General features: G+C 72.9%; 50 protein-coding genes and 8 tRNA genes (2 of these 58 running past the window's edge). 41 read left to right on the forward strand and 17 right to left on the reverse strand.

What is annotated here, in order from left to right; all coding sequences use genetic code 11:
• Positions 1-184, reverse strand: the 5' portion of a protein-coding gene (locus tag IE096_RS20625; protein WP_189453878.1) for a hypothetical protein. 176 nt of this gene lie to the left of the window's left edge; only the first 184 of its 360 coding nucleotides appear in the window; it begins with the start codon at positions 182-184; its stop codon lies off the left edge, out of view.
• Positions 185-653: 469 nt separating this feature from the next.
• Between IE096_RS20625 and IE096_RS20630 the strand changes: the two genes are divergently transcribed.
• The 8 genes from IE096_RS20630 to IE096_RS20665 all read left to right on the forward strand — a co-directional run bounded on the left by IE096_RS20630 (position 654) and on the right by IE096_RS20665 (position 13,328).
• Entirely contained in the window at positions 654-1,703 is a 1,050-nt protein-coding gene (locus IE096_RS20630) for a methionine ABC transporter ATP-binding protein (protein ID WP_164737751.1), read from the forward strand.
• Positions 1,700-2,476, forward strand: a complete 777-nt coding sequence (locus tag IE096_RS20635) for a methionine ABC transporter permease (RefSeq protein WP_229820427.1) — start codon at positions 1,700-1,702, stop codon at positions 2,474-2,476. Before IE096_RS20630 ends, IE096_RS20635 begins: the two co-directional genes overlap by 4 nt.
• 95 nt (positions 2,477-2,571) lie before the next feature.
• The gene (locus IE096_RS20640) at positions 2,572-3,444 is read left to right on the forward strand and encodes a MetQ/NlpA family ABC transporter substrate-binding protein (RefSeq protein WP_189453880.1); all 873 of its coding nucleotides are present in this window, start codon (positions 2,572-2,574) and stop codon (positions 3,442-3,444) included.
• Between the two features lie 165 nt (positions 3,445-3,609).
• Positions 3,610-4,317: a GNAT family N-acetyltransferase gene (locus IE096_RS20645; RefSeq protein WP_189453882.1), complete on the forward strand. Its 708-nt coding sequence runs from the start codon at positions 3,610-3,612 to the stop codon at positions 4,315-4,317.
• 129 nt (positions 4,318-4,446) lie between these two features.
• Positions 4,447-5,688, forward strand: coding sequence for a precorrin-6y C5,15-methyltransferase (decarboxylating) subunit CbiE (gene cbiE / locus IE096_RS20650; protein WP_189453884.1), 1,242 nt, complete (start codon positions 4,447-4,449; stop codon positions 5,686-5,688).
• A gap of 248 nt (positions 5,689-5,936) precedes the next feature.
• Positions 5,937-11,111: a nicotinate-nucleotide--dimethylbenzimidazole phosphoribosyltransferase gene (gene cobT / locus IE096_RS20655; protein ID WP_189453886.1), complete on the forward strand. Its 5,175-nt coding sequence runs from the start codon at positions 5,937-5,939 to the stop codon at positions 11,109-11,111.
• 103 nt (positions 11,112-11,214) lie between these two features.
• A complete protein-coding gene (cobA, locus tag IE096_RS20660) occupies positions 11,215-12,450 on the forward strand; it encodes a uroporphyrinogen-III C-methyltransferase (protein WP_189453888.1) in 1,236 nt (411 codons plus the stop codon).
• 59 nt (positions 12,451-12,509) lie between these two features.
• Complete coding sequence (locus IE096_RS20665; RefSeq protein WP_189453890.1) at positions 12,510-13,328, forward strand: TrmH family RNA methyltransferase; 819 nt, start codon at positions 12,510-12,512, stop codon at positions 13,326-13,328.
• Here the strand turns inward: IE096_RS20665 and IE096_RS20670 are convergent.
• Positions 13,303-14,574, reverse strand: a complete 1,272-nt coding sequence (locus tag IE096_RS20670) for a serine/threonine-protein kinase (protein WP_189453892.1) — start codon at positions 14,572-14,574, stop codon at positions 13,303-13,305. The genes IE096_RS20665 and IE096_RS20670 overlap by 26 nt on opposite strands.
• A gap of 595 nt (positions 14,575-15,169) precedes the next feature.
• Between IE096_RS20670 and IE096_RS20675 the strand changes: the two genes are divergently transcribed.
• Positions 15,170-15,376, forward strand: a complete 207-nt coding sequence (locus tag IE096_RS20675; RefSeq protein WP_189453894.1) for a hypothetical protein — start codon at positions 15,170-15,172, stop codon at positions 15,374-15,376.
• A 225-nt stretch (positions 15,377-15,601) separates the two neighbouring features.
• Here IE096_RS20675 and IE096_RS20680 read toward each other — a convergent pair.
• From IE096_RS20680 to IE096_RS20705, 6 genes are all read right to left on the reverse strand, one after another.
• A tRNA-Val gene (locus IE096_RS20680) sits at positions 15,602-15,673 on the reverse strand.
• A gap of 19 nt (positions 15,674-15,692) precedes the next feature.
• Positions 15,693-15,767: transfer RNA gene (locus IE096_RS20685), tRNA-Val, on the reverse strand.
• Between the two features lie 21 nt (positions 15,768-15,788).
• Positions 15,789-15,860 (reverse strand) — tRNA-Val (locus tag IE096_RS20690).
• Positions 15,861-15,879: 19 nt separating this feature from the next.
• Positions 15,880-15,954 (reverse strand) — tRNA-Val (locus IE096_RS20695).
• A gap of 1 nt (position 15,955) precedes the next feature.
• Positions 15,956-16,029 (reverse strand) — tRNA-Cys (locus tag IE096_RS20700).
• A gap of 35 nt (positions 16,030-16,064) precedes the next feature.
• A tRNA-Gly gene (locus IE096_RS20705) sits at positions 16,065-16,137 on the reverse strand.
• 230 nt (positions 16,138-16,367) lie between these two features.
• On the opposite strand from IE096_RS20705, the gene IE096_RS20710 reads away from it, so the two are divergent.
• The 3 genes from IE096_RS20710 to IE096_RS20720 are packed head-to-tail and all read left to right on the forward strand — an operon-like array spanning position 16,368 to position 19,110.
• Entirely contained in the window at positions 16,368-17,411 is a 1,044-nt protein-coding gene (locus IE096_RS20710; protein WP_189454249.1) for a chorismate-binding protein, read from the forward strand.
• A complete protein-coding gene (locus tag IE096_RS20715) occupies positions 17,408-18,229 on the forward strand; it encodes an aminotransferase class IV (protein WP_189453896.1) in 822 nt (273 codons plus the stop codon). The genes IE096_RS20710 and IE096_RS20715 overlap by 4 nt, the downstream gene beginning before the upstream one ends.
• 59 nt (positions 18,230-18,288) lie before the next feature.
• A complete protein-coding gene (locus tag IE096_RS20720) occupies positions 18,289-19,110 on the forward strand; it encodes a GNAT family N-acetyltransferase (protein WP_189453898.1) in 822 nt (273 codons plus the stop codon).
• A 77-nt stretch (positions 19,111-19,187) separates the two neighbouring features.
• Here IE096_RS20720 and IE096_RS20725 read toward each other — a convergent pair whose 3' ends face one another.
• Positions 19,188-19,694, reverse strand: a complete 507-nt coding sequence (locus tag IE096_RS20725; protein WP_189453900.1) for a DsbA family protein — start codon at positions 19,692-19,694, stop codon at positions 19,188-19,190.
• A 167-nt stretch (positions 19,695-19,861) separates the two neighbouring features.
• Between IE096_RS20725 and IE096_RS20730 the strand changes: the two genes are divergently transcribed.
• Positions 19,862-20,299, forward strand: coding sequence for a hypothetical protein (locus IE096_RS20730; protein WP_189453902.1), 438 nt, complete (start codon positions 19,862-19,864; stop codon positions 20,297-20,299).
• A gap of 79 nt (positions 20,300-20,378) precedes the next feature.
• Complete coding sequence (locus IE096_RS20735; RefSeq protein ID WP_164737750.1) at positions 20,379-20,519, forward strand: hypothetical protein; 141 nt, start codon at positions 20,379-20,381, stop codon at positions 20,517-20,519.
• Between the two features lie 21 nt (positions 20,520-20,540).
• Here the strand turns inward: IE096_RS20735 and IE096_RS20740 are convergent, their stop codons facing one another.
• Together IE096_RS20740 and IE096_RS20745 are read right to left on the reverse strand one after the other, a co-directional pair.
• On the reverse strand, positions 20,541-21,074 hold the full coding sequence (locus IE096_RS20740) for a CGNR zinc finger domain-containing protein (protein WP_189453904.1): 534 nt from the start codon (positions 21,072-21,074) through the stop codon (positions 20,541-20,543).
• A 207-nt stretch (positions 21,075-21,281) separates the two neighbouring features.
• Positions 21,282-21,695: an SsgA family sporulation/cell division regulator gene (locus IE096_RS20745; protein WP_003959770.1), complete on the reverse strand. Its 414-nt coding sequence runs from the start codon at positions 21,693-21,695 to the stop codon at positions 21,282-21,284.
• A gap of 191 nt (positions 21,696-21,886) precedes the next feature.
• Between IE096_RS20745 and IE096_RS20750 the strand changes: the two genes are divergently transcribed.
• The 4 genes from IE096_RS20750 to IE096_RS20765 all read left to right on the forward strand — a co-directional run bounded on the left by IE096_RS20750 (position 21,887) and on the right by IE096_RS20765 (position 23,150).
• A complete protein-coding gene (locus IE096_RS20750) occupies positions 21,887-22,318 on the forward strand; it encodes a TIGR02611 family protein (protein ID WP_189453906.1) in 432 nt (143 codons plus the stop codon).
• Between the two features lie 75 nt (positions 22,319-22,393).
• Positions 22,394-22,465 (forward strand) — tRNA-Val (locus tag IE096_RS20755).
• 69 nt (positions 22,466-22,534) lie between these two features.
• Positions 22,535-23,017, forward strand: a complete 483-nt coding sequence (locus IE096_RS20760) for an SRPBCC family protein (protein ID WP_189453908.1) — start codon at positions 22,535-22,537, stop codon at positions 23,015-23,017.
• Positions 23,018-23,078: 61 nt separating this feature from the next.
• Positions 23,079-23,150, forward strand: a tRNA-Val gene (locus IE096_RS20765).
• A gap of 92 nt (positions 23,151-23,242) precedes the next feature.
• Here the strand turns inward: IE096_RS20765 and IE096_RS20770 are convergent.
• Positions 23,243-23,968, reverse strand: a complete 726-nt coding sequence (locus IE096_RS20770; RefSeq protein ID WP_189453910.1) for a 3'-5' exonuclease — start codon at positions 23,966-23,968, stop codon at positions 23,243-23,245.
• Between the two features lie 175 nt (positions 23,969-24,143).
• On the opposite strand from IE096_RS20770, the gene IE096_RS20775 reads away from it, so the two are divergent.
• From IE096_RS20775 to IE096_RS20810, 8 genes are all read left to right on the forward strand, one after another.
• Positions 24,144-24,743: a DUF4365 domain-containing protein gene (locus IE096_RS20775; protein ID WP_189453912.1), complete on the forward strand. Its 600-nt coding sequence runs from the start codon at positions 24,144-24,146 to the stop codon at positions 24,741-24,743.
• Complete coding sequence (locus IE096_RS20780; RefSeq protein ID WP_189453914.1) at positions 24,743-25,909, forward strand: serine/threonine-protein kinase; 1,167 nt, start codon at positions 24,743-24,745, stop codon at positions 25,907-25,909. Before IE096_RS20775 ends, IE096_RS20780 begins: the two co-directional genes overlap by 1 nt.
• Positions 25,910-26,026: 117 nt before the next feature.
• Complete coding sequence (gene thrS, locus IE096_RS20785; protein ID WP_189454251.1) at positions 26,027-27,991, forward strand: threonine--tRNA ligase; 1,965 nt, start codon at positions 26,027-26,029, stop codon at positions 27,989-27,991.
• Positions 27,992-28,049: 58 nt separating this feature from the next.
• Complete coding sequence (locus IE096_RS20790) at positions 28,050-28,610, forward strand: HIT family protein (protein WP_189453916.1); 561 nt, start codon at positions 28,050-28,052, stop codon at positions 28,608-28,610.
• Between the two features lie 284 nt (positions 28,611-28,894).
• The gene (locus IE096_RS20795; RefSeq protein ID WP_189453918.1) at positions 28,895-32,278 is read left to right on the forward strand and encodes an ALF repeat-containing protein; all 3,384 of its coding nucleotides are present in this window, start codon (positions 28,895-28,897) and stop codon (positions 32,276-32,278) included.
• A gap of 38 nt (positions 32,279-32,316) precedes the next feature.
• Positions 32,317-32,613 (forward strand): hypothetical protein, encoded by a 297-nt coding sequence (locus tag IE096_RS20800; RefSeq protein WP_189453920.1) that lies wholly within the window; start codon positions 32,317-32,319, stop codon positions 32,611-32,613.
• 144 nt (positions 32,614-32,757) lie between these two features.
• Complete coding sequence (locus IE096_RS20805) at positions 32,758-33,570, forward strand: polysaccharide deacetylase family protein (protein WP_229820429.1); 813 nt, start codon at positions 32,758-32,760, stop codon at positions 33,568-33,570.
• Positions 33,567-34,856, forward strand: a complete 1,290-nt coding sequence (locus IE096_RS20810; RefSeq protein WP_229820432.1) for a YVTN family beta-propeller repeat protein — start codon at positions 33,567-33,569, stop codon at positions 34,854-34,856. The genes IE096_RS20805 and IE096_RS20810 overlap by 4 nt, the downstream gene beginning before the upstream one ends.
• A gap of 71 nt (positions 34,857-34,927) precedes the next feature.
• On the opposite strand, the gene IE096_RS20815 is transcribed toward IE096_RS20810, so the two are convergent.
• A complete protein-coding gene (locus IE096_RS20815) occupies positions 34,928-36,583 on the reverse strand; it encodes an AbeC-like domain-containing protein (protein WP_229820434.1) in 1,656 nt (551 codons plus the stop codon).
• 183 nt (positions 36,584-36,766) lie between these two features.
• Positions 36,767-38,974, reverse strand: coding sequence for an elongation factor G-like protein EF-G2 (locus tag IE096_RS20820; protein WP_189453924.1), 2,208 nt, complete (start codon positions 38,972-38,974; stop codon positions 36,767-36,769).
• A 243-nt stretch (positions 38,975-39,217) separates the two neighbouring features.
• Here IE096_RS20820 and pgsA point away from each other — a divergent pair, with 243 nt between their 5' ends.
• Genes pgsA through IE096_RS20835 form a run of 3 tightly spaced genes read left to right on the forward strand, consistent with a single transcriptional unit; the run spans position 39,218 to position 41,963 of the window.
• Positions 39,218-39,880, forward strand: a complete 663-nt coding sequence (gene pgsA / locus IE096_RS20825) for a phosphatidylinositol phosphate synthase (RefSeq protein ID WP_189453926.1) — start codon at positions 39,218-39,220, stop codon at positions 39,878-39,880.
• Positions 39,877-40,806 carry a phosphatidylinositol mannoside acyltransferase gene (locus IE096_RS20830; protein ID WP_189453928.1) on the forward strand — a complete coding sequence of 310 codons (930 nt, stop codon included), beginning with the start codon at positions 39,877-39,879 and terminating at the stop codon, positions 40,804-40,806. The genes pgsA and IE096_RS20830 overlap by 4 nt, the downstream gene beginning before the upstream one ends.
• A complete protein-coding gene (locus IE096_RS20835; protein ID WP_189453930.1) occupies positions 40,803-41,963 on the forward strand; it encodes a glycosyltransferase family 4 protein in 1,161 nt (386 codons plus the stop codon). Before IE096_RS20830 ends, IE096_RS20835 begins: the two co-directional genes overlap by 4 nt.
• Before the next feature lie 276 nt (positions 41,964-42,239).
• Here the strand turns inward: IE096_RS20835 and IE096_RS20840 are convergent, their stop codons facing one another.
• Positions 42,240-42,938 (reverse strand): VC0807 family protein, encoded by a 699-nt coding sequence (locus IE096_RS20840; RefSeq protein ID WP_229820436.1) that lies wholly within the window; start codon positions 42,936-42,938, stop codon positions 42,240-42,242.
• A gap of 191 nt (positions 42,939-43,129) precedes the next feature.
• Between IE096_RS20840 and IE096_RS20845 the strand changes: the two genes are divergently transcribed.
• From IE096_RS20845 to IE096_RS20900, 12 genes are all read left to right on the forward strand, one after another.
• Positions 43,130-43,672: a LemA family protein gene (locus IE096_RS20845; protein WP_189453932.1), complete on the forward strand. Its 543-nt coding sequence runs from the start codon at positions 43,130-43,132 to the stop codon at positions 43,670-43,672.
• A gap of 82 nt (positions 43,673-43,754) precedes the next feature.
• Positions 43,755-44,666: a pyridoxal 5'-phosphate synthase lyase subunit PdxS gene (pdxS, locus tag IE096_RS20850; protein WP_126913343.1), complete on the forward strand. Its 912-nt coding sequence runs from the start codon at positions 43,755-43,757 to the stop codon at positions 44,664-44,666.
• Between the two features lie 140 nt (positions 44,667-44,806).
• Positions 44,807-45,400, forward strand: a complete 594-nt coding sequence (pdxT, locus tag IE096_RS20855; RefSeq protein WP_189453934.1) for a pyridoxal 5'-phosphate synthase glutaminase subunit PdxT — start codon at positions 44,807-44,809, stop codon at positions 45,398-45,400.
• Between the two features lie 60 nt (positions 45,401-45,460).
• Entirely contained in the window at positions 45,461-46,213 is a 753-nt protein-coding gene (locus IE096_RS20860; protein WP_126913341.1) for a YebC/PmpR family DNA-binding transcriptional regulator, read from the forward strand.
• Between the two features lie 130 nt (positions 46,214-46,343).
• Complete coding sequence (ruvC, locus tag IE096_RS20865) at positions 46,344-46,895, forward strand: crossover junction endodeoxyribonuclease RuvC (RefSeq protein ID WP_189453936.1); 552 nt, start codon at positions 46,344-46,346, stop codon at positions 46,893-46,895.
• Positions 46,892-47,506 carry a Holliday junction branch migration protein RuvA gene (gene ruvA / locus IE096_RS20870; RefSeq protein WP_189453938.1) on the forward strand — a complete coding sequence of 205 codons (615 nt, stop codon included), beginning with the start codon at positions 46,892-46,894 and terminating at the stop codon, positions 47,504-47,506. The genes ruvC and ruvA overlap by 4 nt, the downstream gene beginning before the upstream one ends.
• Before the next feature lie 121 nt (positions 47,507-47,627).
• Positions 47,628-48,701, forward strand: coding sequence for a Holliday junction branch migration DNA helicase RuvB (ruvB, locus tag IE096_RS20875; RefSeq protein WP_189453940.1), 1,074 nt, complete (start codon positions 47,628-47,630; stop codon positions 48,699-48,701).
• A gap of 163 nt (positions 48,702-48,864) precedes the next feature.
• Positions 48,865-49,368, forward strand: coding sequence for a preprotein translocase subunit YajC (gene yajC / locus IE096_RS20880; protein ID WP_189453941.1), 504 nt, complete (start codon positions 48,865-48,867; stop codon positions 49,366-49,368).
• A 148-nt stretch (positions 49,369-49,516) separates the two neighbouring features.
• Entirely contained in the window at positions 49,517-51,346 is a 1,830-nt protein-coding gene (gene secD, locus IE096_RS20885; protein ID WP_189453944.1) for a protein translocase subunit SecD, read from the forward strand.
• A 1-nt stretch (position 51,347) separates the two neighbouring features.
• The gene (gene secF / locus IE096_RS20890; RefSeq protein WP_189453946.1) at positions 51,348-52,472 is read left to right on the forward strand and encodes a protein translocase subunit SecF; all 1,125 of its coding nucleotides are present in this window, start codon (positions 51,348-51,350) and stop codon (positions 52,470-52,472) included.
• Complete coding sequence (locus IE096_RS20895) at positions 52,469-53,017, forward strand: adenine phosphoribosyltransferase (protein WP_189453948.1); 549 nt, start codon at positions 52,469-52,471, stop codon at positions 53,015-53,017. The genes secF and IE096_RS20895 overlap by 4 nt, the downstream gene beginning before the upstream one ends.
• A gap of 167 nt (positions 53,018-53,184) precedes the next feature.
• Complete coding sequence (locus IE096_RS20900; RefSeq protein WP_189453949.1) at positions 53,185-55,746, forward strand: RelA/SpoT family protein; 2,562 nt, start codon at positions 53,185-53,187, stop codon at positions 55,744-55,746.
• Between the two features lie 71 nt (positions 55,747-55,817).
• On the opposite strand, the gene IE096_RS20905 is transcribed toward IE096_RS20900, so the two are convergent.
• Positions 55,818-57,047: a DUF349 domain-containing protein gene (locus IE096_RS20905; protein WP_189453951.1), complete on the reverse strand. Its 1,230-nt coding sequence runs from the start codon at positions 57,045-57,047 to the stop codon at positions 55,818-55,820.
• 214 nt (positions 57,048-57,261) lie between these two features.
• A protein-coding gene (locus IE096_RS20910) for a peptidylprolyl isomerase (RefSeq protein WP_189453953.1) crosses the window boundary here: on the reverse strand, positions 57,262-57,671 show its 3' portion. 397 nt of this gene lie beyond the right edge of the window; 410 of the gene's 807 nt are visible here — the last part of the coding sequence; its start codon lies beyond the right edge, outside the window; its stop codon occupies positions 57,262-57,264.

A 57,671-nucleotide genomic window follows, 5' to 3' on the forward strand; every position in this document is an offset into this window, starting at 1 on the left:
GCTTCTCGCCACCGGACAGCCGCACCACGCCGACGACCAGCTGCACCAGCGCCAGCACCGCGACCACGGCCATGCCGATGAAGTGCCAGTCCTTGGTGGGCTCGTCCCGGGCGAAGGCGAAACCGCACCAGGCGGCCAGCGCGAGAGCGGCCAGACCGGCCGCGAGCGTCAGCGCGTCGAGCACCGGGACCCCCGGGCGACGCGGGTGGGCGAAGGGGACGAGACAGGCATGGGACGACTTTAAACGCCCGGTACGGGCCCCTCGCGCGCGCCCCCGGCGTCCAGGGGGCGAGAGATCGAGTCCGGTATTCGGACAGGCTTGGCTGATTCGCACGTGCTTCTGTTTTACTTGCCCGCATGACCACGACGAGCACCCGCATCCTTGCGACCGAGGCGATGACGACGCCCGGTGCTGCTCGTCGCATGTGTCGAATGTGTGACTGCTGAGGGCCCCCGTGCCTCGCGCCCCGAAGCGAGACCCCGTAGCGCACCCCGTCCGGCCACCCGCCGACGGGAGCCGCGCCGCCCCCGCGTCACCAGAGCCCCGGCAGACCGCGTCCCACGCGCTTCCCAGGGCCCTCCGATGCCGCGTTCCGCAATGAATTCCCGTGCCGGCGCATCGCGTCGCGCACTCGACAGTGACGGAAACCCCTGTGATCACCACTAAGGGCCTGACAAAGGTCTACCGCTCACGCGGCCGCGAGGTCACCGCCCTCGACGGCGTCGACCTCCACGTCCGTGAGGGCGAGGTGTACGGCGTCATCGGCCAGAGCGGCGCCGGCAAGTCGACCCTCATCCGCTGCGTCAACCTCCTGGAGCGCCCCAGCTCCGGCACGGTCACCGTGGCCGGCCAGGACCTCACCGCCCTCGCCGGGCGGGGCCAGCGGGCCGGCGCCGAGCTGCGCAGGGCACGCAGCCGCATCGGCATGGTCTTCCAGCACTTCAACCTGCTCTCCTCGCGGACCGTGCAGGCCAACATCGAGCTGCCCCTGGAGATCCTCGGCGTCTCCGGCAAGGAGCGCGAGCGCAAGGCCCTGGAGCTGCTGGACCTCGTCGGCCTCGCCGACAAGGCCAAGGCCTACCCCGGCCAGCTCTCCGGCGGCCAGAAGCAGCGCGTGGGCATCGCCCGCGCCCTGGCCGGCGACCCCAAGGTGCTGCTCTCCGACGAGTCGACCTCCGCGCTCGACCCGGAGACCACCCGCTCCATCCTCCAGCTGCTGCGCGACCTCAACCAGCAGCTCGGCCTGACCGTCCTGCTGATCACCCACGAGATGGACGTCGTCAAGACCATCTGCGACTCCGCGGCCCTGATGAAGGGCGGCCGCGTCGTGGAGTCCGGCACCGTCTCCGAACTGCTCGCCACCCCCGGCTCCGAGCTGGCCGCCGAGCTGTTCCCGGTCGGCGGCGAACCCTCCGGCCCGGACCGCACCGTCGTGGACGTCACCTTCCACGGCGACGCCGCGACCCAGCCCGTGATCTCCCAGCTGTCCCGTACGTACAACATCGACATCTCGATCCTGGGCGCCGCGATGGACACCGTCTGCGGCAAGCAGGTCGGCCGGATGCGCATCGAGCTGCCCGGCCGGTTCGAGGAGAACGTCGTCCCGATCGGCTTCCTGCGCGAGCAGGGCCTTCAGGTCGACGTGGCGGACGTACAGACTCCGGCGCCTGCCGCCGCTCTCCTCAAGGAAGGTGCCAAGTGACCTGGGCCGAGATGCAGCCCCTGCTGCGCGACGCGTGTCTCGACACGCTCTTCATGGTGTGGTGGTCCACCGTCTACGCCGTCCTCGGCGGCCTGCCGCTGGGCCTGCTGCTCGTCCTGACCGACCGCGGGGGCCTGCTCCAGAACGTCGCCGTCAACAAGGTCCTCGGGGCGATCCTCAACCTGGGCCGCTCGCTGCCGTTCATCATCCTCATCGTCTGGCTGATCCCCTTCAGCCGGATGGTCGTCGGCACCTCCATCGGCCCCAGCGCGGCCGTCGTGGCGCTCGCCATCGGAGCGGTCCCCTTCTTCGCCCGGCTGGTGGAGACCGCCGTCCGCGAGGTCGACCACGGGCTGGTCGAAGCCGTCCAGTCGATGGGCGGCGGCACCTGGACGCTCATCTTCAAGGTGCTCCTGCCGCAGGCCCTGCCCTCCCTGCTCGCGGGCCTGACCACCACCGTCATCACCCTCATCGGCTACTCCGCCATGGCGGGCGCGGTCGGCGGCGGTGGTCTCGGCAACCTCGCCATCACCTACGGCTACCAGCGGCGCGAGGACGCGCTGATGAACGTCACCATCCTGCTGCTGATCGCCATCGTGACCGTCGTCCAGATCGCCGGCGACCTCGCCGTACGCCGCCTCGCCTCGCGCGGCGGCCGCCAGGCGGCCCCCGTCGGCCTCCGCCGCCTCCTGCCCGCGCGGCCGAAGCCCGCCGCCGCCGGCACGGCCGCGGTGGCCGCCGAGCCCGAGCCCGCCCTCGACAAGGCGGTCTGACCAGCACCACCCCCCAAGACTCCCCGGAGCCCGGACCCTTTGCCGGGCGTCAGCACCGGGGCACCGAGAAACACCAAGCAAGGAAGGCACTCTTCGTGCGTACCACCGTCAAGCTCACCGCCGCCGTCGCGGCCGCCGCCGCCCTCACCCTCGGCCTGAGTGCCTGCAGCGCGCCCTCCGACACCTCCACCTCCAGCAGCTCGAAGAAGGGCAAGGACGCCGACTCGGCCGCCAAGCTCGTCGTCGCCGCCAGCCCCACCCCGCACGGCGACATCCTCAACTTCGTCCGCGACAACCTCGCGGCCAAGGCCGGTCTGAAGCTGGAGGTGAAGGAGTTCAACGACTACGTCCTCCCCAACACCGCCACCCAGAACGGCGAGGTCGACGCCAACTTCTTCCAGCACAAGCCCTACCTCGACGACTTCAACAAGAAGAACAAGACGGACATCGTGCCCGTCGTCAACGTCGAGATCGAGCCGCTCGGCCTCTACTCCAAGAAGGGCAAGAAGGTCGCCGACCTCGGCTCCGGCTCCACCATCGCCGTCCCCAACGACGCCACCAACGAGGGACGGGCGCTGAAGCTGCTCGCCGACAACGGCGTCATCAAGCTGAAGGACGGCGTCGGCGCCGCCGCCAAGCTCTCCGACGTCGCGGACGACAAGGGCGTGAAGTTCACCGAGCTCGAGGCCGCCCAGATCCCCTCCCGCCTCGACGACGTCGACGCCGCGGTGATCAACGGCAACTTCGCCATCAGCGCCAAGCTCAGCCCCGCCAAGGACGCCATCGCGCTGGAGAAGGCGGAGGGCAACCCCTACGCCAACTTCCTGGCCGTCAAGAAGGGCAACGAGAAGGACCCCCGGATCGAGAAGCTCGCCAAGCTCCTCAACTCCGACGAGGTGAAGAAGTTCATCACGGAGAAGTTCAGCAACGGCGCCGTGATCCCCGCCTTCGGTCCCGTCGCGAGCTGACACCTTGTAACCTCGGCCGTCCGTACGGACACAGGCCCCGCGCACACGATCGCCCGTGCGCGGGGCCTGGCGCTTGGCGCACCCGCCCGCACATGCTGCATGCTGGTGCACCCGGGCACGCCCCCGTACCACCCGAGCCCACCCGCCGCGGCGTTGGAGCAGCGCATGACTTCCACCTTTCCGGACATCTCCATCAGTACGGACCGGCTGGTGCTGCGCCCGTTCGAGGCCGGGGACATCCCCCCGCTCGCCGAGATGATGAACGACGAGCTCGTCACCGCCTGGACCTCGGCCCCCTTCCCCTACACCACCGCCGACGCCCGCGACTGGGCGCTGCGCCGGGCCCCCTCGGAACGCCTCTCCGGGCGCGGAATCGTCTTTGCGGTCGCCGAGTTCCTCACCCAGCGCCTCGTGGGCACCCTCCACCTCCGCAACACCGACTGGCGCACCCTCACCGCCGAGGTCGCCTATGTCACCGCCCCCTGGGCCCGGGGCGAGGGCTACGCCTGCGAAGCCGTCCTCGCCGCCGCCGAGTGGCTCTTCCGCGACCAGAAGTTCGAACGCCTGGAGATGCGCACCGCCGCCGACAACACCGCCGCCCAGCAGGTCGCCCAGAAGGCCGGCTGCGTCAGCGAGGGCGTCCTGCGCAGCGCCTGGATAGCGCGCAGCCGCCCCGAGGGCGGCGGCGCCGGCTGGACCGAGTCCCGGACGGACCTCATCATCTGGAGCCTGCTCCCCGAGGACCTCGACGAGGCCGAGGAGCCCCGGGCGTTCGGCGGATACGACGCCTACTCGTCCGCCGGCGACCGTTCCTCCCCCGGCGACTACACCCCCGCCGGAGGCTACGCCTCCGTCTTCCCCGACTGGCGCTGAGCCCACCGCCTTCGAAGGCCCGGACCGGTACCCGCCCGGGGTACGCTCACCCTGCCCGATCGCGGGCACCCACCCCCTCGCGACCGCCCCGCGACCCGCCCCCCCACAAGCCCCAGGAGACTGACGACGATGGCCGACCGGGTCACGGTGATCGGGTGGGACGGCTCACCGCTGCCGGTCGCCGCCCGCTCCGCGCTCGCGGCCGCCACCCTGGTCGCCGGCGCCGCGCACCACCTGGCCCTGCCCGAGGTGCCCGCAGACGCCGAGCGCGTCCGCCTCGGCAGCGTGGACCTCGCCGCCCGCCGCATCGCCCGGCACCGCGGCTCCGCCGTCGTCCTCGCCGACGGCGACCCCGGTTTCTTCGGCGTCGTCCGCACCCTGCGCGCCCCCGAGCACGGCCTGGAGGTCGAGGTGGTGCCCGCCGTCTCCTCCGTCGCCGCCGCCTTCGCCCGGGCCGGCATGCCCTGGGACGACGCCCAGGTCGTCGTCGCCCACAGCCGGGACCTGCGACGCGCCGTCAACGTCTGCCGCGCCCACCCGAAGGTGGCCGTCCTCACCTCGCCCGGCGCCGGCCCCGCCGAGCTCGCCCTCCTCCTCGGCCCCGTCCACCGCACCTTCGTCATCTGCGAGGAACTGGGCACCGAGCGCGAGCAGGTCACCGTCGTCACCTCCGACCGGGCCGCGGACCACACCTGGCGCGACCCCAACGTGGTCCTCGTCATCGGCGGCTTCGGCACGCCCACCGGCCGTGGCGGCTGGATCGCCGGCCGCGATCCCGGCTACCCGCCCGCCCTGCGGGGCTGGGCGCTGCCGGCGGACGCGTACGCCATCGGCGCCGCCGCCCCCGCCGCCGAGGCCACCGGGCTCGGCGAGGGGGAGTCCACCGAGCTCCGCGCCGCCCAACTGGCACGGCTCGGCCCGCGCGTGGGCGACCTCGTCTGGGACATCGGCTGCGGCAGCGGCGCGGCGGCCGTCGAGGCCGCCCGCTTCGGCGCCGCCGTCATCGCCGTCGACCACGACCCCGCCGCCTGCCGCCGCACCACCACCGTCGCCCGGCGCTACGGCGTCCAGCTCCAGGTCGTCCAGGGCGTCGCCCCGCAGGTCCTGGAGGACCTGCCGGAGCCCGACGTCGTCCGGGTCGGCGGCGGCGGAGCCCCCGTCGTGTCCGCCTGCGCGGACCGCCGCCCCGAGCGCATCGTCGCCCACGCCGCCACGCGTGACGACGCCGAGGCCATCGGGAGGGCGCTCGCGGAGGGCGGGTACGCCGTGGAGTGCACGCTGCTCCAAGCAGTGGAGTTGGACACAAGCGCCTGGACGGAGCGGGAGCGCGCCGTAGCCTTCCTTCTGAGTGGCCGTCGTACGCACCCTTGACAGCGGGGGAGCGGGCGGAGGGTAGGCTGGCGGATCGTTGTTCAGCCGTCCCGGTCGCCTCGGGTGCCTCTCGGGCGCCTCGGTGTCCGACACCACAGCCGTCAATGCTCCGAACGCACCCCCCGCTTGGCGCGTACAGGGCAGGGTGGCACCGGACGGTACACAACGTGCCGCGACGTACACGCGCTCGTTCTTCTCCATGGGCGTGAGCGGTTGGAAGGAGCACTACCGATGGGCGAGGGGTACGCATGACCGACACCGGCCGGTTCCCGGACGAGGGACAGCCGGAGAACGCAGGCGCACTGCCCGGCCATCCGCTTTCCGCGGATGGCGCGGCCCCTGCCGACACCGGGGATCCCTCCGCCTACTCCTACCTCGACCACGACGTCGCGGACGAGGACGACCTGCTGCTGATGCCGGGCGCCCAGGGCGCGTGGAGCGAGCAGCCCGCCGCGTCCGGCGGCACCCACGAGACGGGCGGCCGCGACACCGGCTCCCTCGACTACACGAGCGTGCGCGCCCCGGCGCAGGCTGCCGCGCCCACGCCGCCTCGCCGCCCGCTCCACCTGGGCCCGCCCGTGCCGGAGCCCAACAGCGGCGTCGTCCGCTCCCTCGCCGACCGCGGCCCCGCCGCCCCGCAGCAGCCCGTCGGCTCCCCGGTCCGCCCGCCGGCGCCGCCGGTCGGGGGCGTCGAGTACCTCGACGTCCCGCCGGCGGAGGGCGTTCCGCACGCGGACGTTCCGCCGGTGGGCGCTCCCCTGGTCGATGCTCCGCCGATGGATGTTCCGCCCGTGGCCTTCGTGCCGCCGCAGCACACGGCCGACGCGGTCCTGGCCGCCCACGACATAGCTCCCGGCGGCGGCCCCGCGACGGCTCCTGACGGCGGCTCGGCCGCCGCGTCCGGCGTCCCGGCCCCACGCGGCCCGGAGACCGCACCCGTCATGACGGTCGCCCCCGGCGCCGCCCAGGCCCTCGTCGACCGAGTGGCACCGACGCCGCCGGCGGGTACGCCGCTGGGCGGGCTCGCACAGGCGGACGGTGCCGCCGGGGTGGCGGCGGAGGCGCAGGCTGAGGCCGCGTCGGCTGAGGCCGTGCCGGTTGACGCCGTCACGGCCGGGGAGGCTTCCGTGCCTGTTGATGTGCCGTCGGCCGTGGACGGTCCGGCTGACGCCGCGGTGCCGGGTGACGTGCCGTCCGCCGAGGCGGGCACGAACGGTGAGCCGACGGGCGCGGGCACCGCGGGTACGCAGATGAGTGAGAGCGTTGAGGAGGCGGCCGCGGCCGTGGTGGATGGCGCACAGTCGGCCGAGGCCGCCGAGCCGGTCGCCGGAAGCGCGCCCGCTGACGTGTCGTCGGCTGCGGTACCGCCGCAGGAGACCGCCACGGCCGCGCCGGGTGAGGCCGTTCCGGGCCCCGCCCAGCAGGTGACGGCCCCCACGGCCGGTGTGCCCGCCGGTGTGCGGGGCATGGGGGTCATGGCGTTCCTCGACGCCCCCGTCCCGCTCGCCGTGGTCAACGCCATGTCCGCCCCCGAGGCGGTCACCGACTCCCCGGCCGCTGTCGTCGCCGACGCGCAGACGGCCGTGGACGGGACCGCCGCCGGAGTCGGACAGCCCGTCCCGGCTCCGGCTGAGGGTGTTCAGACAGCGGTTGCCGCCGTGGATGAGGGTGCGGCGGCGCAGGCTGCCGCTGTCACCGCGCAGGTGGTCGAAACCGCCGCCCTCGACGGCGGTGTGCCTGCGGCCGGAGCCGGGCAGCCCGTTCCGGCGCGGTCCGACGCCGCCGACAGCGACGCGTCCCTGCCGACGGCTGACGCCTCTGCGACGGGGGAGACCGCTGCCGACGGCGACGCCCCCGCGGTCGCCGACGCGGCATCACCGGCCGCCTCCGCCACCGGCGGTGAGCAGCCGGACGCCGCTGTCGTCGCCGACGGCACCGCGCCCGCGCAGGCGGGGAGCGACGTCGCCGGTGCTCCGCAGGGGCCCGTCGCGACGCTCGACCCCGCCACCGGCGGCGAGCCGTCCGACGCCGCCGCGCCGCAGGCCGCTCCTGATGGGACCGCGCCCGCGCAGACCGGCCCTGTCGCCGCCGCCCCGCAAGCGGCCGGGGCTGAGGCCGAGACCGCAGTCGACGCCGCCGCGTCGCAGGCCGCCGCCGTCGTCGAGGGCGAGCAGCCCGGGGCCGATGGCATCGCGCCCGCGTCGGCCGTGGCCGTCGCCGCGTCGCAGGTCGCACCGGTTGCCGAGGGCGAGCAGCCCGCGCCCGATGCCGCCGCGTCCGAGCAGGCCGTCCCGGCCGACGCCGCCGCGCCGCAGACGGCCGCCGATGTTGCCGCGTCCGCACCGACCGGGACCGCCGTGCCCGGCGCCCCGCAGGCGGCCTCCGTCGTCGAGGGCGAGCAGCCCGGGGCCGACGGCACCGCGGCCGCGTCGGCCGTGGCCGTCGCCGCGTCGCAGGTCGCGCCGGTTGCCGAGGGCGAGCAGGCCGCGCCCGATGCCGCCGCGTCCGAGCAGGCCGTGGCGGCCGACGTCGCCGCGCCGCCGCAGACGGCCGCCGAGGCCGCAGCTGTAGCCGCCGCGCCGCAGACGGCCGCCGATGTCACCGCGCCCGCGCAGGCGGGGGCCGCCGTCGCCGGCGCGTCGCAATCCGTCGAGGCCGTCGCCGCCGGGCCGCAGGCCGCTGCCTCCGTCGCCGAGGGCGAGCCGGCCGCCGATGTCGCCGCGCTCGCACCGTCCGGGACCGCCGTTGCCGAAGCGCCGCAATCGGCTGAGGCCGTCGTCGACATGACCGCGCCCGCGCAGGCCGGGACGGCCGTTGCCGGCACCCCGCAATCCGACGAGACCGTCGCCGCCGGGCCGCAGGCCGCTGCCTCCGTCGGCGAGGACGTGCCGACCGCCGACGTGGCCGCGCAGGCCGGGACCGGCGTCGCTGGCGCGCCGCAATCGGCTGAAGCCGTCGCCGCCGGGCCGCAGGCCGCCGCTCCCGTCGCCGAGGGCGAGCCGGCCGCCGAAGTAGCCGCGTCCGCGCAGGCGGGGGCCGCCGTCGCAGGCGCGCCGCAACCGGCCGAAGCCGCCGCCGACGTAGCCGCGTCCGCGCAGGCCGGGACCGCTGTCGCCGACGCCCCGCAAGGGGCCGAGGCAGTCGCCGCCGCCGCTGCGTCCGCGCAGGCCGGGTCCGTCGTCGCCGACGCCCCGCAATCGCCCGAAGGCGCCTCCGTCGCCGAAGACGAGCAGCCCGGCGCCGACGGCAGCGCGTCTGCGCAGGCGGGGGCCGCCGAGGCCGCAGCCGTCGCGCCGCATACTGCCTCTGACGACACCGCGTCCGTGCAGACCGGGAACGCCGTCGCCGGTGCGCCGCGATCGGCCGATGCCGTCGCCACCGATGCCGCCGCGCCGCAGGCCGCTTCCGGCGCCGAGGGCGAGCAGCCCGCCCCTGACGTCGCCGCGTCCGCGCAGTCCGTGTCCGGCGCTCCGCAGCCGGCCGACGCCACTGCGGCGCAGGCCGCCGCGCCCGTCGCCGAGGAGGAGCCGGCCGCCGACGTGGCCGCGTCCGCGCAGGCAGGGACCGTCGGCGCCCCGCAATCGGCCGAGGCCGCCGCCCCGCAGGCGGCCGCCGCGAACGGCGAACAGCCCGTGCCGGACGGCGCCCCCGCCATCACCGATGAGCCCGCCGCAGGCGCCCCCGTAGGGGACCCCGCCGACGGCTACGCCGACGCCGAGCGCGCCGCCGTGCATCGGGTGATGCGCGAGCGCCGCGACATCCGCAAGGGCTTCCGGAGGGACCCCGTCCCGCCCGAGGTGCTGCTGCGCGTCCTCGAGGCCGCGCACACCGCGCCCAGCGTGGGGCACTCCCAGCCCTGGGACTTCGTCGTCATCCGCTCCGCGGAGACCCGCAAGGCGATGCACGAGCTGGTCGCCCGGCAGCGCGAGGCGTACGCGAAGTCGCTGCCGAAGGCGCGGGCCAAGCAGTTCAAGGAACTGAAGATCGAGGCGATCCTCGACACGCCCGTCAACATCGTGGTCACCGCCGACCCCACCCGGGGCGGCCGCCACACCCTGGGCCGGCACACCCAGCCCCAGATGGCGCCGTACTCCTCCGCGCTCGCCGTCGAGAACCTCTGGCTCGCCGCCCGCGCCGAGGGCCTCGGCGTCGGCTGGGTCAGCTTCTTCGACGAGCGCGAGATGGTCCGCGCCCTCGGGCTGCCCGAGCACCTGGAGGTCGTCGCCTACCTGTGCGTCGGCTACGTCGACGAGTTCCCGGACGAGCCCGAGCTGATGCAGGCGGGCTGGTCGAAGCGGCGGCCGCTGTCGTGGGTCGTCCACGAGGAGGAGTACGGGCGCCGGGCGCTGCCCGGCGAGGACCCGCACGACCTCCTCGCCGAGACCCTGCGCGGCATCCGCCCGCTGGACGCCAAGGCGCTCGGCGAGGCGTGGGAGCGCCAGAAGCGGATGACCAAGCCGTCCGGCGCGCTCGGCATGCTGGAGATCATCTCCGCGCAGCTGTGCGGGCTGTCCCGCAAGTGCCCGCCGCCGATCCCGGAGCCCGCGGCCGTCGCGATCTTCGCGGGCGACCACGGGGTGCACAACCAGGGCGTCACGGCCTGGCCCCAGGAGGTCACCTCCCAGATGGTGGCCAACTTCCTGGGCGGCGGCGCCGTGTGCAACGCCTTCGCCAACCAGGTCGGCGCCGAGGTCTGCGTCGTGGACGTCGGCGTCGCGGGCGAGCTGCCCAGCACCCCCGGCCTGCTGCCGCGCAAGATCCGGCCCGGTACGAACGACTTCACCACCGGCCCCGCGATGACCCGCGAGGAGGCGATGCGCGCCCTCGAGGTGGGCATCGAGACCGCCCGCGACCTGGTCACCGCCGGGAACAAGGCGCTGCTCACCGGTGAGATGGGCATCGCCAACACCACGGTGTCGGCCGCCCTCATCGCCGTCTACACCGGCGCCGACCCGGCCGAGATCACCGGGCGGGGCACGGGCATCAACGACGAGATGCACGCCCGCAAGGTCGACGTGGTGCGCCGGGCCCTGGAGCTCCACCAGCCGGACCCCAAGGACCCGATCGGCGTCCTCGCCGCCATCGGCGGCCTGGAGCACGCCGCGATGGTCGGCCTGATCCTGGGCGGCGCCTCGCTGCGGACGCCGGTGATCCTGGACGGCGTGAGCGCGGGGGCCGCGGCCCTCGTCGCACGCGCCATCGCCCCGGAGGCGCTCGCCGCCTGCATCGCCGGTCACCGCAGCGCGGAGCCCGGCCATGTCGCCGCGCTCACCAAGCTCGGCCTGCGGCCGCTCGTCGACCTCGACCTGCGGCTCGGCGAGGGCACGGGGGCGTTGCTGGCGTTGCCGGTGGTGCAGAGCGCTGCGCGGGCGATGCATGAGGTGGCGACGTTCGATACGGCGGGGGTCAGCGAGAAGAGCTGACCGGTCGGCCCGCACCGGGGTTGTCGCTCGGGTGCGGGCCGTCGTCCGGCATGCACCCCGTAAGGTGTCCCCACCAGCGCATTCGTACGGAGGAGACCTGCTCATGGCCCGGATCGAACAAGCCGCTTACCCCGTCGGACTGCGTCTTGCCGGTCGCCGTGTGGTCGTCCTCGGCGGAGGGCAGGTCGCCCAGCGGCGGTTGCCCGCCCTGATAGCCGCGGGGGCCGACGTCCTGCTGGTCTCCCCGTCCGCCACCGCCTCCGTCGAGGCCATGGCCGACGCCGGTGAACTGCGCTGGGAGCGCCGCCGCTACCGCGACGGCGATCTCGACGGGGCCTGGTACGCCCTGATCTCCACCGACGACGCCGCGGCCAACGAGGCGGCCTCCGCCGAGGCCGAGGCCCGCCGGGTCTGGGCCGTGCGCAGCGACGACGCGGGCGCCGCCACCGCCTGGACGCCCGCCACCGGCCGGAGCGAGGGCGTCACCGTCGCCGTGCTCACCGGGCAGGACCCGCGCCGTTCCGCCGCCGTGCGGGACGCCATCGTGGAGGGCCTGCGCGACGGTTCGCTGGCCGCGCCGCACTACCGGGCCCGCGCCGCGAGCGAGGGCCGTGTCGCCCTCGTCGGCGGCGGCCCCGGCGACCCCGACCTGATCACCGTGCGCGGCCGCCGGCTGCTCGCCGAGGCCGACGTCGTCATCGCCGACCGCCTCGGCCCCCGTGACCTCCTCGCCGAACTGCCCCCGCACGTCGAGGTCATCGACGCGGCCAAGATCCCCTACGGGCGGGCCATGGCCCAGGAGGCCATCAACGCCGCCCTCGTCGAGCACGCCAAGGCCGGCAAGGCGGTCGTCCGGCTCAAGGGCGGCGATCCCTTCGTCTTCGGCCGCGGCATGGAGGAGGTCCAGGCCCTGGCGGAGCACGGCATACCCTGCACCGTCGTCCCCGGCATCTCCAGCTCCATCAGCGTGCCGGGCGTCGCCGGAATCCCCGTCACCCACCGCGCGGTCGCCCATGAGTTCACCGTGGCCAGCGGCCACGTCGCCCCTGACGACCCCCGCTCGCTGGCCGACTGGTCGGCGCTGGCGCGGCTGCGCGGCACCCTCGTCCTCCTGATGGCCGTCGAGAACATCGGTGCGATCGCCGAGACGCTCGTCCGCCACGGACGCCCGGCCGGCACGCCCGTCGCGGTCGTCCAGGAGGGCACCACGGCCGCCCAGCGCCGCCTGGACGCCACCCTGGAGACCGTCGCCGAGCGGGTGCGGGCCGAGGGCATACGCCCCCCGGCCGTCATCGTGATCGGCGACGTCGTCACCGTCGGCCCGCGCGACGGCGACTGACCGGCCCCCTTCCACGAGCACACTCCACCCGCACCACGAGCACGACAAGGCGGCACCCCATGGCCGACATCATCACCATCGACGACCCCGACGACCCGCGCTTCACGGACTACACCGGCCTGACCGACGTCGAGCTGCGCCGCCGCCGCGAGCCCGCCGAGGGGCTCTTCATCGCCGAGGGCGAGAAGGTCATCCGGCGCGCGGGCCAGGCCGGCTACGCGATGCGGTCGATGCTGCTGACGGCCAAGTGGGTCGAGGTGATGCGCGACGTCATCGACGAGAGCCCCGCCCCCGTCTACGTCGTCACCCCCGACCTGGCCGAACGGGTGACGGGCTATCACGTCCACCGCGGCGCGCTCGCCTCGATGGAGCGCAAGCCGCTGCCGGAGGCGGCGGAGCTGCTGCGTACCGCCCGCCGCGTCGTGGTGATGGAACGGATCAACGACCACACCAACATCGGGGCGATCTTCCGCAGCGCCGCCGCCCTCGGCATGGACGCCGTGCTGCTCTCGCCCGACTGCGCCGACCCGCTCTACCGGCGTTCGGTGAAGGTGTCCATGGGCGCCGTCTTCTCCGTGCCCTACGCGCGCCTCGCGTCCTGGCCCCGCGATCTGGAGACCGTCCGCGAGGCGGGCTTCCGGATCCTGGCCCTCACCCCGGCCGAGAAGGCCACCTCCATGGACGACGCGGCCCCGCACCGCCTGGAGCGGGTCGCGCTGATGCTCGGCGCGGAGGGTGACGGCCTGTCCGACCGCGCCCTGCGGGCCTCGGACGAGTGGGTGCGCATCCCCATGGCCCACGGCGTGGACTCGCTCAATGTCGGAGCGGCCGCCGCCGTGGCCTTCTACGCGGTCACGAGCGGGCGTCCCCAGGACTGACCGTCCCGGGCGCTCCCGTAACGCCGGTCACCGGAGCCGAGGGCACCCCGCCCAGCGAGCGCGCCGGGCCCTGGCAACCCTGGGCCGCCGCGATGCCCAGGGCGACCAGCAGCGTCACCACCACGAACACGATCAGCCGCTGCCGCAGCAGCTTGCGGTCCGGGCCCGGCCGCCGGGCGCCCGCGCCCGTCCGGGCCCCGGGCCGGGAACGCCGGCCGACGGCGGGCCGCTGCGGGGCGGGCCGCCGCTCCGGCGCCCGGACGCCCTCGGCCGGACGCTCGGGGGTGTGCGGCCGCTGCGGGCGGGGCGTGGGCGCGCCGGCGGGACGGCGCTCGGTGCGCTGCCGCTCGTACTGCGCGGCGCTGCGCGCCGACGGGCGGTCCGGCTCACGGCGGGGGGCCGGCGGCCGGCCCTCGCTGATGCCGTGGGCCTCGCGGGCCGCGATCTCCTTCAGGCGCAGCGACAGCTGGAGGGTGCTGGGCCGCTCCTCGGGGTCCTTGGCCAGGCAGGCGTGGATCAGCGGAGCCAGCGCGTCGGGGACGCCCATGAGCTGCGGTTCCTCGTGGACCACGCGATAGAGCATCACCTCCGAACTGCCCTGCCCGAACGGAGAGTCCGCCGTGCAGGCGTAGGCGAGGGTGGCGCCCAGCGCGAAGACGTCCGTCGCGGGGGTCACGGCCGCGCCGCGCACCTGCTCCGGCGCCAGGAAGCCGGGCGAGCCCACCGCCGTGCCCACATGGGTGAGGGTGGAGGCCCCGGTCGCCCAGGCGATGCCGAAGTCGATGATGCGGGGGCCCTTGGGGGAGAGCAGGATGTTGGAGGGCTTGAGGTCGCGGTGGACCACCCCCGCGTCGTGCACCGCGAGCAGCCCCTCGGCCAACGCGGCCCCGATGGAGGCGGTCTGAGCCGCCGACAGGGGGCCTTCCTCGTTCACCTTGTCGTGGAGCGAGGGCCCGGGCACGTACTGTGTGGCGAACCACGGACGGTCCGCCTCCAGATCGGCGGCCACCAGCCGCGCCGTACAGCCGCCGCGGATCCGCCGCGCGGCGGAGACCTCCCGGGCGAAGCGGGACCGGAACTCCTGGTCCTCCGCCAGATCCGGCCGGATCACCTTCAGCGCCACCCGCTGGCCGCGCCGGTCCGAGCCCAGGTAGACCACGCCCATGCCGCCCGCACCGAGCCGCCGGTGCAGCCGGAAGGAGCCGACGACTCGCGGGTCCTCGCGCCGGAGCCGCATCATCGTCATCTTCGTCCCCTACCTCCGGTGGGGCTGCCCCACGTAGCTGCCCGGCCTCTGACGAGCCACAGCTTACGGATTGACGGACGGTCGCGCTCAGAGGCCGCGCATGCGTCGGCCAGTGGATTGCGGCCGCCGGGGCGGGGCGGCGCGGGCCGCCCCCGGGGCGCCGGGCGCCCGGCCACGGCCCCGGGACGGCCTCTCAAGATCCCGTACGGAGAAGGGGATTGACGCGGTCCGCGGTGGCCCGGCGGGGCGGAGGCCGCCCGCCCGGGGCATGACCCGAACGTATGACGCGGTGGGGGAGGGGGCCGGGGGGAGGGCCGCACGGGCGACCCACCGGGACGGGCGGGAAGTGAGGGAAGTCACCCGGGGGGCGCCCCTTGGGGGAAGACCCTGGGTCCGGGGCCGTCGTTCTCCACCCGTGGGAGTAGCCAGGGCCGCCCGGGGTCATCCTCCCGGAGAACGCCCAAGGGGTACGAGGGCATGACGACCGGCCCGGGCGCCGCGCCTAGATTGGAGGGCAAGCGGCGGGTACGCATACTCGTCCCCCGAGGTCAGGTGCCCGCCGCTCCCAAGACGGCAGATGAGAAGGAGCGGGGCGGTGGCGGACATCGCGGGGCGCGCGGCCCACCGGACGTACGGTCACCAGGCCGCGGACGTCCTCGGCGACCGTCCCTCGCCCACCCGGCACCCGCTGGTCGCGGCGGCCATGGTGCTGCCGCTGGCGGTACTCCTCGCCGTCGTCTTCGGCGGCTGGGACGCCGTCGTCACTCAGGCGTCGTCCGTGGCCGGACTGCTGGGGCGCTGAAACGGCCCACAGCGCCCGGGAGAGCGGCCCGGGCCGGGCGGACCGGCCATAACCCCGTGGGGACGGGGGTGCGGCGGACGGCACGACGGCCGGGTACCTGGGGAGGTACCCGGCCGTCGCGTTTTCGCAGGTCAGAGCCAGGTCGGTGCCAGGTCGGTGCCAGGTCGGGGCCAACAAAACAGCCGGGGCCGGAGCTCTTTCGAGCTCCGGCCCCGGCCGGTCGTGTGCGCGATACTGGGATTGAACCAGTGACCTCTTCCGTGTCAGGGAAGCGCTCTCCCGCTGAGCTAATCGCGCGGGAAGGTCCATGGGGACCTGGTGGACGATACTGGGATTGAACCAGTGACCTCTTCCGTGTCAGGGAAGCGCTCTCCCGCTGAGCTAATCGTCCGGGATGGTGCTGCGTGCTGCGTGCGCGATACTGGGATTGAACCAGTGACCTCTTCCGTGTCAGGGAAGCGCTCTCCCGCTGAGCTAATCGCGCGGGAAGGTCCGTGCGGACCTGGTGGACGATACTGGGATTGAACCAGTGACCTCTTCCGTGTCAGGGAAGCGCTCTCCCGCTGAGCTAATCGTCCTTGGAGGTGGAGACGGGATTTGAACCCGTGTAGACGGCTTTGCAGGCCGTTGCCTCGCCTCTCGGCCACTCCACCAGGAGTGCGGGGGTTCGGGAAGATCCCCCAACTCGAGCGGACGACGAGACTCGAACTCGCGACATCCACCTTGGCAAGGTGGTGCTCTACCAACTGAGCTACGTCCGCATTTGGCCTCTCCCAGGGGTTTCACCCGGGAGCTGCTCTCCGCCGTTTCGCTTCCGCGTCCCGGCGACGTGTTGAACTTTAGCGGATTCCGGCGCCAGCTCAAATTCCGTTTGCCCAGCATGCTGCGCTGATCGTTCCCGGGGACGCCGTCCGGCCGTCGTCCGGGGGCCGCCGGAGGGCCCCGCCATAGACTCGATGACGTGCACAGCCTCCTCCCGACGCCCTCCCCGATGGCTCGCTTCGGCGGCCTCCTCGCCACCGACCTGCGCGACGTCACCACCGACCCGGCGGCCCTGGAATCCACCGGCTGGTGGGCCGTCGTCGCCGACTTCGAGGGAGCGCTGTACTGCGCCCGCTTCGGCGACGTACGCCCCGCCCCCGCGCCCGGCCCCGAGGCGGGCGCCTCCTGGCGCGGCCCCGCCCCCGACACCTGGACCAGCTCCCTGGACCGCGACGGCTACATCGCGGGCGTCCGGCGCGTCCGCGAGCACATCGCGGCCGGCGAGGTCTACCAGGCCAACCTCTGCCGCGTACTGAGCGCGCCGCTGCCCGACGCGGACCGCGCCGACGTCGACGCCCTCACCGCCCTGCTGGCCCGCGGCAACCCCGCCCCCTACGCGGGCACGGTCCGGCTGCCCGCCCACGGCATCGAGGTGGCCACCGCCTCCCCCGAGCTCTATCTGCGCCGCGAGGGCACGACGGTCACCTCCGGCCCCATCAAGGGCACCGGCCGCACCGCCGCCGACCTGCTGGAGAAGGATCACGCCGAGAACGTGATGATCGTGGACCTGGTCCGCAACGACCTCGGCCGCGTCTGCGCCACCGGATCCGTGACCGTCCCCGAGCTCTGCGCCGTCGAACCCCACCCCGGCCTCGTCCACCTCGTCTCCACCGTGCGCGGCGAGCTCGACGGGGGAGCGGGCTGGCCCGAGCTGCTCGCCGCCACCTTCCCGCCCGGCTCGGTCACCGGCGCCCCCAAGAGCAGCGCCCTGCGGATCATCGAGGCGCTGGAGACCGCGCCCCGCGGCCCCTACTGCGGAGGCATCGGCTGGGTCGACGCCGACCGGGGCACCGGCGAGCTCGCGGTGGGCATCCGCACCTTCTGGATCGACCGCACGGCCACCGGCGGCCCGGTGCTGCGCTTCGGCACCGGCGCGGGCATCACCTGGGGCTCCGATCCCGAGCGCGAGTGGGCCGAGACGGAACTCAAGGCCGCCCGCCTCCTCGCGATAGCGTCGGGCACACACCAGCCGGCAGGAGGGACGGAACGGTGATGATCTGGAGCGACGGCGCGCTCCGCGACGCGGACAGCGCGCGCGTGTCGGTGTTCGACCACGGACTCACGGTCGGCGACGGCGTCTTCGAGACCCTCAAGGCGACCGACGGCGAAGTCTTCGCCCTGACCCGCCATCTGGCCCGGCTCGCCTCCTCGGCCCGCCTCCTGGGCCTGCCCGAGCCCGACCTCGACGAGGTCCAGCGGGCCTGCGCGGCGGTCCTGGCGGCCAACCGCATGCCGCTCGGCAGGCTCCGCGTCACCTACACCGGCGGCATCGCCCCCCTCGGCTCCGACCGCGGCGAAGCCCGGCCGACCCTCGTCGTCGCCCTCGCCGAGCGCACGGCCCCCGCCCCCGTCACGGCCGCCGTCACCGTCCCCTGGACCCGCAACGAGCGCGGTGCCCTCGCCGGCGCCAAGTCCACCTCGTACGCGGAGAACGTCGTCGCCCTCGCCCACGCCCGCGCCCACGGCGCCACCGAGGCGCTGTTCGCCAACACCGTCGGCGCGCTCTGCGAGGGCACCGGCTCCAACGTCTTCGTCGTCCTCGACGGCGAGCTCCACACCCCTGCGCTCTCCTCCGGCTGCCTGCCCGGCATCACCCGGGCCCTCGTCGTCGAGTGGGCCGGCGCCAAGGAGACCGAGCTGCCCTTCGACGTCCTGGAGCGCGCCGAGGAGGTCTTCCTGACCTCCTCCCTCCGCGACGTCCAGGCCGTCCGCGCCCTCGACGGCCGTCAACTGCCCGGCGTCCCGGGCCCGGTGACGGCCAAGACGATGCGGATCTTCGAGGAGCGCTCGGCCGCGGACATCGATCCGTAGCCCCCCTCAATCGGCGAAAGGCGGGTGACGGAGCGGCCGGGGCCCGGTACAACACCACCGTGACCACCACGCTGCGCCCCACCGCACCCGAACGGCGAGACCCGGACGGCCGGAGGTCCCGCTCCTACGACATCTGCGTCAACAGCAGGCCCGTCGGCAGGATCGACCTCGCCACCGACGCCCGCTTCGGCCCGGCCTTCGGCAGGATCGCCCGGCTCGCCGTCCACGAGCGCGACCGGCACCGGGGGCGCGGCACGGTCGCCCTGCTGGCCGCCGAGGAGGTGCTGCGCGGCTGGGGCTGCGGACAGGTGGCGGTGTCCGTCCCGGCGGACGCCACGGCCGCCCTGGGCCTGGTGGGCGCGCTCGGCTACACGGAACGCTCCCGCACCATGGCCAAGCGGCTGGGCGCCGCCCCCGGCCTTCCGGCGGGCAGCGCGGCCCGGCCCATGGACGAGGACGACTTCGAGCGGTGGCAGACGGCCTCCAAGGCCGGCTACGTCCAGGACTGGGTCGACCGGGGTGTCCCCCGGGAGATGGCCGAGGCGAAGGCCGACCACGACCACGCCTCGGCGCTGCCGCTGGGGTCGGCCAGCCCCGGTGCGGTCTTCCGCGTCCTCGCCCATGACGGGCTGGACGTCGGCACGCTCTGGGTGATGCTGCGCGAGACGGGGGCCTTCGTCTTCGACGTCGAGGTCGGCGAGCCCTTCCGGGGGCGGGGCCACGGGCGCGCCCTGATGCACGTCGCCGAGCGCGAGGGCCTGGCGGCCGGGGCCCGCACGATCGGGCTCAAGGTGTTCGCGGGCAACGTCCCGGCGCTGCGGCTGTACGAGTCGCTCGGGTACCGGCCGACCGAGTACCACCTGTACAAGCCGCTGCTGTGAGAAACCCCGCGCCCCATAGGGGCGCGGGGAACTGCGCGACCAGCCGGAAACGGTCCGCGGCCGGCGGACGGCCGTCGCTACGCGGCGAGAAGCCGGTCCACGATGTCGACGATTCGCTCGCGAAGACCCTCCTGGCTCTTGCCGCCGTCCAGCCGCTCGCCGCCGATGACGTACGTGGGCGTGCCGGTCACGCCGATGGCCTTGCCCTCGGCCTGGTCGGCGTCCACGATCAGCATGTGCCGGCCGTCGATGAGCGCGGTGTCGACCTCCTCGGCGTCCAGGCCCAGCTCCTTCGCGACCGCGACCAGCACCTGCTCGCCCCGGGCGCCGAGCTCCTCGGTCCGCGCCAGCACGGCCTCCGCGTACTCCCAGCCCTTGCCCTGCTCGGCCGCCTCCTCGGCGGCCTGCGCCGCCGCGTAGGAGTGCTTGTGCTTCTCCAGCGGGAAGTGCCGCAGCCGGATCTCCAGCCGGTCGCCGTAGCGGGCGCGCAGCGCCCGGATGTCGTCGAGGGCCTGGTGGCAGTCGGGGCACTGGAGCTCGCACCAGACGTCGAGCACGGCGGGGGAGATGTCGGAATCGCTCATGGGGCCAGTCTTCCAGCCCGTGCCGGGGGGTGCCGTCTCGGCCCCGGGGAGGAGACGGGCTCGGGGTGACCCGGAGATCTCCCGGATCCCGGGCCCGTTCGTGGCCGTTCCGGGGACGTCCGGTGCACGATGGAAGGCGAAAGGACGTCACCGGCGGGAGGACCCGGATGCTGACCTCGACCGTATGCGCCGCGGTGTCCGCCGCCGGCCTGGGCATCGCCCTGGTGACGGCGTACCGCAAGCGCTTCCGCGCCGCGATCCGCCTGGCGGCGTGGTCGCTCATCCCCGTCGGGCTGGTGATGACGGGCGTCGTCGACTGGCTCACGGGGCTGGTCCTCAAGCCGACCGTGTGGGCGGGCTTCGGCGTGCTGGCGCTGTCGGCCCTGCTCTTCCTGGCCGGGCGGGCGGCCGACCGCCGGGCCGGCGGTCGTGAGGGGCGCCGGGCCGCCGCCGGTGCCCCGGGCCGTGAGGTCGTGGCGCCCGCCGCCTCCGCGCCCTCGCTCGGGCCCGCGCGCCGGAGGAAGCCCGCCTCGGGTGCCTCCGGCGCGTCGGGTGACGAGGACTTCTCCGATATCGAAGCGATACTGAAGAAACACGGAATCTGACGAACTTCCGCCGAACTCCCTCGCATGAGTGAACAGTTGGTGAGTGCGGGCAGCGGCGCTGCGCCATGATCTCCCGGAGATGAACGACGAACCGGCCGAGATCACCGATGAACCGCGCGGCTGTCTGTTCGCGCTGTCCCAACCGCCGCTGATGTTCTTCCTGGCCTTTGTCGGGACGCTGATCCTGCTGACCGCCGTGCACGACCTGTACCGCTGGTGACGCGCCGCGGCCGCCGGACGGTCAGTCCCCGGCCTCCCGGCGGCGGGCCCGGTAGGCGGCGACGTGCAGACGGTTGCCGCAGGTGCGGCCGTCGCAGTAGCGCCGTGAGCGATTGCGGGAGAGGTCGACGAAGGCGCGTCCGCAGCCCGGTGCCGCGCAGCGCCGCAGCCGCTCCAGCTCGCCCTCCACCAGCAGGAAGGCCAGCGCCATGCCGCCGTCCGCCGCGAGGTGCTCGGCGAGCGAGGCGCCGGGCGCGAAGTAGTGGACGTGCCAGGCGTGGCCGTCGTGGTCGGTCAGCCGGGGCGTCGTGCCCGCCTCGGCCACCAGGGCGTTGAGCAGCCCCGCCGCGGTCGGTGCCGCAGGGGCGTCGAACACCTGGATGAGCCGGTCGCGTATGGAGCGCACGGCCGCCAGGTCCTGTTCCCCGAGCGTCCCGATGCCGTTGATCTCGTGCCGCTCGGCGAACCCCCGCAGCGCGGGCAGACCGTCGAGGTCGGTGTTCAGCAGATCGACGACGCTGTCGAGCGTGCGCCGGGTGTCGTGATTGATCAGCACGGGTCGTTCGCTCCCCTGGCCGGACGGACGAAGGCGGCAAGTGTTCGACCGCGGGGAGGGACTTTAGCGGCTCCGGAGCGCGACAGCGCCGTCGCCCGTGGTGGTTCCACGGTGACGGCGCGGTGTCGTGCCCCGGTTGGGACGGGACATGCGGCGCGCGGCCTCCCCGAGTGGGCCGGCGCGCTCAGGTCACTCCGGTCGGTGACGTCAGCTCTCGGCCAGGATGTGCGAGAGCTCCGTGTCCAGATCGAAGTGACGGTGTTCGGTGCCCGGTGGGACGGCGGCGTCGGTCCGCTTCAGGAACGACTCCAGGGCGCGCGCCGGGGCCTCCAGGAGGGCCTCGCCCTCCGGCGAACTCAGCGCGATGCAGACGACGCCCTGTCCGTGGCTGCGGGATGGCCACACACGGACGTCGCCGGTGCCGGTGGGCCGGTGGAGGCCCTCCGCGAGCAGGTCCCGGGCGAAGACCCACTCGACGGTCTCTTCGGCTCCGGTGTGGAAGGTGGCGTGCACGGCATACGGATCGGCCGTGTCGTACCGCAGGCCTGCGGGAACAGGCAGTGAGGATTCGCTCGACACAACGAGGCGCAGGTGCAGCTCGCAGCTGACCGTGGTGTTCATAAGCGCCAGGGCCTTTCGCTCAGTGTGCGCTCGGGGATTCGCACGTCGGCGAAATCGACATGCCACCTACGGTGCCGTTGTAAACCCCTCTGACCGTTTTGAGACTGTTCGGATACCTCGGACGGCCGAGTCGTTCCGGCGCCGGTACCGCCGAACCGGTGAGTTCCGGACTTTCCGGTACGTTGGTTCGTATGAACGCGGAGAGTGACCAGCGGACCGCCGCCGGGGCCGAGGGCTCCGGCACCGACCGGGAGCGGCTCGGCTCCCGGGCCCCGCACTTCGTCCGGCGCTCCAGGGCCCTGCATCTGAGCTGGCAGGCCGGCGTCTTCGTCGTCGGGCTGGCCGTGGTCGTCGCGGGGATCGTGATGCTGCCCCTGCCCGGCCCCGGCTGGCTGGTGATCTTCGCCGGCATGGCGATCTGGGCCACCGAGTTCGTCTGGGCCCAGCTGGTGCTCCGCTGGACCAGGCGCAAGGTCACCGAGGCGGCCCGGCGCGCGCTCGACCCCCGGGTGCGCCGCCGCAACATCGCCCTCACCGTCACCGGGCTGGTGATCGTCGCCGGGCTCGTGGCCGCGTACGTCGCCCAGTACGGGCTCCAGGTGCCGTGGCGGGCCGGCGACTGATCCCGGCCGCGCCCCTGACCAGGCACGCGCGGTTCGGAGCACCGTCTGACATGCGGTAATGTTTGCGGTGCGCCCGGGCGATTAGCTCAGCGGGAGAGCGCTTCGTTCACACCGAAGAGGTCACTGGTTCGATCCCAGTATCGCCCACGTAACGGACCGAGGGTCCGCGAGGTTCACCCCTTGCGGACCCTCGGTTTTTCGTATGCCCTGGCAGGCATGCCGCCGCGTCGTCGCACGCCCTCCGTCCACCACTACCGCTTCCGTGACGCGTGGGCCCTGCCCGCGCCGCCGGACGCCGTCTACGCCGTGCTGGCGGACGCGGAGGGCTACCCCGCCTGGTGGCCCCAGGTCCGTCGCGTCGAGGGCGCCGACGACATCAGCGGCACCGTGCGCTTCCGCTCCCTGCTGCCCTACGAGCTGGTGATCGCCGCCCGGGAGAGCCGGCGCGACCCCGCCGCCGGGATCCTGGAGATCGTGATGACCGGCGATCTCGAAGGCTGGGCCCGCTGGACGATCCGCTCCGACGGCGCCGGCGGCAGCGTCGCCCGCTTCGAGCAGGACGTCGACGTCCGCAAACCCCTGATGCGCCGCCTCGCCCTCCCCGGCCGCCCCCTCTTCCTCGCCAACCACGCCTGGATGATGCGCGCCGGCCGCCGCGGCCTGCGGGCCCTGCTGGAGCGCCGGGACCCGGGGATTTGAAGGAGGGCCGCCGCGACCTGTATTGTTCAGTGCGTCGCCGGGGGAACCCGGTGCGAATCCCGGGCGATTAGCTCAGCGGGAGAGCGCTTCGTTCACACCGAAGAGGTCACTGGTTCGATCCCAGTATCGCCCACATCACCGGAAGGCCGGTCCGTCAAGTGACGGACCGGCCTTCCGCGTTGTCGCCCCGCCGTACCGGAATCCCGCTTCCGTCGATCCCGCGTCTCACGCCGCCGCCGTCAGCTCCGGCCGGAGCGGCCACGCGGGATCGCACTGCTCCTCGGAGCCGTTGCGCGCGAACCACGCCTGCAGCCCGCGCGCCTGTGCCGCGTGCCACACCGCCTGCCGGGTGTGGAGCTCCGGCGGGCTCAGCCGCTCCAGGCGCGAGGCGAACCGCCGCCCCACCGCCCGGACGACCTCCAGCGTGGCCACCGCGTCCGCCGCCGCGTCATGGGCGCCCGTCAGCTCCACCCCGTACTGCCGGCACAGGTCCGAAAGGGTGCGGCGGCCCTTGCGGTAGCGGTCCAGGTGCTTGTCCAGCACCCAGGGGTCCAGCACGCACAGCGCGGCGCCCCCCAGATAGCCGGCCAGCGACGACGCCCGGTGCCGCCGCAACTCCCGGTCCAGCATCGTCAGGTCGAACGGCGCGTTCATCACCGCCAGGGGTATCCCGCGCGCCGCGTGGCCCGCCAGGGCCCGGGCCACCTCCTCCATCACCGGCGCCGGCCACCGGCCGTGCCGTTGCAGATGTTCCTCGTCCAGCCCGTGAATCGCGGTGGCCTCCTCCGGCACGGGAACCCCCGGATTCACCAGCCACCGGGTGATGACCGGCGCCGCCCCCGCCTGCGACTGCGTCACGAAGGCCGCCGAGACGATCCGGTCCTGCTCCACGTCCACCCCGGTCGTCTCGGTGTCGAAGGCCGCGAGCGGCCCCTCGAACCAGCACGGCATGGCACAACTCCTCGCCCTTGTCCGACACATGGCGTGTTTCCCCTCCCCGCCAGGTGATACCCGGGCATCCCCGCACCCGAACCGCCCCTGTTTGCCGGTGAGTTCGTGTGGAGACAACACAGATGTACGACCCTTTACGCACCCAGCACCGGCGAGCCCGGAAGGTTTTTCGGACATGGCGCTCGCTCAGCCCGACCCGGCCGCCCCCGTGACGTGCCCGCCCACCGGGCCGCTCACGGCCCGGCGCGGCACCCTCGCCACGACCGCGTGCATGGAGACCCTCCAGATCGGCTACCTCCACGCCGTCGCGGCGGCCGCGGGCTGCTCCCTCGCCCAGCCCTTCCCCGACAACGGCATCGACTGGCACGTCAGCCACAGCGCCCCCGGCCACGAGGCCGACGACGAGGTCACCATCAAGGTGCAGCTCAAGAGCACCTACCAGCTGGCCCCCCGGCTCCCCGGCCCGCCGGGCCGGGCGGCGCCCGGGACGTTCGGCTTCACCCTCGACAACGCCCACCTGGTCAAGCTGGCCCGCACCCCCGTCTCGGTCCACAAGATCCTCGTCGTGATGATCGTGCCCCGGGCCCCGGAGGACTGGCTGCGGGCCGGCCACGACCACCTCGCGCTGCGCCACTGCTGCTACTGGACCAACCTCGCCGGCCACCCCGTGACCGGCAGGAGCCGGACCACCGTGCGGATCCCGACCTCGCGGGTCTTCGACGACCGAGCGCTCTGCGAGATCATGGCCCGGGTCGGGGCGGGAGGGAGACCCTGATGCACCGGCCGACCGAAGATGCGCCGCACCACCCCGACCCCGCCGTCCTCGGCGCCCTGCTCGCCCGCCACGGCTGGCGGCGGCGCGGGGGAGAGCCCGGCCGCTACGGCCGCTGGACGCCCCCCGACGGGCCCGGCACCAGCCTCCTCGTGCCCGAGAGCCGCGCCTATCCCGACAGCGCCGATCTGCTCGCCGAGGCCCTCACCGCGCTGGAGCGCTGCGCCGTGCCGTCCGCCCGCGACATCCTCGTCGCCCTGCGGCTGCCCAGCGACGAGATCCGCTGGTCGCGGGAGGTCGCCGAGCCCCGGGCCCCGGCCGCCGCGTGGGGCGCCCAGGAGCGGCTGCGCACCGGGGCGCGCGCCATGCTGCTGGCCGCCGCCCAGACCGCCGGGGGCCGGGCCGCCTTCCACGGCGCCCGGCGCCGCCGGCAGGCCGAAGCGGCTCTGGCCGCCGTGCTCGCCGGGCCCGCCGCCGGCGGCCGGGAGCTCGCCGCGTTCGTGCCCGTCGACGGGCCCCCCGAGGGCGGCCGCGCGCTGGTCGGCGCGCTGCTCAGGGCGCTCCAGGCGGCCCGGGACGCCACCGACTACCGGCGCGCCACCGGCAGGATGGACGCCTTCGACGCCGCCGTGGAGGCCGGGGTCTGCCAGGAGCTCACCCAGGCCCTGGCCACCCTGGTCGGCGGCTCCGAGGGGATCCGGATCGCCGTGGAGTGGGCGCCCGCGGCGGGGACGCCGGAGGGCTTCGCCGCCCGGCCCGAGCCGGTGGAGTTCTCGCCCGGCGATCTGCCCGCCCTGCGGGAGGCCGGGGCCCGCTACGTCCGCGACGAGCCCTCGGTGCCGGTCCGCCTCACCGGGACGGTGGTGCGGATGCGGCGCGAGACGCCCGGCGGCGCGGGTGTGGTGCGGCTGAGGGTGCTGACCGGGGCCGATGTCGCCCAGGTGCGGATCGCCCTCGACGAGGAGGACTACCGGGTCGCGGGCCACGCCCACCTGGCCGGGGTGCCCGTCACCGTCGACGGGCGGCTGGAGAGCCGGGGCGGCTTCCGGCGGCTGGCCGAGGCCCGGGGCGTCCTGCCCGTCCAGGTGGACGAGGCGGAGCGGGACCGGCTGCTGAAGCACCTCCAGGAGAACCTCGACCTCTTCGGGGAGCGGCGCGACGCCGATTAGCCCGCCTGGCGAGCGATAACCGTTTAGCGACCACCAGGCCGGGCTCGGTACGATTCAGGCGCGCAGCGTCCGCTGCGGCGCCCCAGATGTCAGGAGAGACCGGTGTCAGACGTCCGTGTGATCATCCAACGCGATTCCGAGCGGGAAGAGCGCGTGGTGACGACGGGCACCACGGCCGCCGACCTCTTCTCCGGTGAGCGCACCGTCGTCGCCGCGCGGGTCGCGGGCGAGCTGAAGGACCTGGCGTACGTCGTCGCCGACGGCGAGGAGATCGAGCCGGTCGAGGTCTCCTCCGAGGACGGCCTGAACATCCTGCGCCACTCGACCGCGCACGTCATGGCCCAGGCCGTGCAGGAGCTCTTCCCCGAGGCCAAGCTGGGCATCGGCCCGCCGGTCAAGGATGGCTTCTACTACGACTTCGACGTCGAGAAGCCCTTCCACCCCGATGACCTCAAGCTCATCGAGAAGAAGATGCAGGAGATCATCAAGCGCGGGCAGAAGTTCTCCCGCCGGGTGGTCACCGACGAGGCCGCCCGCGAGGAGCTGGCCGACGAGCCGTACAAGCTGGAGCTGATCGGACTCAAGGGCTCCGCCTCGCACGACGACGGCGCGGACGTCGAGGTGGGCGCCGGCGAGCTGACCATCTACGACAACCTGGACGCCAAGACCGGCGAGCTGTGCTGGAAGGACCTCTGCCGGGGTCCCCACCTGCCCACCACCCGGTTCGTCCCGGCCTTCAAGCTGATGCGCCAGGCCGCCGCGTACTGGCGGGGCAGCGAGAAGAACCCGCAGCTCCAGCGCATCTACGGCACCGCGTGGCCGACGAAGGACGAGCTGAAGGCGTACCTGGAGTTCCTCGCCGAGGCCGAGAAGCGCGACCACCGCAAGCTCGGCACCGAGCTGGACCTGTTCTCCTTCCCGGACGAGCTGGGCCCCGGCCTCGCGGTCTTCCACCCCAAGGGCGGCGTGATCCGCAAGGTGATGGAGGACTACTCCCGCCAGCGGCACGTGGACGCGGGCTACGAGTTCGTGAACACCCCGCACCTCTCGAAGGAGCAGCTCTTCGAGACCTCCGGGCACCTGCCGCACTACTCGGAGGGCATGTTCCCGCCCATCGAGTTCGACGGGCAGAACTACCGCCTGAAGGCCATGAACTGCCCGATGCACAACTTGATCTTCAAGTCGCGCGGGCGTTCCTACCGTGAGCTGCCGCTGCGTCTCTTCGAGTTCGGCACGGTCTACCGCTACGAGAAGTCCGGCGTGGTCCACGGCCTGACCCGCTCCCGCGGCTTCACCCAGGACGACTCCCACATCTACTGCACCAAGGAGCAGATGCCGGAGGAGCTGGACACGCTCCTGACCTTCGTCCTGGACCTGCTGCGCGACTACGGCCTGAACGAGTTCGAGCTGGAGCTGTCCACCCGCGACCCCGAGTCGGACAAGTTCATCGGCTCGGACGAGGACTGGGAGGAGGCCACCGAGGCGCTCCGCCAGGCCGCCGAGAAGCAGGGCCTCCCGCTCGTCCCCGACCCGGGCGGCGCCGCCTACTACGGCCCGAAGATCTCCGTCCAGGCGAAGGACGCCATCGGCCGCTCCTGGCAGATGTCGACCCTCCAGGTGGACTTCAACCAGCCCAAGCGCTTCGGCCTGGAGTACACCGCGGCGGACGGCTCCCGCCAGCAGCCCGTCATGCTCCACCGCGCGCTGTTCGGCTCCATCGAGCGGTTCTTCGGCGTGCTGCTGGAGCACTACGCGGGCGCCTTCCCGGCGTGGCTGGCCCCCGTGCAGGCGGTCGGCATCCCGGTCGGCGACACGCACGTGGAGTACCTGCGGGAGTTCGCCGCCGACGCGGCGAAGGCGGGCCTGCGGGTCGAGGTCGACGCCTCGTCCGACCGCATGCAGAAGAAGATCCGCAACCACCAGAAGCTGAAGGTGCCCTTCATGATCATCGTCGGTGACGACGACATGAACGCGGGCACGGTCTCCTTCCGCTACCGGGACGGTTCCCAGGAGAACGGCATCCCGCGCGACGAGGCGATCGCGAAGATCGTGAAGGCCGTCGAGGACCGCGTCCAGGTCTGAGTCCCGGCCTGACCGGATCGCAGGGGCCCCGGAGCGTCGTCGACGCTCCGGGGCCCATATGCTTCAGAGCATGACGAGTGAGCCGGAGCAGCAGTTCGGAGTGGGGGCGCCGGACGCCTTTCAGCGCCTGTGGACACCCCACCGGATGGCGTACATCCAGGGGGAGAACAAGCCGACCGGCCCGGGGGCCGCCGACGGCTGCCCGTTCTGCTCGATCCCGGCCAAGAGCGACGAGGACGGACTGATCGTCGCCCGGGGCGAGCTCGTCTACGCCGTGCTCAACCTCTACCCGTACAACGGCGGGCACCTCATGGTCGTCCCCTTCCGGCACGTCGCCGACTACACGGAGCTGGACGAGGCGGAGACCGCCGAGCTCGCGGCGTTCACCAAGCGCGCGATGCGCGCGCTGCGCACGGCCTCGGGCGCCCACGGCTTCAACATCGGCATGAACCAGGGCTCGACCGCCGGCGCCGGCATCGCCGCCCATCTGCACCAGCACCTCGTGCCGCGCTGGGGCGGGGACACCAACTTCATGCCGGTCGTGGGCCACACCAAGGTGCTGCCGCAACTGCTGGCCGACACCCGCAAGATGCTGGCCGACGTCTGGCCGACGGTCTGAGACGTTCCGTTCGGGCCGGCCGTTTGCTCCGGCAATAACGGACTTATTTATTCCGAACTTACCTGTCAGTATTCGCACCGCGCCTGTACATGGCGTATGCAACTGACAGGAAAGGTCGGCGTGTGAGAACAGGTGCCTCTTTCGCGCGAGCGAAGAGACAACGACCTCGGGGCGCGGGATTACTGTGCCTCGGAGTGCTTCCCGGAGCGCTCGTCGCGGGTCTTCTCGGGACGAGCCCCGCCACTGCGGCGGAGAGCTCGCCGGCAGCGAATGACCGCGCTCGCGTGGTCGAATTATGGAAATCAGGTGGCCCGGGCGTCACCGCGGCGGCCGAAGCCGCTCTCACGGGCAGCGACGACGACGTGCGTCGCTTCCTGAGCAGTGAGAAGGACATCGCCGCCACGCACGACGACCGCTTGCAGACGGTCCAGCTGCTGAGCGTCGGTGGCCGGATGGTGCGGGAAGCGGCGCAGAAGGCGCTCGCCGGGTCCCGGGAGGACCTGAACACGTTCCTGACGGACGGGTGGCGGGAGCCGCTCGAAAAGGACCAGCGAATACGCGTCACGCAGATCGCGGACGGCGCCGGAAGCAAGGTCCAGGAGGCGGCGAAGGCCGCGCTCGCCGGCGGGGCCGGGGACGTGCGTGACTTCCTCGACGAGAACCAGTTCACGGCCCGCGAGCAGGACGACCGCGTCCGGCTCATGCAGATCCTCACGGCCGGCGGCCCGGCGACCAAGGAAGCCGCCAAGGTCGCGCTGAGCGGCGACTCGGAGGACGTGCGCGAGTTCCTCGACCGCGGCCAGTACGTGGCGCGCGCCCGGGACGAGGAACGGGCCTCCGTCGCCGAGCTGGCGCAGCAGGCCGCCGAGGCGGGAAAGACGGCCAAGCGCGAGACCGAGGCGGCCAAGGACGCCTCGGAGCGGGCGGTGGCCGCGTCGCAGCTCGCGAAGGAGGCGGCCAAGGAGGCGTCGGACCAGACTGCGGCCGCGAAGAAGGACTCCCAGCGGGCGGCGAACGCCGCGGGCCGTGCCGCCACTGCGGCGAGCAGAGCGGCCGAGGCCGCGCAGGAGGCCATCAGCGCGGCCCGCGCGGCGAACAACTCCGCCCGTGTCGCGGCGAGCGCCGCGTCCCAGGCCGCGTCCGCCGCGGCGGGTGCCGCCGAGGCGGCGTCGCGGGCCCGGGGCGCGGCGTCGGCCGCGGCCACGGACGCCGGTCAGGCGGCCGCGGCGCGCAGGGCGGCGGAGGACGCCCGTACGGCGGCGAAGGGTGCCCGGCTGGCGGCCCAGGCTGCCGTGCAGGCGGGTGCCGCGGCGACGGCGGCCGGTGAGGCGGCGTCGGCGGCGGCCAGTGCCGGTGCCAACGCCGAGGCGGCGGCCGGCGCCGCGGACCAGGCCAACGGCCTGGCCGAGGCGGCCGGTGCGCAGTCGGCGCGGGCCCGACAGGCCGCCGCGTCGGCCCACCGGCACGCGCGGGAGGCCACGCGTGCCGCGGGTGCCGCCGAGTCCTTGGCACGGGAAGCCGCGAGCGCGGCCTATGCGGCGCGGGACGCGGCGAACTCGGCTGCCGAGCACGCCGAGAAGGCGGCGGACGAGGCCGAACGGGCCGCGAAGTACGCCGGTGACGCGATGAAGGCGGCGAGTGAGTCCACCGCTCACGCCGAGGCGGCCAAGAAGGCGGCCGATGCCGCGTCCGCCGCGGTCGAGAAGGCCCGCGACGTGCACAAGCTGGCGGGCAATATCGAGGCCGAGGAGCTGAAGGCCCGCACCGCTGCCGCGATCGAGGAGGCCAGGGACCTCAAGGCCGACGACGAGGACCGCAAGGCCGTCTCCGCCCGCGCCGTCAAGGACGCCAAGGACCTCGACGACCAGGCCTCGGGCCTCGCCGCCGAGGCCGCGAAGCCGGGCGCGGACACCAAGGACGTCGCCGCCAAGGGCCGCAAGGTGGCTCTCGCCGCCATGAAGGTCCGCGGCCCGTGGAGCCGTGCCGCGGCCGAGGCCGCTCTGGCCGGGACGGACGACGAGGTCCAGGCGTATGTGCGGTCGGGCTGGAACGAGGCCGCTCAGCAGGACGAGCGCGCCCGCGTCGAGACCCTGGCCGGCGAGGCCGACTCGGAGCCGGTGCGCAAGGCCGCGGAGGAGGCCCTCAAGGGCGACGCCGCCCGGATCAGCGAATTCCTGCGCACGGGTCAGCACCAGGCCGCGGCGAACGACTACCGCATCCGCGTGGTCCAGATCGCCAACGGCAGTGACCGCCAGATTCAGCAGGCGGCCCAGGCCGCGCTGAAGGACGGCTCGACCGACAAGCTCCGCGCGTTCCTCAACGAGGGGCAGTACACCGCCCGGGAGTCCGACGAGCGCGTACGGGCCGTGCAGCTGTTCACCAGCGGCGGCGCCGAGACCAAGGCCGCGGCCCAGGTGGCCCTGGAGGGGCCGGCCGCACTGCTGCACGGCTTCATCCAGGCCGGGCAGTACAAGGCGGCCCGCAAGGACCAGCTGACGGCCACGCACGTCGCCGAGGTGCAGCGCATCATCGCCGAGGCCGCCGGCGTCGCGGCGACCGCACAGCAGGACGCGGCCGAGGCGGCCCGGGTCGCGGCCGTCGCCCGCAAGGCGGCGAGCGAGGCGGACGCCTACGCCAAGCAGGCCAAGGAGTCCGCCGACAAGGCCAAGGACTACGCGAGCCAGGCCAGGACGTCGGCCCAGCAAGCCGAGGCGTCGGCGGCCGAGGCCGCCAAGTCGGCGAAGACCGCACGCGAGGCCGCCGCGTCGGCCCGCCGGGACGCCCGGGACGCCGACGACTCCGCAGGCCGCGCCCGTGCCTCGGCGAACTGGGCGCGCTCGTCCGCCGACGACGCGTACGCCGCCTCCAGCGCGGCGCGTGCCTCGGCCGTCGCGGCAGGCAAGGACGCCACTGCCGCCGGCACGGCGGCGAAGGAGGCCTTCGCCGTCGCGGTCGCCAAGCAGCGCGCCGAGGACGAGCAGCGCCGCCGCGACGAGGAGGCCCGTAAGCAGCGGATCGAGCAGGCCAAGAAGGAGCAGGCCCGCCGGGAGGCTGAGGAGAAGAAGAAGGCCGGCCGGTGGGGCTGGCTCCGCGAGGGCGGCCATTTCCTGCTCGACGTCGCGGGTGCCGTGCCCGGCCTGGGCACCGTGACCAACGGCATCAATTGCGCCTGGTACGGGGCGGAAGGCGATTACGTCAACGCCGGTATGTCCTGCCTCGCCGCCATCCCCCTCGCGGGTGAGGGGGCGACCGCGGCCAAGCTCGCCAAGTGGGGCGAGAAGGGCGTCAGTTACGTCAAGGGCAGCAAGCTCGGCAAGGCGTGCAAGAGGACGGGGCTGAAGCGCGGCGTCGCTCGCCGGACGTCGTTCGCGATGTTCGGCTGGGACGACGACGTCTGCAACGTCCCGCTGACCCTGATCCACGATGAGAAGAGCTTCAGTAAGGCATCGTTGGACTACTGGGGTAAGAAGGACACGGACGAGATCGTGTACTCGTTGCGGCCGGGCGCCGATGAAGCGCTGCGGGTGCATCCGGATGGGCGTGTGGCGAACGGGAACACGCGGCTCAAGGTGCTGCAGGGCCGTGGCTACGATATCCATTCCCTGCCGCGTGAACGTCACGGCGGGAAGGTCATGAGCGACGAGGATTTCTGGGACATACCTCAATGAGCGTTCAGGATGAAGTCCGATCGGCCCTCGGCTCGCCTTTGCGTGAGACGTTCTTGCAGGCCCTCGGGCGTGAGCTCGGGTTCTCCGCCCGGCTGATCTTCACGCAAGGCAGCCCGGAGGGTCTGGAGCAGGCGCGGGCCTGCAACGAGATGATGATCGTCATCTGGGCCCAGTTCTCGGGTTCCGGCCAGGTGCCGGGGGAGGGGTACCCCGACGAGGTGTTCCTCCCGGTCCTCCGCGAAAAGGCCGACGCCGGCGGCGCCCGGCACCACCTCCGCGAGGCCGTCGAGGGAGCCCTGCGCTTCCTCGGCCACCGGCAGGCCCGCGACGTATAGCCGGACACCTCGTAGCCGGACACCTCGCGATGCGAAGCCCCACAGGGAAGGATCCCGGTGGGGCTTCGTACGTCGCGGGGGACACGATCCCGTCAAAGACGGGCAAATCACACCAGTTCTTATTGAAGAAGCTCTAATAGGACGGTGACCTTCCTTCACCGTCGCACCGTGCTGCGCGCGGCCGCGGGCAGCGCTCTGGCCGGGGCCGCCGGGACCGCCGCCGCGGGCTGCGGCGGGGACCGGACGGCCGCCGGGCCGCCCTCCACCGCGCCGCGGGGCACGGGCCGGGGCGCGGGGGCCCGGGCCCCCGCGCTGCCGGGCCCCCCGCTGATCCTGCCCGCCCTGCCGGCCGGGCTGCCCGCGCAGATCGAGCACGGCTCCCGGCGGGGCCAGGCGGTCGCGCTCACCTTCCACGGCAGGGGCGACGCGAAGTCGGCGACCGCCCTGCTCATGGAGGCCGAGCGGGCCGGCGCCCGGGTGACGGTGCTCGCCGTCGGCGACTGGCTGGACGCCGAGCCCCGGATGGCCCGCAGGGTGCTCGACGGCGGGCACGAGCTGGGCAACCACACCATGCGGCACCTGAGCGTCTGCTCGATGCCCGCGAAGGCCGCCTACGCCGAGATCACCGAGTGCGCCGACCGGCTGCGCAGACTGACGGGCGGCATCGGCCGCTGGTTCCGGCCGTCCCGGGCCCGACGGGCCACGGACCAGGTCGTACGGCTGGCGAAACAGGCCGGATACCCCCACATCCTGTCGTACGACGTGGACTCCCTCGACTTCACCGACCCCGGCGCCGAGGCGGTCCGGCGTACCGTATTGGGCGCGGTACGGCCAGGGTCGGTCGTCAGTCTGCACTTCGGGCACGCCGGCACGGTGGCCGCGCTGCCCGCGATCCTCGACGGCCTGCACCGCCGCGGTCTGCGCGCGGTGACGACTACGGAGCTGCTGACACGATGAACCGCACCCCGCATCACCGTCCTCGACGCCTCCGGTCCGGCTCTCTCCTCCGGCGCCTCCGCCCGCCCGCCCGCTCCGCGCGATCCCGCTCGGGAAGGCCGCGCGTCTCCCGTCCGGGAAGGCCGCGCGCGGCCGTTCTGCTCACCGCCTGCTGCGCCCTGCTGGCCGCCGGCTGCGGGGGAGGCGATGAGGGCGCCCCCGCCGAGCACCCCGCGCCGGGCGCGCACCGCCAGGGCGCCGCCCGGGGCGTGCCCGAGGGGCTGCCGGGCATGCCCCCGCTGCTGGATCCCGACGACCTCTACGCGGCGGACCGGCCGAACGCCCTGTCCCCGGTGGTCAAGGACTTCCCGTCGCGGGTGTACGTACCGAACACGGAGTCCGACACGGTCAGCGTCATCGACCCCAAGACGTACAAGGTCATCGAGACCATCCCGGTGGGCAACCAGCCGCAGCACGTCGTGCCCTCCTGGGACCTCAAGACGCTCTGGGTCAACAACGACCGGGGGCACACGCTCACCCCCATCGACCCGGCCACCGGCAAGGCGGGCAAAACGGTCGACGTCCACGACCCCTACAACCTCTACTTCACGCCCGACGGGAAGTACGCCGTGGTGATGGCGTCCATGGACCGCGAGCTGGTCTTCCGGGACGCCCACACCATGAAGCGGATGAAGACGGAACACGTGGACTGCCTCGGGGTCAACCACGCCGACTTCTCCCCGGACGGCCGGTACTTCATCGTCTCCTGCGAGTTCTCGGGCGAGCTGCTGAAGGTCGACACGGCCAGGATGAAGGTGATCGACAAGCAGAAGCTGCCCTTCGACGGGGCCATGCCCCAGGACGTGAAGATCTCCTCGGACGGGAAGACCTGGTACATCGCCGACATGATCGCCGACGGTGTGTGGGTGCTGGACGGGGACAAGTTCACCGAACCCTGGCTGATGCCCACCGGCAAGGGCGCCCACGGCCTCTATGTGAGCCGGGACTCCAAGTCCCTGTACATCTCCAACCGGGGCGAGGGTTCGATCTCGGTGCTGGACCTGCCCAGCCGCAAACTGGTCAAGAAGTGGGAGCTGCCCGACGGCGGCAGCCCGGACATGGGCGGGGTGTCGGCCGACGGCAAGGTGTTGTGGCTCTCGGGGCGCTACAACAGCGAGGTGTACGCGATCGACACCACCGACGGGCACCAGATCGCCCGGATCAAGGTGGGCGACGGGCCGCACGGCCTGGCCGTCTACCCCCAGCCCGGCCGCTACTCGCTGGGGCACACCGGGATCTTCCGCTAGTCACGTGACCACGGCCGGTGCGCCCCGGCGAGGGCCTTGAGGGGACTTGAGGGGACTTGAGGGACGTCCCGTCAGGCGTTGTAGACGTCGGCCTGACGGGGCGTCGGGTCCTGGATCGCGCCGCTGAGGTTGCCCGCGCGGCTGGCGAAGCGGGTGGTGTCGACGCCGTTGTCGGCGAGGACGCGGAGCGTCGCCTCATGGACGACGCGCAGCACCGGGGTGGCCGCGCGCAGGGCATCGTCGGCCATGAAGCGGTGCCGCCAGGGCTTGTCGGCCCAGGCGTGGCGCAGCCCGAAGGGCTCGGGCAGCACCAGCTTGCCGCCCCAGTACTCCAGCAGCGGCGGGTACCAGGTCAACGGCGCCCGGGCGGCGAGCCGGACGACCTCCCGGGGCTCGACGACGGGGAGGGTGCGGGTGTAGGTGTCCCAGAACTTCAGGCCCTTCTTGAAGGTCTGGGTGCGGTTCTTGGGGCGGCTGTTGAAGAGGGAGTGGGTGGGGCCGAGGGCGTGGCCGGTGACCTCGATGCGCAGCGTCTTGTGGAGAACGGTGACATTGACGAGCAGGGTGATGACCAGCTGGCCGTCCCAGAGGACGAACTGGACGCCGAGGTAGTGGCGGTCACCGCTGCCGAAGTGCTGCTTGTCGCAGATCTCCTGGAGCTGGGAGCCCCTTATCTGGAAGGACGCGTCGGTGCCGCCGGGGCGGGACACGGCGCCCGCGCCCTCGCCGATGGGGGAGACCACCCAGTGCTCGACCTGGGGCGGGGTGAGGCCGCCGGTGTTGATGGGGGTGCGCTCCAGCAGCTTGAGCTGGTCGTGCACCGCGCGGACGATGTCCCAGCTGCGGAAGGGGTTGATGTCCTTCCCCGGCTCGGCGGGGACGAGATCCTCGGCCAGCTGCCAGCTGCCCCAGCGGGTGCCCATCCCGAGGATGCCCTTGGGGCCGGCGTAGAAGGCGATGTTGCTGCGCTGCTCGGCGGAGAGCTTCGCGAGGTTCAGCCGGAGCTGCTCGGCGGCGCTCTCGCCGGGCGTCGAGGGCACGGCCTCGGGGATCTTGGCGGCGACGGTGCCGCCGTCCAGGAGGCCGGTCCAGCGCTCGCGGAGGTCCTTGGCCGTGCGCTCGCAGATGATCTTCGCCCAGAAGCCGCCGATGAGGGGGGCTATGACCATCGCGCGGACATACAGATTGAGGAAGCCGCTGAACGGCAGCTTGACCAGGAGGATCGCGACGATCACCGCGATGCCCACCAGCAGCGCGGTGCCGAGCGCCCCGGCGCGCCTGTCCTGGGAGCCGGCGAGGGTGCGGCGCAGCTGGAACGCGCCGAGCCAGAGCAGCACACCGGGCAGGAACAGCAGCCCGAAGACGACCATGATGAAGGTGAGCCGGGCGTCGCGCTGCTTGCGGATGCGGGACGCGGCGAGGCAGTGTTCGACGATGACCTGCGGCTCCAGGCCGAAGGACTGGATGATGGGCTTGCGCCCGCCGCCGAGCATGCGGCCCTGTACGGCGCGTGCGAAGGCCTCGCCGAGGTTGGGCTCGAACAGGGAGATCCGGGCCTTCTTCACCTCCGAGGTGGCCCAGTCGGAATTGGCCTTGAGCAGTTCGTCGACCGGGCCGTCCCGGTAGGCGGCCGAGGCCAGGGCCTGGGTCGCCGCTGTCGCCCCGGCGCCGCCGGAGACCGGGACCTGCGCTCCCGGGCTGAAGTCGTACGGATCCCCTGCTGCCACTGCCGCCCCCAATACCGTGCGCGTCCGGTGCGCCGGTGTGCTCCCGACTGCCGCCCACCGCTTGTGTCATGAGCCGCGTGCTCAGCGTAACGGGACGGGGTGCCGGCTGTCGTGGGAGATCGGAAAGCCGTCCGGATCGGAAAGCCGCCCGTACCCGGCGAGTTGATACGGGCGGCTCGCGAACTATGCTCCGTTCTCCGCCTGTTCGCGGATCCGCTCGGCGGCCTGCGGGGGCATCGGCTCGTGCCGGGCGTAGGAGCGGCTGAACCGCCCGGTGCCGTGGGAGAGCGAGCGCAGGTCCACCGCGTACCGGCCGATCTCGATCTCCGGGACCTCGGCACGGACGAGGGTGCGGCCCGAGCCGGACTGCTCGGTGCCGACCACGCGGCCGCGCCGCCCGGACAGATCGCTCATCACGGGGCCCACGTACTCGTCGGAGACGAGCACCTGGACGTCCGCGACCGGCTCCAGGAGGTGGATGCGGGCCTCGGCGGCGGCCTCGCGCAGGGCCAGGGCGCCGGCGGTCTGGAAGGCGGCGTCCGAGGAGTCCACCGAGTGGGCCTTGCCGTCGACGAGGGTCACCCGCACGTCGACCAGCGGATACCCGGCGGCGACCCCCTTGGCGGCCTGGGCGCGGATGCCCTTCTCCACCGAGGGGATGAACTGGCGCGGCACCGCGCCGCCCACGACCTTGTCGACGAACTCGATGCCGGAGCCGCCCGGCAGCGGCTCGACCTCGATCTCGCAGATGGCGTACTGGCCGTGGCCGCCGGACTGTTTGACGTGCCGGCCGCGGCCGGCGGCCCGGGTGCCGAAGGTCTCCCGCAGCGAGACCTTGTGGGGCACCACGTCGACCTGGACGCCGTACCGGGTGCGCAGCCGCTCCAGGGCCACGTCGCGATGGGCCTCGCCCAGACACCACAGGACGACCTGGCGGGTGTGCTGGTTGTGCTCCAGCCGCATCGTGGGGTCCTCGGCGACCAGCCGGGCCAGGCCCTGGGAGAGCTTGTCCTCGTCCGCCTTGCTGTGCGCCTGGATGGCGACGGGCAGCAGCGGGTCGGGCATCAGCCAGGGCTCCATCAGCAGCGGGTCGGCCCGGCCGGAGAGGGTGTCGCCGGTCTCGGCGCTGGCGAGCTTGGCCACGCAGGCGATGTCGCCGGCGATGGCCTGGGCGAGCTGGCGCTGCTGCTTGCCGAACGGCGAGGAGATTGCGCCGAGCCGCTCGTCCACGTCATGGGCCTCGTGCCCCCGGTCCTCCAGCCCGTGACCCGAGACGTGCACGGTCTCGTCGGGGCGCAGGGTGCCGGAGAAGACCCGCACCAGGGAGATCCTGCCGACGTACGGGTCCGAAGCGGTCTTGATCACTTCCGCGGCGAGCGGGCCGTCGGGATCGCAGGCCAGCGCCGGGCGCGCCGCGCCGGTGGGCGTGGTGACGGCGGGGACCGCGCGCTCGGTGGGCGTGGGGAAGCCGCCGGTGACCAGCTCCAGCAGCTCCACGGTGCCCAGGCCCTGCCGGGCGCCGTCGGCGGCGGGGGCCGCGGCCAGCACGGGATGGAAGCTGCCGCGCGCCACGGCCCGCTCCAGATCCTCGATCAGCGTCTTGACGTCGATCTCCTCACCGCCGAGATAGCGGTCCATGAGGGTCTCGTCCTCGCTCTCGGCGATGATCCCCTCGATGAGGCGGTTACGGGCCTCCTCGATACCGGGCAGCGCCTCGGCGCCGGGATCGGACTCGGTCCGGGCGCCGGAGGAGTAGTCGAACACCCGCCGGGTGAGCAGCCCGGTCAGCCCCGTCACCGGGCGGTGCCCGTCCCCGCCCTCCGGGCCGTAGTGCGGGAGGTAGAGGGGGAGGACGCTGTCGGAGGAGTCGCCGCCGAAGGCGGCACGGCAGGCCTCCGTCATCACCTCGAAGTCCGCCCGCGCCGCCTCCAGGTGCGTCACCACGATCGCGCGCGGCATGCCCACCGCCGCGCACTCCTCCCCGAGCATCCGGGTCGGCCCGGTGATGCCCTCGACACCCTCCGCCGCCGAGACGACGAAGAGGGCCGCGTCCGCCGCGCGCAGACCGGCCCTCAGCTCGCCGACGAAATCGGCGTAACCGGGTGTGTCCAGCAGATTGATCTTGATCCCGGCCCATTCGACCGGCACCAGCGACAACTGGACCGAGCGCTGCTGGCGGTGCTCGATCTCGTCGTAGTCGGAGACGGCGGCGCCGTCCTCGACCCGGCCCGCGCGATTGAGCGCGCCGGTGGCCAGGGCCAGCGCCTCCACCAGCGTCGTCTTGCCGGAGCCACTGTGGCCGACCAGCACCACGTTCCGGATGTTGCCGGGCCGGTCGGCCGTCACGGCCCTGCCGGCGGCCCCTGGATGCGTACTCGTCTTCTCGCCCATGTGTCTCGCCTCCCGGTCGACACCTGCGGTCCTTCGAGCTTTCCACCGTGGTCACGCTGCGTCCATACGTCGCACACGCGAACGCAACCCGCCGGCCGGCGCCGCCCCGGCCGGGGACCGGCGTGACCTGCGCCATGGTCCAGGTGCACGACGCGTGCGCGGCGGCCACCGGCCGCCTGGCTACGATGGGCCAGCCGGTGTCCTTCCGACCATCCGGCCCGCACACGACCCTCCGGGAAGGCCATGCTGAACAAGTACGCGCGTGCGTTCTTCACGCGTGTTCTCACGCCGTTCGCCGCCCTGCTCATCCGCCTCGGCGTCAGCCCCGACGCGGTGACCCTCATCGGTACCGGTGGTGTGGTGGCGGGGGCGCTGGTCTTCTACCCCCAGGGCGAGTTCTTCTGGGGCACGGTCGTCATCACCCTGTTCGTCTTCTCCGACCTCGTCGACGGCAACATGGCCCGTCAGCTCGGCCGGTCCAGCCGCTGGGGCGCCTTCCTCGACTCGACGCTCGACCGGGTCGCCGACTCGGCCATCTTCGGCGGCCTCGCCCTCTGGTACGCGGGGCGCGGCGACGACACCCTGCTGTGCGCGGTGGCGATCTTCTGCCTCGCCAGCGGCCAGGTGGTCTCCTACACCAAGGCGCGCGGCGAGAGCATCGGCCTGCCCGTCAACGTCAACGGCCTCGTCGAACGCGCCGAACGCCTGGTGATCTCCCTGGTGGCCTGCGGCTTCTCCGGCCTTCACAAGTTCGGCGTGCCGCACATCGACATCCTGCTGCCCATCGCCCTGTGGATCGTGGCCGTCGGCAGCCTGATCACCCTGATCCAGCGCGTGGTGACCGTACGCCGCGAGGCCGCCGAGGCGGACGCCGCCGTGGCCCCCGGCGGGGGCGAGGGCGCGTGAGGGAACGGCTGACCGACTCCCTCTACGGACTCGGCTGGGGCACCGTCAAGAAGCTCCCCGAACCCGTCGCCGCCGAGCTGGGGCGCCGGATCGCCGACCTGGCCTGGAAGCGACGCGGCAAGGGCGTGCTGCGCCTGGAGGCCAACCTCGCCCGGGTCGTCCCCGACGCGGACCCCCGCCGGCTCGCCGAACTCTCCCGGGCGGGCATGCGCTCCTACATGCGCTACTGGATGGAGTCCTTCCGGCTGCCCTCCTGGAGCGCGGAGCGCATCCGCACCGGCTTCGCCCCCCAGGACCGCCACAACCTGGAAGAGGCCCTGGCCTCCGGCCGGGGCGTCGTCCTGGCCCTGCCCCACATGGGCAACTACGACCTCGCCGGGGCCTGGCTCACCACCGCGATGAACCAGCCCTTCACCACCGTCGCCGAGCGCCTCAAGCCCGAGACCCTCTACGACCGCTTCGTGGCCTACCGCGAGGGGCTGGGTATGGAGGTGCTGCCCCACGCGGGCGGCAGCGCCTTCGGCACCCTCGCCCGGCGGCTGCGCGCCGGCGGGGTGGTCTGCCTGGTGGCCGACCGCGATCTGTCCTCCTCCGGCATAGAGGTCGACTTCTTCGGCGAACCGGCGAAGATGCCCGCCGGGCCCGCCGTGCTGGCCGTGCAGACGGGCGCCGTGCTGCTGCCCGCCACCCTCTGGTACGACCGCTCCCCGGTGATGCGCGGCCGGATCCACCCACCCATCGAGGTGCCCACGACGGGCACCCGGGCCGAGAAGGCCGCCGCCATGACCCAGCGACTGGCCGACGCCTTCGCCTCCGGCATCGCCGAGCACCCCCAGGACTGGCACATGCTCCAGCGGCTGTGGCTCGCCGATCTCGACCGGCGGCCCCGGCCCCCCGCCGAGAGCTCCGGAACGGAGAAACCGTGAGGATCGGGATCGTCTGCCCGTACTCCTGGGACGTCCCCGGTGGCGTCCAGTTCCACATCCGGGACCTGGCCGAGCACCTCATCCGGCTGGGCCACGAGGTGTCGGTCCTGGCACCCGCCGACGACGACACCCCCCTGCCCCCGTTCGTCGTCTCCGCCGGCCGGGCTGTCCCCGTGCCCTACAACGGCTCCGTGGCCCGGCTGAACTTCGGCTTCCTCTCCGCCGCGCGGGTACGCCGCTGGCTCCACGACGGCGACTTCGACGTCATCCACATCCACGAGCCCACCTCCCCCTCCCTGGGACTGCTGACCTGCTGGGCCGCACAGGGCCCCATCGTGGCGACCTTCCACACCTCCAACCCCCGCTCCCGCGCCATGATCGCGGCCTATCCGATCCTCCAGCCCGCCCTGGAGAAGATCAGCGCCCGGATCGCCGTGAGCGAATACGCCCGCCGCACCCTGGTCGAACACCTGGGGGGCGACGCCGTCGTCATCCCCAACGGCGTCGACGTGGACTTCTTCGCCTCCGCCGAGCCCCGGCCCGAGTGGCAGGGCGGGACCATCGGCTTCATCGGCCGCATCGACGAGCCCCGCAAGGGCCTGCCCGTGGTGATGCGCGCCCTGCCGAGGATCCTCGCCGAGCGCCCGGACACCCGGCTGCTGGTCGCCGGCCGAGGCGACGAGGAGGAGGCCGTCGCCACACTGCCCCCCGAGATGCGCGGCAACGTCGAATTCCTCGGCATGGTCAGCGACGAGGAAAAAGCCCGTCTGCTGCGCAGCGTCGACCTCTACGTGGCCCCCAACACCGGCGGCGAGTCCTTCGGCATCATCCTCGTCGAGGCGCTGTCCGCCGGGGCGCCCGTCCTTGCCAGCGACCTGGACGCGTTCACGCAGGTCCTGGACCAGGGAGCGGCCGGCGAGCTCTTCGCCAACGAGGACGCGGACGCCCTCGCCGACGCGGCCCTGCGGCTGCTGGCGGACCCCGCCCGCCGGGCGGAGCTGAGCGAGCGGGGGAGCCGGCACGTCCGCCGGTTCGACTGGTCGACCGTCGGTGCGGACATTCTGGCCGTCTACGAGACGGTGGCCGCCGGCGCGGCCTCGGTCGCCGCGGACGAACGCACCAGCCTTCGCGCCCGCTTCGGGCTCGCCCGGGACTGAGTGCCCCTCGCGCGGGCCCGGCGTGCCGGGCGGCCCTGGCGTGCCGGGCTCCCCGTGGGGGGGCGGCCCTGGCGTGCCGGGCGGTCCCGGTATGCCTGGGCGGTCCCGCCATGCGGGGCGGTCCTGTCGGGCGCCTGCGGGCCGTCCGTGGCTGGTCGCGCAGTTCCCCGCGCCCCTTACGGGGCCCGGTACCCGGTCGGACCGCCACCCCCGTAGGCGGTCCGGCCGGGCCCGTTCCCCCCCGTAGGCGGTCCGGCCGGGCCCGTTCCCCCCCCGTCAGGCCCCGACCCGGCCCGGTATCTCCTCGCCGGTCGGGGACGCCGCGGGACGGACGCCGAAGAGGCCCAGGCCGTGGCGGGCCCGGAACGCCCGGCTGCGTCGGATCGTGACGACCACGAGCAGGGCGATCAGGCCCATCGACTGGAACCTGCCGAGCACCGGCACCACATCGACCGGCAGCGACAGCGCCTCCAGCGTGCTCAACGCCGCGTCGAGCAGCTCGACCCCGCCCCACAGCACCGTCAGCCCCCGCAGCGCCGCCCGGAACTCCGGCATCCCGTCCCAGACGCGCTCGGCCTCCTCCTCCGCCACCGGATCCCTCAGCCGTCGCCCGAACTGGAAGGCGAAGGGCCGGGCCGCGAACAAGGTGCCCAGGATCCATACGCCCAGCACCGCCGGGAGCCCCGCGTCCTTCAGCAGGAGCACCCGGGGGCTGCCGCTGATCAGGGACGTCACCGCCGAGACCGCGAGCAGGGCCACGATCAGCAGGTCGAAGACCTCGGCCCGCCGCCGCACCACGGCCGTGACCAGCGCGTGCGCCGCCGGTATGGCGCTGCTCAGCAGCAGGGCCTGCCACTGGGCGATGCCCTGCGCGCGCAGCGCGTAATACACCGCCAGGGGCAGCGCGACGCTGATGGCGAGGGGCGCGAGCAGCGCCCGCGCGGGGCGCGCACCACGCGATTCCATCCGTTCCATGAGGTGCCTCCAGCGGTTCGGCCCGGCGATCCGGCGATCTGCTTCGACGTTAGAAGCCGGACGGGTGGAGACGGATCGGAGCCAGGGCCGGTTTCCCGATCGCCGCCTCCACCCCGTCCTCCACCCCCGGGTGGAGACCTCCGACGGCTGCCGGGCCTCCGCACGGGAGCCGGACGGTAACGTGACCCGGCGTGACCACACTGATCTGGATCGCGGCCGCCCTGGTCGTCATCGGCGTCTACCTCAGCTGGACCGCCGGCCGGCTGGACCGGCTGCACAGCCGTATCGACGCCGCCCGCGCGGCCCTGGACGCCCAGCTGCTCCGGCGGGCCTCGGTCGCCCAGGAGCTCGCCACCGCCGGGATCCTCGATCCGGCCGCCTCGATGGTGATGTACCAGGCCGCCCACGCGGCCCGGCAGGCCGAGGAGGAGCACCGCGAGGTCGCCGAGAGCGAGCTCAGCCAGGCGCTGCGGGCCGTCTTCGCCGAGGCCCCGCAGGTGGAGGCCGTCCGGCAGGCGCCCGGCGGCGAGGAGTCGCTGGCCGAGCTGACCCAGGCGGTCCGCAGGGTGCCCATGGCCCGCCGGTTCCACAACGACGCCGTACGGGCGGCCCGGGCGCTGCGCCGGCACCGCAAGGTGCGCTGGTTCCGGCTGGCCGGTCACGCCCCCTTCCCGATGGCCTTCGAGATGGACGACGAGCCTCCGGCCGTCCTGGCCGACCGGGCAGGCCACTGACCCCGGATTGGCCCTTTTTCCCGCACCTCGAACGCCGGTTTGATGACGATGCAGCAATACCGGCCCTTGATAGCGAGGTCACATCGTGTCCACCCCCAGCACGCCCCAGACTCCGGAGACCGGCACCGCGCGCGTCAAGCGCGGCATGGCCGAGCAGCTCAAGGGCGGCGTGATCATGGACGTCGTCACCCCGGAGCAGGCGAAGATCGCCGAGGACGCCGGCGCGGTCGCGGTCATGGCTCTGGAGCGGGTGCCCGCCGACATCCGCAAGGACGGCGGCGTGGCCCGGATGTCCGACCCGGACATGATCGAGGGCATCATCAACGCCGTCTCCATCCCGGTCATGGCCAAGTCCCGCATCGGCCACTTCGTCGAGGCCCAGGTCCTCCAGTCCCTCGGCGTCGACTACATCGACGAGTCCGAGGTCCTCACCCCGGCCGACGAGGTCAACCACTCCGACAAGTGGGCCTTCACCACCCCCTTCGTCTGCGGTGCCACCAACCTGGGCGAGGCCCTGCGCCGCATCGCCGAGGGCGCGGCCATGATCCGCTCCAAGGGCGAGGCCGGCACCGGCAACGTCGTGGAGGCCGTGCGCCACCTGCGCCAGATCAAGAACGAGATCGCCAAGCTGCGCGGCTTCGACAACCACGAGCTCTTCGCCGCCGCCAAGGAGCTGCGCGCCCCCTACGAGCTGGTCAAGGAGGTCGCCGAGCTCGGCAAGCTGCCGGTCGTGCTGTTCTCCGCCGGTGGCGTGGCCACCCCGGCCGACGCCGCGCTGATGCGCCAGCTGGGCGCCGAGGGCGTCTTCGTCGGCTCCGGCATCTTCAAGTCCGGCGACCCCGCCAAGCGCGCCGCCGCCATCGTGAAGGCCACCACCTTCTACGACGACCCGAAGATCATCGCGGACGCCTCCCGCAACCTGGGCGAGGCCATGGTCGGCATCAACTGCGACACCCTGCCCGAGGCCGAGCGCTACGCCAACCGCGGCTGGTAACAGCACACGTTCATCCCGGGTGGGCGGTCCGCGGCTACACGGCGGGCCGCCCACCCGGCGTACCACCGGCGGCCGGTGGGTGCGGTCCACCGGCCGGCCCGACCGCCCCGCCGCAACCGACCCGAGAGGCAGTGCCCACCGTGTCCACCCCCACCATCGGCGTCCTCGCCCTCCAGGGCGACGTCCGCGAACACCTCGTGGCCCTGGCCTCGGCCGACGCCCTCGCCCGGCCCGTGCGCCGGCCCGAGGAGCTCGCCGAGGTCGACGGCCTGGTCATACCCGGTGGCGAGTCCACCACCATGTCCAAGCTCGCGGTGATCTTCGGTCTGCTGGAGCCGCTGCGCGAGCGCGTCCGGGCCGGGATGCCCGTCTACGGCACCTGCGCCGGCATGATCATGCTCGCCGACAAGATCCTGGACGGTCGTGAGGACCAGGAGACCCTCGGCGGCATCGACATGATCGTGCGCCGCAACGCCTTCGGCCGGCAGAACGAGTCCTTCGAGGCGAAGGTCGAGGTGGCCGGCGTCGAGGGCGGGCCCGTCGAGGGCGTCTTCATCCGCGCCCCCTGGGTCGAGTCCGTGGGCGCGGCGGCCGAGGTCCTCGCCGTTCACGACGGCCACACCGTCGCCGTCCGGCAGGGAAACGTGCTGGCCACGTCCTTCCATCCGGAGCTCACGGGCGATCACCGGGTCCACGAGCTGTTCGTGGAGATGGTCCGCTCCACCCGCTCGTGAGATCCCGGTAGGATCTCTGTCGTTCGTTCTGAATTTGGTTACGCGAAGGAGACAGGCGAGATGTCCGGCCACTCTAAATGGGCTACGACGAAGCACAAGAAGGCCGTGATCGACGCCAAGCGCGGCAAGCTCTTCGCGAAGCTGATCAAGAACATCGAGGTCGCGGCCCGCATGGGCGGCGTCGACATCGAGGGCAACCCGACGCTCTACGACGCCATCCAGAAGGCGAAGAAGCAGTCGGTCCCGAACAAGAACATCGACTCCGCGGTCAAGCGCGGCGGCGGCCTCGAGGCCGGCGGCGCCGACTACGAGACGATCATGTACGAGGGCTACGGCCCCAACGGTGTCGCGGTGCTCATCGAGTGCCTCACCGACAACCGCAACCGCGCCGCCTCCGACGTGCGCGTCGCCATGACCCGCAACGGCGGCTCCATGGCCGACCCGGGCTCGGTGTCCTACCTGTTCAACCGCAAGGGCGTCATCATCGTCCCCAAGGGCGAGCTCACCGAGGACGACGTCCTCGGCGCGGTCCTGGACGCGGGCGCCGAGGAGGTCAACGACCTCGGCGAGAGCTTCGAGGTCCTCAGCGAGGCCACCGACCTGGTCGCGGTCCGCACCGCCCTCCAGGAGGCCGGCATCGACTACGACTCGGCCGAGGCCAACTTCGTGCCCACCATGCAGGTGGAGCTCGAGGAGGAGGCCGCCCGCAAGATCTTCAAGCTGATCGACGCGCTCGAGGACAGCGACGACGTCCAGAACGTCTTCGCCAACTTCGACGTCTCCGACGAGGTCATGGCCAAGGTCGACGCGTAGGCGTCGCGTTCCGGCTGCGGTCGGCGGACGGGCCAGTGGGACACGTGTCCCACTGGCCCGTCGGCGTGAGCGGCCGTTGTCAGTGGCAGCCGATAGCCTGCCCGAGCAGGTGAGCGGAGGGAGGGGCGCGATGCGGGTGCTCGGTGTGGACCCGGGGCTGACGCGATGCGGTGTCGGAGTGGTGGAGGGCGTCGCGGGCCGTCCGCTGCGCATGGTCGGAGTGGGCGTCGTCCGCACCCCGGCCGACGCCGACGTGGCCGACCGGCTCGTCCTCATAGAGCGCGGCATCGAGCAGTGGCTCGACGAACACCGCCCCGAGTACGTGGCGGTCGAGCGGGTCTTCAGCCAGCACAACGTCCGTACGGTCATGGGCACCGCCCAGGCCAGCGCGGTCGCCATGCTGTGCGCCGCCCGGCGCGGGCTCCCCGTCGCCCTCCACACGCCCAGCGAGGTCAAGGCCGCCGTCACCGGCTCCGGCCGGGCCGACAAGGCCCAGGTCGGCGCCATGGTCACCAGGCTGCTGAGGCTCGACGCGCCGCCCAAGCCGGCCGACGCCGCCGACGCCCTGGCCCTGGCCATCTGCCACATCTGGCGCGCGCCCGCGACCAACCGGTTGCAGGAGCTCGCCGCCGCCCACCGCCGCACCCCCACCCCCGTACGCATCCCGAAGGGCACCCGATGATCGCCTTCGTCTCCGGGCCGGTCGCGGCCCTCGCCCCGGACACCGCCGTCGTCGAGGTCGGCGGCGTCGGCATGGCCGTCCAGTGCACCCCCGGCACGCTCGCCCGGCTGAAGGTCGGACAGCCCGCCAGACTGGCGACGTCCCTCGTCGTCCGCGAGGACTCCCTGACGCTCTACGGCTTCGCCGACGACGACGAGCGGCAGACCTTCGAGCTCCTCCAGACCGCCAGCGGGGTCGGCCCCCGCCTCGCCCAGGCCATGCTCGCCGTCCACTCGCCGGACGCACTGCGGCGGGCGTTCGCCGCCGGGGACGAGAAGGCGCTCACGGCTGTGCCGGGCATCGGGAAGAAGGGGGCGCAGAAGCTGCTCCTCGAGCTCAAGGACCGGCTGGGGGCGCCGGTCGGCTCTGCCGGTCCGCTGAGCACGGGGGCTTCGGCCGGTGTCGCGGGGTGGCGGGATCAGCTGCATGCCGCGCTCGTCGGGCTCGGGTACGCGAGCCGTGAGGCCGACGAGGCCGTCGAGGCCGTCGCGCCGCAGGCTGAAGCCAGTGGTACGCCGCAGGTCGGGCAGTTGTTGCGGGCGGCGTTGCAGACGCTCAACCGGGCTCGGTGAGCGGGGTGCGGTGCGGGCCGGTGGTGGGTTTGTGCCCACCCTCCCCCAGCTACCGCTGGGAGGTGCCCCCAGCCCTGCGGAACGCCCGCCCACAAACTTCTCCAACCGTGAGGTTTTACTCGTGAACTGGGACGACGAGTCCACCTACGCACCCCCCGCGGCCGACCGCCTCGTCGGTACCGCCGCCGACGGGGAGGATCAGGCTGTCGAGGCCGCCCTGCGGCCCAAGGATCTCGACGAGTTCATCGGGCAGGAGCGCGTCCGCGAACAGCTCGACCTCGTCCTGAAGGCCGCCCGCGCCCGGGGCGCCACCGCCGACCACGTCCTGCTCTCCGGCGCCCCCGGCCTCGGCAAGACCACCCTGTCGATGATCATCGCGGCCGAGATGGGCGCCCCCATCCGCATCACCTCCGGCCCCGCCATCCAGCACGCCGGCGACCTGGCCGCGATCCTCTCCTCCCTCACCGAGGGGGAGGTGCTCTTCCTCGACGAGATCCACCGCATGTCCCGGCCCGCCGAGGAGATGCTCTACATGGCCATGGAGGACTTCCGGGTCGACGTCATCGTCGGCAAGGGGCCCGGTGCCACCGCCATCCCCCTGGAGCTGCCGCCCTTCACCCTCGTCGGCGCCACTACCCGCGCCGGGCTGCTGCCGCCCCCGCTGCGCGACCGCTTCGGCTTCACCGGCCACATGGAGTTCTACTCGCCCGCCGAGCTCCAGCGCGTCGTCCGCCGCTCCGCCCGCCTCCTCGACGTGGAGATGGCGGACCAGGGCGCCGCCGAGATCGCCGGCCGCTCCCGTGGCACGCCCCGCATCGCCAACCGGCTGCTGCGCCGCGTCCGCGACTATGCGCAGGTCAAGGCCGATGGTGTGATCACCCAGGAGATCGCCGCCCAGGCCCTGGCGGTGTACGAGGTGGACGGCCGCGGGCTGGACCGGCTGGACCGGGCCGTGCTCACCGCGCTGCTCAAGCTCTTCGGCGGCGGTCCCGTCGGGCTGTCCACGCTGGCCGTGGCCGTGGGGGAGGAGCGCGAGACGGTCGAGGAGGTCGCCGAGCCGTTCCTGGTGCGCGAGGGCCTGCTGGCCCGTACGCCCCGGGGCCGGGTCGCCACCCCGGCGGCCTGGGCGCACCTCGGGCTGGTGCCGCCGCAGCAGGGCGGGGCACCCGGACAGCGGGGTCTCTTCGGGGAGTGACGGCGCGGGGGCTGGTCCGGTCAGGAACCACGGTGCCATGCTGGGCGTTGTTCCATCGGTGCGGAACCGCTTAGACTCCGCCGATGCCGTCCGTATCGCACGGCATACCACCCCCGTAGACCAGGCCGTTTCCCCAGCGGTCGTGTGAAGGAATCCCCGTCCCGTGAATATCGCGACTCTCCTGCCGTTCATCGTGCTCATCGGGGCCATGTTCCTGATGACGCGCTCGGCGAAGAACAAGCAGCGCCAGGCCGTGCAGATGCGCGACCAGATGCAGCCAGGTACCGGTGTCCGGACGATCGGCGGCATGTACGCGACCGTCAAGGAGATCCACGACGACACGGTTCTCCTGGAGGTCGCCCCCGGCGTCCACGCCATCTACGCGAAGAACGCCATCGGCGCCGTCCTGGAGGACGCCGAGTACAACCGCATCGTCCACGGCCTCGAGCCGGAGGAGACGCCGGTCGTGCCCGACGACGCCTCCTCGCTCACCGAGGCCGTCGAGACCGGCGAGCCCCCGGTCGACAAGAAGATCGACCTGGGCAAGGGCGCCGCTCCGGCCGAGGGCGGGACCAAGGACACCGAGGCGGGGGCCGAGAAGTCCGGCGAGGCGACCGAGCCGAAGGACAAGGACGCGAAGCGGGACGGCGACACCGACGCCAAGTAGTCCTTCTCCGGAACCGCGGAGCACCCACTGAGCGGTGCGCCGCGGTTCCGTTACGGTCTAGGCTCCGGCGGGGGCAGGTCCCCACATCATTTCGTGGCCGCCCGGCGAACACCCGACGCCCGGCGGTTGGACAGGGAGAAACGACAAGGTGGCAGCACCGAAGAAGGGCCGCAGGTCCCCGGGCGGCCAGGGCAGGCCGGGACGAGTCCTGGCCCTGATCCTGATCGCCATGGTGGCGCTCACCGGGGGGATGTTCGCCTCCGGGCACACCACACCGCGGTTGGGCATCGACCTCGCGGGCGGCACCAGCTTCACGCTGGAGGCCAAGAACCAGCCGGGCAAGCCCAACGCGATCAACAAGACCAATATGGACACCGCCGTCGGCATCATCGAGCGGCGTGTCAACGGTCTTGGTGTGACCGAGGCCGAGGTCCAGACGCAGGGCAGCAAGCACATCATCGTGAACATCCCCCGGGGGACGAACGCGAAGCAGGCTCGCCAGCAGGTAGGCACCACCGCTCAGCTCGGTTTCCGGCCCGTCCTCACCGCGACCGCCGGTGTCAAGACGCCCGAGCCGACGCCCTCCTCCTCGGCCGACAAGGGCAAGGGGAGCCAGTCCGGCGACAAGTCCGCTGATAAGTCGGCTGACAAGTCCGGCGACAAGAACAAGCCCTCCGGCTCGTCCTCCGCCTCCACCGGTCCCCAGGGCCGTCCCGTGACCGACGCCCTCAAGGCCGACGGCACCCCGACCCCGCAGGCCACCGCGTCCGTGTCCGACGGCAAGAACGCCGACGGCAAGAAGGACGACGCCAAGAAGGACGACAAGAAGGCGCCCACCCCGCCGCCCACCCCGGGCACCGGTGGCATGGCCGCCCTCCAGAAGCAGCTCGACGCCCTCGACTGCTCCACCAAGGAGAGCCGCTCCAAGGCCAACGAGGCCGCCTCCGCGGCCAAGCCCACCGACCCCATCGTCGCGTGCCGCAAGGACGGCTCCGTCAAGGAGATCCTCGGCCCGGTGGCCGTGGAGGGCGCGACCATCAAGGACGCCAACGCCGTCTTCGACTCCCAGGGCGGCAAGGGCTGGCTCGTCCAGCTGAAGTTCAACTCCTCCGGCGCCAAGAAGTTCGCCGACGTCACCGGCCAGCTGGCCGGCAAGCCGTCGCCGCAGAACCAGTTCGCGATCGTCCTCGACGGCGAGGTCGTCTCCGACCCGTCCGTGAGCACGTCCATCGTCGGCGGCCAGGCGGAGATCTCCGGTGGCTTCACCCAGCAGAGCGCTCAGGACCTCGCCAACGTGCTGTCCTACGGCGCCCTGCCGCTGTCCTTCGACGTCGTCACCGAGCAGACGGTGACCGCCGCGCTCGGCGGTGAGCAGCTGCGGGCCGGCCTGATCGCCGGTGCCATCGGCCTCGCCCTCGTCGTGCTCTACCTGGTGATCTACTACCGCGGTCTGGCGCTCGTCGCCCTCGCGAGCCTCGCGTGCTCCGCCGTGCTCACCTACACGATCATGGTCCTGCTCGGCCCGGCCATCGGCTTCGCGCTGAACCTGCCGGCCGTCTGCGGCGCCATCGTCGCCATCGGTATCACCGCCGACTCGTTCATCGTCTACTTCGAGCGCATCCGCGACGAGATCCGCGAGGGCCGCACCCTGCGTCCCGCCGTGGAGCGCGGCTGGCCGCGCGCCCGCCGCACGATCCTCGTCTCGGACTTCGTCTCCTTCCTCGCCGCCGCGGTGCTCTTCATCGTCACCGTCGGCAAGGTGCAGGGCTTCGCGTTCACCCTCGGCCTCACCACGCTCCTCGACGTCGTCGTGGTCTTCCTCTTCACCAAGCCCCTCATGACGATCCTCGCCCGCCGCAAGTTCTTCGCCAGCGGCCACCCGTGGTCCGGTCTGGACCCCCAGCGGCTCGGCGCCAAGCCGCCGCTGCGGGCCTCCCGCCGCCGTCCCTCCGCCACCGTCGACCCGAAGGAGGCGTGAGATGTCGCGACTCGGTACTCTCGGCGCCCGGCTCTACCGCGGCGAGGTCGGCTACGACTTCGTGGCCAAGCGGAAGATCTGGTACGGCATCTCGATCCTGATCACCATCACGGCCATCGTCGGCCTGGCGGTGCGTGGTCTGAACTTCGGCATCGAGTTCTCCGGCGGCGCGGTCTTCACCACCCCCAAGACCTCGGTCTCGGCCGAGGCCGCCCGCAAGACGGCCCAGGACGTCTCGGGTCACCCCGCGATCGTCCAGAAGCTCGGTGACAAGACGCTGCGCGTCCAGGTCAGCGACCTCACCCCCGACCAGTCCCGCAAGACGCAGGAAGCGCTGGCCAAGAAGCTGGACGTCGACCTGAACAAGGTCAACACCGACATCGTCGGCCCCAGCTGGGGTGATGAGATCGCCAACAAGGCCTGGACGGGCCTCGGCGTCTTCATGATCCTCGTGGTCGTCTACCTGGCCATCGCCTTCGAATGGCGGATGGCGCTGGCCGCGCTGATCGCCCTGATCCACGACCTCACCATCACCGTCGGCGTCTACGCGCTCGTCGGCTTCGAGGTCACCCCGGGCACCGTGATCGGTCTGCTGACGATCCTCGGTTACTCCCTCTACGACACCGTCGTCGTCTTCGACGGTCTGAAGGAGAGCGCGAAGGACCTCACCAAGCAGACCCGCTTCACCTACAGCGAGATCGCCAACCGCAGCCTCAACGGCACGCTGGTGCGCTCCATCAACACCACGGTCGTCGCGCTGCTGCCGGTCGCCGGCCTGCTGTTCATCGGCGGCGGCTTCCTCGGCGCGGGCATGCTCAACGACATCTCGCTCGCCCTGTTCGTCGGCCTCGCGGCCGGTGCCTACTCCTCGATCTTCATCGCCACCCCGCTGGTCGCCGACCTCAAGGAGCGCGACCCGCAGATGAAGGCCCTGACCAAGCGGGTGCGTGCCCGCCGTGCCGCCGACGCCGCCAAGGCCGAGGCGGGCGGGGCCGTCCAGGACCGCGAGCCGTCCGACGCTGACGGCGCGGACGACGAGGAGCCGGAGGACGCCGCCGCCGGGGTCGTCTCCCAGCGCCGCCAGAGCCGCGGTCGCGGCGGCCGTCCCTCGGGGAAGCGCCGATGAGCGCCCCGCAGGAGCTGCGCGAGCTGCTGCTCAGCCGCATCCACGACGTGCCGGACTACCCGAAGCCGGGCGTGATGTTCAAGGACATCACCCCGCTGCTCGCCGACGCTGAGGCGTTCGCCGCGCTCACCGACGCCCTCGCCGGGCTCTGCGAGCGCCACGGCGCCACCAAGGTCGTCGGCCTGGAGGCCCGCGGGTTCATCCTGGCCGCCCCGGTCGCCGTCCGTGCCGGGCTGGGCTTCGTGCCCGTCCGCAAGGCGGGCAAGCTTCCCGGCGCCACGCTGGCCCAGTCGTACGAGCTGGAGTACGGCACCGCCGAGATCGAGATGCACGCCGACGCCCTCGTCGAGGGCGACCGCGTCCTCGTCATCGACGACGTGCTGGCCACCGGTGGCACGGCCGAGGCGTCCCTGAAGCTGATCCGCCGCGCCGGCGCCGAGGTCGCCGGTGTCGCGGTGCTGATGGAGCTGGGCTTCCTGCCCGGCCGCGCCCGGCTGGAGCCCGCCCTCGACGGCGCGCCCCTGGAGGCGCTGATCACCGTCTGAGCCGCCCGTTCGAGGGTGGGCCCACACACGCGGCGGGCACCGGGGAAGTCCCCGGTGCCCGCCGCTGTTGTTCCTGATGGCGCCCCGTGCGCGGCGGTCCGGTGGCCGGGATCGATACCATGGCAGTCCGGACCTGAACGGGGGGCCGGTACGCATGAGGAGTGCTCTTGCCAGACGAGGTCCAGCCGCTCACCGCCGCTCAACAGGACAAGAAGCCGTCTCCCGAGGCCGCGGCGGTCACGGGCACGCCCTCCGGCCGCCCGCGGGGCGACGCCCCGGGCCCGGCCGCGGACGGGGAGCGGAACCGGCCGCAGGCCGCCGCGAGCACCCCGCAGCACAAGGCCGACCGGCAGCCCACCGCGGCCCGCCCCCAGCCGGCGGGCGGCCAGGCCCCGGCCCGCCCCACGTCCCCACAGGGCCCCGCGCCCCGGCCCGGCTCCTCCAGCCGCGTCCGCGCCCGCCTCGCCCGCCTCGGCGTCCAGCGCTCCAGCCCGTACAACCCCGTGCTCGAGCCGCTGCTGCGCATCGTGCGCGGCAACGACCCGAAGGCCGACGCCGCAACGCTGCGCCAGATCGAGCGGGCCTACCAGGTCGCCGAGCGCTGGCACCGGGGCCAGAAGCGCAAGAGCGGCGACCCGTACATCACCCACCCCCTCGCCGTCACCACGATCCTCGCCGAGCTGGGCATGGATCCGGCCACCCTGATGGCGGGCCTGCTGCACGACACCGTCGAGGACACCGAGTACGGCCTGGAGGACCTCCGCCGCGACTTCGGCGACCAGGTCGCCCTGCTCGTCGACGGCGTCACCAAGCTCGACCGGGTGCAGTTCGGCGAGGCCGCGCAGGCCGAGACCGTGCGCAAGATGGTCGTCGCCATGGCCAAGGACCCGCGCGTCCTGGTCATCAAGCTCGCCGACCGCCTCCACAACATGCGCACCATGCGCTACCTCAAGCGGGAGAAGCAGGAGAAGAAGGCCCGCGAGACCCTGGAGATCTACGCCCCGCTGGCCCACCGGCTGGGCATGAACACCATCAAGTGGGAGCTGGAGGACCTCGCCTTCGCGATCCTCTACCCCAAGATGTACGACGAGATCGTCCGGCTCGTCGCCGAGCGGGCCCCCAAGCGCGACGAGTACCTGGCCGTCGTCACCGACGAGGTCCAGGCCGACCTGCGCGCCGCCCGCATCAAGGCGACCGTCACCGGCCGCCCGAAGCACTACTACAGCGTCTACCAGAAGATGATCGTGCGGGGCCGGGACTTCGCCGAGATCTACGACCTGGTGGGCATCCGCGTCCTCGTCGACACCGTCCGCGACTGCTACGCGGCGCTCGGCACCGTCCACGCCCGGTGGAACCCGGTGCCGGGGCGGTTCAAGGACTACATCGCGATGCCCAAGTTCAACATGTACCAGTCGCTGCACACGACGGTCATAGGGCCCAGCGGCAAGCCCGTCGAACTCCAGATCCGCACGTTCGACATGCACCGCCGCGCCGAGTACGGCATCGCCGCGCACTGGAAGTACAAGCAGGAGGCCGTCGCCGGCGCCTCCAAGATCCGTACCGACGTGCCCAAGAACGCCGGCAAGAACCAGGACACCGTCAATGACATGGCCTGGCTGCGGCAGCTCCTCGACTGGCAGAAGGAGACCGAGGACCCGGGCGAGTTCCTGGAGTCCCTGCGCTTCGACCTCTCGCGCAACGAGGTCTTCGTCTTCACGCCCAAGGGCGACGTCATAGCGCTCCCGGCGGGTGCCACGCCCGTCGACTTCGCCTACGCCGTCCACACCGAGGTCGGCCACCGCACGATAGGCGCCCGGGTCAACGGCCGGCTCGTCCCGCTGGAGTCCACCCTCGACAACGGCGACCTGGTGGAGGTCTTCACCTCCAAGGCGACCGGCGCCGGCCCCTCCCGCGACTGGCTGGGCTTCGTCAAGTCCCCGCGCGCCCGCAACAAGATCCGCGCCTGGTTCTCCAAGGAGCGCCGCGACGAGGCCATCGAGCAGGGCAAGGACGCCATCGCGCGCGCCATGCGCAAGCAGAACCTGCCGATCCAGCGGATCCTCACCGGCGACTCGCTGGTCACCCTCGCGCACGAGATGCGCTACCCCGACATCTCCTCCCTCTACGCCGCCATCGGCGAGGGCCATGTCGCGGCGCAGGGCGTGGTGCAGAAGCTCGTCCAGGCCCTCGGCGGCGAGGACGCGGCCACGGAGGACATCGAGGAGGCGGCACCGCCCATCCGCGGCCGCTCCAAGCGCCGTTCGAGCGCCGACCCGGGCGTGGTCGTCAAGGGCGTGGACGACGTGTGGGTGAAGCTGGCCCGCTGTTGTACGCCCGTCCCCGGCGACCCGATCATCGGCTTCGTCACCCGGGGCAACGGCATCTCCGTGCACCGCGCGGACTGCGTCAACGTCGACTCGCTCTCGCAGCAGCCCGAGCGGATCCTCGACGTGGAGTGGGCGCCGACGCAGTCGTCGGTCTTCCTCGTCGCCATCCAGGTGGAGGCGCTGGACCGCTCCCGGCTGCTCTCGGACGTCACCCGCGTACTGTCCGACCAGCACGTCAACATCCTGTCGGCCGCCGTGCAGACCTCCCGCGACCGGGTGGCCACCTCGCGCTTCACCTTCGAGATGGGCGACCCCAAGCACCTGGGGCACGTCCTGAAGGCGGTGCGCGGCGTGGAGGGCGTCTACGACGTCTACCGCGTGACGTCGGCCCGCAGGCCGTAAGCGGTCCATAGCGGTCCATGAGTAAGGGGCTCCGGCAATAGCCGGAGCCCCTTACCGCGTCAACGGCTCGATCAGCCGCCGAACTCCTCAAGGCCCTTCAGGGCCTGGTCGAGCAGCGCCTTGCGGCCCTCGAGCTCCTGCGAGAGCTTGTTGGCCTTGGCGTCGTTGCCCGCGGCGCGCGCCTTGTCGACCTGCTCCTGGAGCTTGTCGACGGCGGCCTGGAGCTGACCCGTCAGCCCGGCCGCACGGGCCCGCGCCTCCGGGTTCGTGCGCCGCCACTCGGCCTCCTCGGCCTCCTGGATGGCCCGCTCGACCGCGTGCATCCGGCCCTCGATCTTCGGGCGGGCGTCGCGCGGCACATGGCCGATGGCCTCCCAGCGCTCGTTGATCGAACGGAACGCGGCCCGGGCCGCCTTCAGATCGGTCACCGGGAGCAGCTTCTCGGCCTCGACGACCAGCTCCTCCTTCAGCGTGAGGTTGCCGGACTGCTCGGCGTCGCGCTCGGCGAAGACCTGGCCGCGGGCCTGGAAGAAGACGTCCTGCGCGCCCCGGAAACGGGCCCACAGCTCGTCCTCCGCCTCGCGCTGGGCGCGCCCGGCGGCCTTCCAGTCGGCCATCAGGTCGCGGTAGCGCGCGGCCGTCGGCCCCCAGTCCGTCGAGCCCGAGAGCGACTCGGCCTCGGCGACCAGCTTCTCCTTGACCTTGCGGGCCTCCTCGCGCTGCGCGTCCAGCGAGGCGAAGTGCGCCTTGCGCCGCTTGGAGAACGCCGACCGGGCGTGCGAGAAGCGGTGCCACAGCTCGTCGTCGGTCTTGCGGTCCAGCCGGGGCAGCCCCTTCCAGGTGTCCACCAGGGCGCGCAGCCGCTCGCCGGCCGAGCGCCACTGCTCGCTCGCCGCCAGCTCCTCGGCCTCGGCGACCAGCGCCTCCTTGGCCGTACGGGCCTCCTCGGACTGCTTGGCCTTCGCCGCCTTGCGCTCCTCGCGGCGCGTGTCGACGGTGGCGACGAGCTTGTCCAGCCGCTCCCGCAGCGCGTCCAGGTCGCCCACCACGTGATGCTCGTCGACCTGGGTGCGGATGTGATCGATCGCGGCCATCGCGTCCTTGGCCGAGAGATCGGTGGTCCTCACCCGTCGCTCGAGGAGGCCGATCTCGACGACCAGGCCCTCGTACTTGCGCTCGAAGTAAGCCAGGGCCTCCTCAGGGGACCCCGCCTGCCACGAGCCGACGACCTGCTCGCCGTCGGCAGTACGCACGTACACGGTGCCCGTCTCATCGACGCGGCCCCACGGGTCGCTGCTCACAGCGCCTCCTCCACATGATGGCGGGGCCGTCGTCGCGGCCCGCGCGCATCGTCCACAGTTGTTGCCGGGCAGGGCCGCGCCCTGACCGGGTCCGACGGCTTGATCATCCGGGTGCGCGGAACCGTCGGAGCAGGCACCCTACACAACGCCAACATAGGCGAACGGCGGCCCGGCTGTCCGTATCCCGCGCGACCGAAATTTCGCCGTACGGGCGTCAGCTTCTGGTCACCGCCGCCTTGTCGATGACGACGGTGGCGTTCGGCGCGCCGTCGCCGGCCCCGGAGCTCTCGCCCGCGTCGGCGATCTTCTTCAGCGTCTTCATGCCCTCGGCGCCGATGGTGCCGAACGGCGTGTACTGCGGCGGCAGCTGGCTGTCCTGGTAGACGAGGAAGAACTGGCTGCCGCCGGTGTGCGGCTGGCCGGTGTTGGCCATCGCCACCGTGCCCGCGGGGTAGACGTTCCCCTTGAGCTTCGGGTCCTTGAGGTTCTCGTCCTCGATCGTGTAGCCGGGGCCGCCCTGGCCGGTGCCCTTGGGGTCGCCGCACTGGAGGACGTAGATCCCCGCGGTGGTCAGCCGGTGGCACTTGGAGTGGTCGAAGAAGCCTTCCTTCGCCAGGAAGTCGA

The organism is Streptomyces abikoensis, from assembly GCF_014648775.1.
Classification (GTDB): domain Bacteria; phylum Actinomycetota; class Actinomycetes; order Streptomycetales; family Streptomycetaceae; genus Streptomyces; species Streptomyces abikoensis.

Bases quoted from the DNA above. Each gene is read 5' to 3' on its own strand.
- IE096_RS20645 (WP_189453882.1), top strand. From the start codon at position 3,610: ATGACTTCCACCTTTCCGGACATCTCCATCAGTACGGACCGGCTGGTG.
- cbiE (WP_189453884.1), top strand. From the start codon at position 4,447: ATGGCCGACCGGGTCACGGTGATCGGGTGGGACGGCTCACCGCTGCCG.
- cobT (WP_189453886.1), top strand. From the start codon at position 5,937: ATGACCGACACCGGCCGGTTCCCGGACGAGGGACAGCCGGAGAACGCA.
- cobA (WP_189453888.1), top strand. From the start codon at position 11,215: ATGGCCCGGATCGAACAAGCCGCTTACCCCGTCGGACTGCGTCTTGCC.
- IE096_RS20665 (WP_189453890.1), top strand. From the start codon at position 12,510: ATGGCCGACATCATCACCATCGACGACCCCGACGACCCGCGCTTCACG.
- IE096_RS20670 (WP_189453892.1), bottom strand. From the start codon at position 14,574: ATGACGATGATGCGGCTCCGGCGCGAGGACCCGCGAGTCGTCGGCTCC.
- IE096_RS20710 (WP_189454249.1), top strand. From the start codon at position 16,368: ATGGCTCGCTTCGGCGGCCTCCTCGCCACCGACCTGCGCGACGTCACC.
- IE096_RS20725 (WP_189453900.1), bottom strand. From the start codon at position 19,694: ATGAGCGATTCCGACATCTCCCCCGCCGTGCTCGACGTCTGGTGCGAG.
- IE096_RS20730 (WP_189453902.1), top strand. From the start codon at position 19,862: ATGCTGACCTCGACCGTATGCGCCGCGGTGTCCGCCGCCGGCCTGGGC.
- IE096_RS20735 (WP_164737750.1), top strand. From the start codon at position 20,379: ATGAACGACGAACCGGCCGAGATCACCGATGAACCGCGCGGCTGTCTG.
- IE096_RS20745 (WP_003959770.1), bottom strand. From the start codon at position 21,695: ATGAACACCACGGTCAGCTGCGAGCTGCACCTGCGCCTCGTTGTGTCG.
- IE096_RS20750 (WP_189453906.1), top strand. From the start codon at position 21,887: ATGAACGCGGAGAGTGACCAGCGGACCGCCGCCGGGGCCGAGGGCTCC.
- IE096_RS20760 (WP_189453908.1), top strand. From the start codon at position 22,535: ATGCCGCCGCGTCGTCGCACGCCCTCCGTCCACCACTACCGCTTCCGT.
- IE096_RS20770 (WP_189453910.1), bottom strand. From the start codon at position 23,968: ATGCCGTGCTGGTTCGAGGGGCCGCTCGCGGCCTTCGACACCGAGACG.
- IE096_RS20775 (WP_189453912.1), top strand. From the start codon at position 24,144: ATGGCGCTCGCTCAGCCCGACCCGGCCGCCCCCGTGACGTGCCCGCCC.
- IE096_RS20780 (WP_189453914.1), top strand. From the start codon at position 24,743: ATGCACCGGCCGACCGAAGATGCGCCGCACCACCCCGACCCCGCCGTC.
- IE096_RS20790 (WP_189453916.1), top strand. From the start codon at position 28,050: ATGCTTCAGAGCATGACGAGTGAGCCGGAGCAGCAGTTCGGAGTGGGG.
- IE096_RS20810 (WP_229820432.1), top strand. From the start codon at position 33,567: ATGAACCGCACCCCGCATCACCGTCCTCGACGCCTCCGGTCCGGCTCT.
- IE096_RS20820 (WP_189453924.1), bottom strand. From the start codon at position 38,974: ATGGGCGAGAAGACGAGTACGCATCCAGGGGCCGCCGGCAGGGCCGTG.
- pgsA (WP_189453926.1), top strand. From the start codon at position 39,218: ATGCTGAACAAGTACGCGCGTGCGTTCTTCACGCGTGTTCTCACGCCG.
- IE096_RS20840 (WP_229820436.1), bottom strand. From the start codon at position 42,938: ATGGAACGGATGGAATCGCGTGGTGCGCGCCCCGCGCGGGCGCTGCTC.
- IE096_RS20860 (WP_126913341.1), top strand. From the start codon at position 45,461: ATGTCCGGCCACTCTAAATGGGCTACGACGAAGCACAAGAAGGCCGTG.
- ruvC (WP_189453936.1), top strand. From the start codon at position 46,344: ATGCGGGTGCTCGGTGTGGACCCGGGGCTGACGCGATGCGGTGTCGGA.
- ruvA (WP_189453938.1), top strand. From the start codon at position 46,892: ATGATCGCCTTCGTCTCCGGGCCGGTCGCGGCCCTCGCCCCGGACACC.
- secF (WP_189453946.1), top strand. From the start codon at position 51,348: ATGTCGCGACTCGGTACTCTCGGCGCCCGGCTCTACCGCGGCGAGGTC.
- IE096_RS20895 (WP_189453948.1), top strand. From the start codon at position 52,469: ATGAGCGCCCCGCAGGAGCTGCGCGAGCTGCTGCTCAGCCGCATCCAC.